The following is a 56299-nucleotide window of genomic DNA, read 5'->3' as shown; positions in this document are numbered from 1 at the left end:
AGGCTTGGTGTCGCAGGGGCGTAAGCGAGTATGTAGTCGTGAAGTGACTGAATGGCGAGGAGAGAAAGATGCGTCGGGACACCGTCGAGTCCATAAGCCTGGACGACGTCGAGTTGGCCTACCGTGTCGTCGGCGACGGTCCGCAGTTGGTCGTGCTACTCCACGGATGGCCCCAGACGGGTGCCTGTTGGCGCCATGTCATGGAACCGCTCAGCCGCAGCCGCACCGTTATCGCCCCGGATCTGCGCGGTTACGGAGCCTCGGGGCTGGCCAGTTCAGGATATGGCAAACGCGCCACCGCAGCTGACCTGAGCAGCTTGATTCACCGCCTGGGATACGAGTCGGCGGTAGTGATCGGCCACGACCGCGGTGCCCGCGTCGCCCACCGATGGGCTCTCGATCACCCCTCGGAAGTCGATGCGCTGGTGCTGCTGGACATTCTGCCGACCAGGGTCGTCATGCGGTCGTATGACCGAGACTCGGCGAGCGCAATGTGGCACTGGTTCTTCCATCGGCAATCTGACCTGGCAGAAGAGCTGATCTCTGGAAATGTTGAAGCGTATCTTCGGTATTTCTTCGATCGTGTTCTCGACTCAGGCGCCGTCGACTCGGAAACGTTCGAACATTACGTTGCCGCATTCAGCGACCGGCGCCATCTGCGGGCCTCTTTGGAGGACTATCGAGCGGGCTTCACGACCGATCTCGAACTCGACGAGGCAGATTACGAGCGCGGGCTTCGGCTGCAGCCGCCACTGCTTGTCCTCTGGGGCGCCGAGGGTGGCCTCGCTCAGTGCGATGTCGTGCGTATCTGGCAGGACCACCACGCCGACCCGACCGCGGTGAGCGGTGGTGCGGTACCCGGGGGCCATTACGTTCCAGAGGAAGCTCCCTGGGAGGTCGTGCACGCCGTCGAGTCGTTTCTCGACTTCGCGCACACGCAGGTCCACGGGTAGCGACGGTGAGCTGATGTTCCGGCAACGCAACCGCGATCAAGACCCCGCCACGGTTGCCCTACGGACGGACGAGCCGGTAGGTAGCAGCTACCGGGGGCAGCGCAGCGTCGTTGAGCGGCGACGAACACCCGGCGGTCCCAGCGGCGGGGAGTCGGCCGCGATCGCTGCCGGGATGCCACCCCTCGGGCTGGGCAGCGATATCGCCCCAGCCCCGTCCGCGACCACCACCCTGCCCCCACCGGAAGCTGAGCGGTGAGCGAGGCCTTCCACAAGGCCGCACGCCGCGCGTTGCGGGTACACGCCTTCCGTCCAAACTGGGCTATGCACCCGTGCAGCTACCGGGCGGAGCCATCCGGTGATTCCCGTAGCAGTTCTTCGGGCCGGGAAGGCGCATGAGACGCCGCCGATGGCACGCTGTGGGGCTGCGGCTCACCCCGCTGTGCGTCGCGCAGCTTCGCGGGTCTCGGTCAGACAGAGGTCAGGCCGCCGTCGACCAGGATCTCAACCCCGGTCACGTAGGAAGACTCGTCGCTGGCGAGGAACAGGACGACGTCGGCGACTTCCTGAACCTCGCCCGACCGCTTCATCGGCACGCCGTCGATCTGCTTGGCCCGCCAAGCCGGGTCGGCGGAGCCCCGAGACGTACGCATCGGAGGCAACATGCCCGGGGCGACCGCGTTGACCCGAATACCTTGCTCTGCATGGTGTACCGAGGCAGTGGTGGTCATCGACTTCACGGCGGCCTTGGACGCGCCGTAGCCCATGTGCACGCCCGGCTGGCCGATCGTGGCCGAGATCGAGGACAAGTTGACGATCGAGCCGCCGCCTGAGCGGATCATGGCGGCGGCTCCGTGCTTGATGCCGAGAAAGACGCTCTTTGCGTTGACCAGCATGAGCTGGTCGAAGAAGCCGGTGCTGGTGAGGTCAGGGTCGAACGTGCCACTGATCCCTGCGTTGTTGACCAGCACGTCGAGTCGGCCGAACAGATCGAGGACCTCGTCGATCGCGGCCGTCCAGGCGTTCTCGTCGGTGACGTCAAGGTGAAGGTAGTGGGCCTGCCCACCGGCGGCATGAATCTCCTTGACCGCGGAGGTGCCGTCGCTGTCATTGATGTCGGCGACGACGACCGTGGCGCCCTCGCGGGCGAACGTGTCGGCGGTAGCCCGGCCCATCCCGCTGGCGCCGCCGCTGATCAGGGCAACCTTGCCTTGAAGTCGCATGATGTGGATCCTTCCTTGCCCCCGCTTATTGTGCGTTGCGGGATGCTTCATGGGGTGGCGCAGCCATCGGAAGAATCGAAAGCTGCATGAGCGAAAGTGTGGTCGCCGTCGGCCTTGCAGGCGGCGGCGGATTCAGCCTTCGCAATGGTTTGCATCGTCGTGAATATGACTTCCTCGGAAACTACTGCGAGGGGAAGTCGTTCAAGGGCGTCGGAAACCGGCTCGACGCTGATCGGAGGCAGGCTGGCCTCCAGCAGGAGAATCCTGGCCAGAAAGCCCACGGTATCCAGGTTGCCGCGCCCTGGGTAGGTGCGGAGGTGGCGCGCTTCTCTTGCGAGCTCTACACCGGTTCTGGGGGATACGTCGGAGAGTTGCACTCCCGCGACGTGGTCGAGGAGCTGATTGTCGATCTGCTCGATTGTTCCACCGGATCTGAAGAAGTGGACGATGTCGAGCGCGATCGTCGCGTTGTCGGTCCCGGCGTGTGAAACCAGTGATAGTGCGGCTTCCACGTTCTTCACGACCGAGTAGGGCATGAATTCCACCGCTACCGGCGTGTGCGGGTGTCGCTGACACAGAGCGGCGAATTCGTCTGCGGCCCTGGCGGCTTCTCCGGTGAAGGCCGCGGTGTGCAGACGGTCGGGTTCAAGAATGTCAACGAGATCCTCGACCAGGCCGTTGGCACACCGAGTGGGTCCATCGTCGCAGAGCCGGACGAGTTCGAGCTCCGCGACCTTCAACCCCGCGTCCTCGATGCGCTTGGGCAATTCCTCCAGCGCGATACCGCGCTCGAGGGCGGACACGCACTGTCCGACTGTCAGCCCGATGCCGGGGAAGCCGCTGGCGCTCGCCGCCGCGATGATCTGAGGGAAGGGCCGATCGCGAAAGCAGATCGCGCCAAGAGATAGGGGTGCTGTAGGTCTCGCGTATGCGAAGGCCATGTGCGCTCTCCGTCCGATGGCAGGTACAAATCAGGCCTCGATGGAGGGCGTGATCGCCCGGACCGGGCGATCACGGCAGGAATCGTTCCGAGTCATGCGATGTCCTCGAGCCGCCTTCCGTCGTCGGCGGGCCCGCGTTGTCCGAAGCGTGCTCCGTCGGCGTGTCGGTGCGTACTCGGAGACCAGCGTCGTCGCGTTGGGCAGGGCGGCGCCGAGACCGAAGCCGGTGAGGACGCGGAGGACTGGGAACCACAGTATGTCCGAGGTCAGGGCCGTCGCCGCGCTCATCAGCCCGAAGAAGACGAGCGAGGCGATGATGACCTTCCGGCGGCCGACGCGGTCCGCGAGCGGACCGGCGACAAGGGAGCCGATTGCCAGGCCAAGCAGTCCGCCAGTGACGACGGGCCCGAGTTCGGCTTTCGTAAGGCCCCAGTCGGAGATGAGAGACGGGCCGATGTGGCTGACCATGGCGACGTCGATCCCGTCGAGGGTCACCACTCCCAGACAAAGCAGCAGCACCCGGCGTTGCAGGCTCCCGATTCTGTGGCGGTTGATGAGACCTTGCAGATCGAGGCTGGGTGATGCGGGCACGGGTCCTCCAGCGGACGGCTTCATTGGCGTCGACGGCATGGGTGGTAGGGCTTCCGCCCGAGGCTGCGCGAAGAGAGGGCGGTGGGGAGCGGGCGGGGATGCCGACGGCGCCACTCGTTCATCCTGCGGCTGGGCACGGGCCCAGGAATGACCGCTTTCTACTGTGAGGCGCCAGGGCGGGTAGTGGGCGCAGCGCCGAGCAGAGCGTTGCCGAGGAGGTGGTGGAGGTCGGCTTCGGCGACGGGTGTGGGGTTGGCGTAGGGAGCGGCAATCGTCTGGTCGATGACGGTTTGCAGGCCGTCCTCGGGCATGCCCAGCGCCTTGAGTGACATTTCGGCGCCGAGGTCTTGGGCAAGGTGGAACAGGTGCACTGATGGCTCCGTGGTGCCCAGCGCGGTCTCCAGCGCGGTCCGCGCCGTCGACGCGGCGGGGAGGTTGACGGCGAGGACGTGCGGCAGTACGGCGGTGTGGGTCTCGGCGTGCGGGAGGTCAAAGGTGCCGCCGAGGATGTGGCAGAGCTTGTGGTGCAGCGACATCGTGGTCGATCCCAGCGCGCTACCGGCGAGCCAGGCTCCGTAGAGGGCGTCCGAGCGGGCGTCGATGTCGCGCGGGTCGGCGACCAGGCGGGGGAGTGCGCTGGCGATGGCTCGCGCGGATTCCGCTGCGATGAGTGCGGTGATCGGAGAGCAGTCGGGCGCGTAGAGCGCCTCTGCGGAATGCGCGAGGGCGTTCATGCCACTGGTGACTGAGAGTGCGGGGGGTAGCGTGACGGTCAGCTGGGGGTCGTAGACCACGGTGACGGGAAGCACTCGCGGGTCCCGGCCGGTGGTCTTGCGGCCAGCGTTGGTCAAGCCCCAGACCGTTGTCATTTCCGAGCCGGCGTATGTCGTCGGCAGGGCGATGATCGGCAGGCCGGTGTCCTTGGCAATGGCCTTGGCCAAGCCGATTGCGGAGCCCCCGCCGATGGCGATGCAGCCGTCAGCGTCGATCTCCCGGCTTCGCGCGATCCCTTTCGACGCGACGGCGACCGGGACGTGCATCGTGGCGTGCGGGTACAGCTCTGCGACCTTATCGCCGAGCGGAGACGTCAACTCGGCGGCAAGGTCAGCTTGCCCGGGTGTGCACACCACCATCAGGTTGTTCAAGCCAAGGTGGTCGATCTCCTCGGGCAGCCGGGTTCTCGCCCCTACCGCGAAGACGACCCGACCGGGACGGCTCTCGTGGACAAAGTCATGCTTCATGATTGCTCCGCGCGGGGAGGGGCTCGAGGACGATGTCGAACTCGAGGAGCCGGAAGGGGTTGGGGACGTTGTACTGCTCGGCGCGACGCAGATCGTCGACCACCGTGACCGGCCGGATCAACGACTGCTTCACCCCGAATACGGTGTCGGAGTCCAGGTAGGGGCTGCCTTCGACGAAGACGTGTGTGGTGAGCGGGGCGTGGCCGTCTGCTTCGCCGATGACGTGGATGTGCGCGGGGCGGTTGGGGTGCCGTTTGGTGACGGCGAGTAGCTGCCCGACTGGCCCGTCGTCGGGAATCGGATAGTAGCGGGGAACCACGGTCCGCAACCAGAAACGTCCCTGATCGTCTGCGACGAACAGTCCGCGGAGGTTGCGCTCGGGCTGCACCTCGGGCTGCTGGACGTCGTAGTAGCCGGCTCCGTTGGCTTGCCACACGTCGACCCGCGCTCCGGGCAGTGGTGTCCCGTCGGACGACCGGACCTGGCCGGCGAACACGCAGGGCTCACCGTTGCGGTCGAGCGAGATGTTCGCGCCCAGCTCACGCTCCGGCGACTCGACCATGTGGAACGGGCCGAGGACGGTGGAGTCCGTGGCCCCGGCAGTTTTCCGATGGTTGATCGCATTGACCAACATCGACACCCCGAGCACATCGGAGAGCAGGACGAACTCCTGCCGGGTGCTGTCGCACATGTGCCCGACATCCGTGAGGAAGTCGACGGCGGCCTGCCACTCCTCCTCCGTGGGCTCGACATCCTTGACGAACGCATGCAGGTGCTCGACCAGACTCGTCATGAGCTGCTTCAGCCGCGGGTTGGGGGTGTCGGCGAAGCTCTCGGCAACCACCTCGACGGAGCCTTCCTCCGAGAAGCGGGCGGGGCGGGCGGTGGGCTGCTTGGCCTTGCCCGTGGTCATCGGGCCTCCTCGAGGTTGGTCGTCCAGGACGGGGCGTTGAGCTTCGCACGGTCGAGGGCCATGGCGCCCGCGTCGTATGCCAGCCGGGCCGCGTCCGCAGCGGGGAGTGCGTCGAGGTCGTCGGAGAAGACCTCCACCGACGCCGGCACCCTGATGCCGCGGTCGTGCAGGGCGCCGAGCACGCCGAGGGTGTCTCCGGCGCCCTGCCCGGGGAGCAGACGTCGGTGGCGGGCCTCGTCGGCGAGGTCGGGGCCGGTGTCGGGGAGCACGTCGCACAACTGCAGGGAGGTGATCGCGGACGCCGGAATATCGACAAGGTCCTTGGGCTCAGCGCCGGAGCGGAACCAGTGCCAGAGGTCGAGGATGACCCCGCCGTTCGGCCGGTCCGCGGCGGCGACGACTTCCCATGCCTGGCTGAGTTTTCGAACGTGGCTGTAGGGGAGGAACTCGAAACCGACCAGCAGGCCGTGCTCGGCGGCCCGGTCGCACAGCGCCGCGAACGGCCGCACGAGATCCGGCAACGGGTGCGCCGCGAACATCGGGACATTGAGCTGCCGGACGCCGATTCGGTCGGCGAGCCGGAACATCGTCGCCTCCACCGGATCCTCGCCGGCGCCCCAGTCCCAGGTGTGCTCCAGCTCGAGCACCCGCAGACCGTGCCGGTCGAGGAGGTCGCGGATATCCGCATCCGCCATGTCCGCGTCGAGGTAGTCGGCTACGCGTAGGCCAAGGCCGGTGAAGCCGGCCGTGGCCGCCGCGGACACCCGGGTGGGCAGGTCGGCGAAGCGCAGGGTGTTCGCGCTACAGGTCAGGTGCGCGGTTGGCATGTCTGAGGCTCCTCTCAGTACGGGTCGCCCGGGATTGCCGAGTCGGCCAACCACCTCGCGCCCTCATCGTAAAGACGCTGCACGGCCTCCCCGGTCAGCCCCGGGAGACCGGCCGTGACCGTGAAACCGGCCTTGGTCTGCAAGTAGCCAAGGTGGCGATATCCCGCAGGGAACCGGTCCAGCAACGCTCGGTCGAGCTTCAGCTCAGCGGACGGATCGACCAGGTCCAGACGGTCATGCTCGTAAATGGGCTGTCGACGTACGATCTTCCACTGACCGTCGTATCGGCGGCAGAAGTCGTAGAAGCGGCCGGTGCAGACCACATCGACATCGACACCATCGATGCTCCCGCGCTGGTTGATCGTCATCTTCGTCTGGCTGATGGCACGGTCATCGCGGACGTCTGCGGTGTGTCCGCCCAAGAAGTGCAGAATGCTCACCCCACTGTCGAATCCGGCCCTGCTGGCAGCAATGAACTCTGTCGCCGGGCCCTGAAACCACGTCGCCGTCATCCAACCCTCCGTCGGGTCCCACACAGTGGCAAAGCGATCCCAGTCCCCGGCGTCGCGCCACAGGGCCCAGTTCTCGACCAACTCCCGCAGCGCCAGCCTGTCCTCGTAGCTTGTCGGCACCCTCATAACCTCCCTTAACCGTGCCGGCCGACCCGAGCCGAGGCCGTACACCTCGGCGATCGGGCAGCCTGCACCCTTCCTTGCAACACAGCGATACTGCTGCACAAACCCTGCTATATGCCATGGTTACCTGTCATCCAGTGGCACTTTGGCAAGTCTTCGTACGCGGTTCAGTGGATGAACGGTGCGAGCTGCGTCCCGGCCGCCACATGCACCGTTTCGCCGGTGATGTTGCGGGCTCGGTCGGACAGGAGGAACGCCACGGCGTTCGCGACAGGTTGACATCGAGCGTCACCCGCCAGGTGCCCGACTCAAGGCTCTCCAACGAGTGCTGTGGTTCGATGCCGGCGTTGTTGACCAGCGCGTCGACCCGGCCCCACGCCACATCGACCTGCGCGACGGCGGCCCGTACGGCCTCCTCGTCGGTGACATCGACCTCGACTCCCAGGACGCGGCGGCCGGTGGCTTCACCGGCCTCGGCAAGCATGGCGGCGGCCTCCCGCGCCCCGCGGCGGTCCAGCAGCGCGACCCGGAAGCCGTCGCCGAGCAGTATGGTCGCGATGGCCAAGCCCATCCCCCCGGCGCCACCGGTCACGATCGCAACGGGCGCGGGCACAGTGTCGGCCGTCGAGTCGCTCACGACGCACGCTCCGTCCCGTTGGGCGATGCGCGGTGCCTGGACTCGAAGCCGGCGATCGTACGCGCTACCGCCTCCGGCATCGACAGCATCGGCGAATGGCTTGACTCGAGATCGCTCGACGACCCCAGCCGGGCCGCCATCATGCGCTGGACCTCGGGCGTACATGCCCGGTCCAGGGTGCAGACGACGAAGTGAGAGGGGACCGTCCGCCAAGCCGCCTCAGTGATGACCGCGGCCCGGGTGCCGACGTGCTCGGGCGTAAGGCGCCCGACGGCGTTCGCTGTGTCAGTCGGTGTGCAGTCGTGATAAAACCCATTCCGCGCGATTTCCGGATCGATGACCAGGTAGTCGCCGACACGGCGGATCTCGTTCGCGCCGGCCTGCGACCCCGCCTGCGCGTCGTTGACCGACGCGACCGACTCCCCGGGCTCGAGGGCAAATGCGCTGACGAACACCATGGCGCGTACGTTGGGTGCGCCGCCGACCTCTCCCAGCAGGGCTCCGGAGTAGGAGTGCCCTACGAGGACGACGTCATCGGGGATGTCGGCGAGGAGTTGGGCGAGGTGGTCGCAGTGGCCCCGGAACGTGGGGTCGCCTGGAGCGCGGTCTTTGCCGGGCAATGTGACCCGCACGCATGGATAGCCGTTCGCTTCGAGCAGTGTCGCGACGGATTCCCAGGCCCAACCGCCGTGCCACATCCCGTGCAGAAGGACGATGGTCGGCAGGGTCTCGCGGGCCTTTTCCTGATTCGGCACCCGGATCTCCTTTGTCCGCGAAGTCATTGGTTGGCGGGCAGGGCCGGGCTGGAGGAGGACGGGAGATCGGCACTGCCCACCGGATTCGTGTCCCGGGCGCGCAGTCCGTAGGTCAGCCCGATGCCGACGACGTAGATGCCGGAGATGACCCAGACCGTTCCGGCGATCCCGATCGGTGCCACGAGCCCGGCTACCGCCGGTCCCATCAACTGGCTCACTCCCGCGCCCAGGTTCAGGACCGCGAGGGCGCTGCCGACGCGGTGTGGAGCCAGCGAGGGCAAGATCGCGGACAGCGGAACAAAACCGGCGAGCGCGGCTCCGTAGACAACCCCGACGCCGAGGATCGCCCAGAAGTTCGGGCCGAGCAGTTTCGGAACGTAGTAGAAGGCGGGAGCGCTCACCGCGCAGAGAAATCCGCCGAACCACGCTACGGTCGAGATGCGGCCGACGTAGTCGCCGACGTACCCGAACAGCACGTTGCCCAGGATGTTTGCCAGCAGCATCGTCCCCCACACCTTCTGCCATTCAGAGGTGGACAGCCCGGCATCACGGACCATGTAGGTGGCCAGGAACACGACGAAGGCGTAGAAGCCCAACGTGTTGATCACTCGCACGATCCCGCCGATGCCCACCTTCGGACGCTCGACGACGATTTTGAGGGCGCCGAACATCGAGCGCAGGCTCGTGGCGAGGTCGGTCGGTTCCTGCCTGGGTGCCTTTACCAGGAGAAACATCATGCTTCCGCCCACCCCGATGAATACGAGCGACGAGGCGAGGGTTGCGAACTCCCCGATAAGCGGGATGACGAAGCCCGCGTAGTAGGAGCTGATCACCCCGAGGCCGAGCACGAAGAAGAACCAGTACCAGCCTACGGCCTTGCCCATTACCGCGTCGGGAGTGTCCCTCGCCACCCAGACGAGGAAGCCATAGGAGAAGAGCGGGTATCCCAGGCCGCGGATGCCAAAGGTGATCAGCATGAGCGTGATGTCGTTCTGTGCCAGTGCGATCAGGAACGCGATCTCGAGGACGACCCAGATCACGAACCCGGCGAACATCACCCGCTGGACGGTGAAGGCCTCGGTGAGCGCACCCGAGAGCCATGAGCCCAGGGCGACGACGAGCCCATAGACGCTCCATAGGAGGGAAACCTGGCCAGGGCCGAAGCCGTGTGCGTCGAGGTACGGGGACAGGAAGCCGGCTTCGATCCCGTCGCCGATCATGAACAGGGTGAGCGCCACGAATCCCCAGCGGAGTTTCGGGACGATGCCCTGGCGTACCCAGAAGCTGGTCTTTTCGGGGGAGGCGGAGGCTGCCCGTGATGAAGTCATCGGCACCCCCCGACTGGCTTCCACCCAGTGGCAACGCAATTCCGGATGACTGCGTCCCGGTCCGGCGCCCAGTACCCGGTCGGCCCCCGCGGGGCAAGTTCGTCTTCGCGGCTCGTCAACACCCGCAGAACCTCCTCGTTCTCTGCCGGCCCTCCCGACACGAGGTCGCACCTCGTGTCGGGAGGGCCGGACAAGGCTGCAAGCTCTCAGTAACGCAGCGATAATGTGGCCGAAACTCGGCCCCGCGCCAGACTTCATTGCCATTCAGTGGCACTGCTCTTTAAGGTGTCGGGCAGCTTGGTCCGAGGGCGGGCCGGACAACCAGACGAAGGTGAGAATGTGGCCGGACGAACGAATGCCCCAGGCCAGACCGTCTCTCGTCGGTTGCTCGCCGTCCTTGACTGCTTTGACGTGGCTCATCCCGCGCTGACGCTCACCGAGGTGGCCACGCGAAGCGGTCTACCTGTCTCGACCGCCCGTCGGCTCATCAATGAACTCCGCAACTGGGGTGGGCTGGAGCGTCTCGACGACGGCCGCTATCGCATCGGGATCCGGCTGTGGACGATCGGCACTCTCGCTCCGCAGCAGCGCGGGCTCCGGGAGGCGGCCCTCCCCTACATGCACGATCTGTTTCGGGCGACCCAGGAGAACATCCAGCTGACGGTCCTGGACGGCCACGAAGCCCTCTGCATTGAGAAGATCTCCAGCGGCAAGGCCGTTCCTACGCAGACCCACATCGGTGGTCGGCTCCCCCTGCACGCGACTGGGGTCGGGAAGGCTCTCTTGGCCTTCTCGGCGAGGGAGTTGTTCGGTGCCGTCACCGAGGCAGGCCTGGTCCGAATGACCCCACACACCATCATCCAGCCCGGCCGGCTTGCGGCGGCGCTGGCCGAGGTACGCAAGTCCGGAGTGGCCTACTCCTGCGAAGAGATGACCTTGGGAGCCGTGTCCGTCGCGGCCCCGATCCTCAGGCTGGATGGCGGAGTACGCGCCGCACTCGGCATCGTGGCGCACTCCCGGGCTGCCGCCGACCGGGCGGCCGTGGACCGGCTTGCCCCCGCCGTGCGGACTGCGGCGCTCGGTATCGCCCGTTCGAGCAACTGAGCCGGGACGGACGGCGCATTTCTTGACAACGGCGATGTACGCAAGGGCGCACGAAGTGGCTTTCGACGTCTATGCCGTCTTCGAGCACATTTGGAGCCGCGGTCAGACGTCCTGCCGAGCTGGCTGGACTCGATGTGCCCGACGACCGCTGCATCGCCTCCTCGCTACCGGTGCGGCCCCGCCCCCCGATGCTCGAAGCTGTACCTGCCACCAAAGACATCAACCTGCGAGACCGATTTGGCCGCCGTTGGCACGTAGACGCCATCTGACTCCTCGGTCGGATGGAGTACGGCCCTTTCGACGCGCAACTCTCAAGATCGGAAAGACATCAGCTGCTTACGCCCAGCCGGGCCTCGGGCGATCACTCCTCGAAGCGCCCCTCGCGCGCGTGGGTTCGCGCCCGACCGGGGGCTGATCGTCGGCGGCGCCGGCGGCGTGGGGACGCCGGCGACACAGCTGCTGAAGAGCAGGACCTCGGCCCTGGTGGCGAGCACGGCCTCGTGTCCAGAATCACGCGAGTGGTGCACGAGGATGGGAGCGGATGTGGTCGTCGACCACACCGGAAACGTGCACGGTCAACTACGTGACGCCGGTGTCCACCGGATCGACCTGGTGTTGTCCACTTCGGGGACCATCGGCAATGTCGGCAGGATCGCAGAGATCCTGCGGCCATTCGGCCACCTTGCCGTCATCGATCTGAACGGTCCCCTCGATCTTGGACCGCTCGCCGGTAAATCCGTCTCGCTGCACACCGAAACCGTGTTCAGCAAGATCATGGCCGGTGGTGACACCGCCAGCCAGGGCAGAATCCTCGCCGAACTGGCAGCGGATGTCGTCGCGGGTCGGCTGCGTTCCATCGCCACGACGGTGCTCAGCGGCCTGAGTGTGGACACGATGAAAGCAGCCCACGAACTGGCCGAGAGCAGGCGGACGGACCACCCGTCGGACAGCCCGCTTCATGAAAGCGTGAGGCCAGGTCACCGTCGACGATCTGTTCTTGGCTGCCCCGAGGCGGACCGGATCTCGGAAGGTGCTGCGCGCTGCGCCCGTACCGCGTTCGAGTTCTCACGCCGACGCCTTGGGGAAGGCCAAGCGGCCGCGCCGGGAACAGCCGGTCCGGCCAGCACTGTTGTATCGACCGAGGGACCGGTGTCGCACGGGTGGGAACAAGGTCATGCGCCCGGACAGGATCCGGGCCCCGGGATCGCGGAACGCCCGCCGTGGACCAACGACGTATTTCTGCAGGAGGACTGTTTCATGACTGACCGGCCCTTGACGCTCATGGCAGTGCATGCCCACCCCGACGACGAGGCCACCGGAACCGGAGGGGTCCTCGCACGGTACGCGGCGGAAGGCATCCGCACGGTTCTCGTGACGTGTACCGACGGCGGTTGCGGTGACGGAACGGGGGGTGTCAAACCTGGCGATCCCGGGCACGATCCGGCGGCTGTCGCCTTGATGCGCCGTCAAGAGCTCCTGGCAAGCTGTGACGTCCTGAAGGTCAGCGATCTGGTGATGCTGGACTATGCCGACTCCGGGATGACGGGCTGGCCGAGCAACGACGCCCCTGGATCCTTCTGGCAGACCCCCGTGCAGGAAGGCGCCGCCCGACTCGCGGAACTCATGCGGCACTACCGCCCCGATGTGGTCGTCACCTACGACGAGAACGGCTTCTACGGCCACCCCGACCACATCCAGGCCCACCGCATCACGATGGCGGCGCTGGAGATGACCACCCTGACACCGAAGGTGTACTGGACGACGATGCCCCGCTCGATGATGCAGCGGTTCGGGGAGACCATGCGCGAGTTTCATGAGGACATGCCGGAGCCGGATCCCGCCGAGACCGCCGCGATGGCCGAGATCGGCCTCCCCGACGATGAGATCACCACGTGGGTGGACACCACCGCATTCAGCGGTCAGAAGTTCGATGCGCTGGCCGCGCACGCCAGTCAGGGCGAGAACATCTTCTTTCTCAAGATGGGCAAGGAGCGGTTCGGCGAGTTGATGGGCATGGAGACCTTCGTACGTGTCAAGGACAGCACCGGCGCTGCCGTACCCGAGAATGATCTCTTCGCCGGACTGCGTTGATCCGGTCCCGTCCGGCGGGGGTGTCGAAAAGTCGTGTCGAACCCCCGAGAGAGCACGAGCTCTCCCCGAGGTCGCCGTCGTGATCCTGGCCGTCGTCGCGCTGTATGTCACCGTGAGGAGCCGCTCATGCCGCCGCTGGAGGCGATCGAGCTGGACGCCTTTCGCCACTGGCACGAGCGCGACACGTTCTGGTGCGCTCTGCTGCTCGGCGGCTGTGGTGGCCAGCTGGCCACCGAGCTCTGCACCGACCGGTTCTGTTCTCTGTCAAGCTCTGCGTGCTGAGCTGCTGTCGGCCTGTGCCACTGGCCCAGGTCTTGGTTTCTTCACGGTCACGCAGGGCTACACGAGATGCCGCGGAGGAGCGGTCTACAGCGGGCAAAGTATGGTGAGCGGGTGCTGGTGCCACGGTGGGTAGTGAGGCAATGCGGGGCGCGCTGACGGATATCCACGTATGTGGCGCGACGGGCAAGGCGGCGCGACCGGCAACGAGCGCGGCCTCTGTCACCTGATGTGCCACTACACTGCGCCTGGCACCACAGGACACACGCCAACTGGCCGAAAGCGAACGGGGAGCGGCATGGCTACGGGGGGATGGGGGCCGGGAAACGGCCCGGGTCAGCCTGGCGGCAACGGACCGGGAGGCCAGGGCGGCTGGGGCGCTCCCTACGGACCACCGCAGGGCGGCCCGTACGGTCCGCCACCACCGAATCCGGGCCCGTACCCGAACCCGAACCACCCTCCGTACCCCTACGGCCCCCAGTCCACGAGGTCCGCCGCCCGGCGCCGCCGCGGCTGCCTGTCGTTCGGCTCTCCCTTCGGGCTCGTCGGCGCGATCCTGCGCTCCGCGCACCGCGTTGCCACCAGGCTCTTCGCGCAGGAGGGCGACAGCCGGATCGAGGACCGCACCGTGGACCGCGTCCAGCTGGCCCGCACGGTGCTCGGCGCCGCCGCCACCATCGCCCTGATCCTCGCCTACAACGTGGATCCGAACCGCTGGGAGGACGCGGCGTACGGCGGTGCCGCTCAACTCATCGTCGCCCCGTTCGTGCTGATCATCGCCGCACCCCTGGTCATCATCGCATTCATCTACTACGCGCCCCCGCACCTGCGGCCGCATCTGCGCTCCCGGCTGCGCGCTCCGCTCAAGGCGGTCGGCTGGTACGTGCTGACGTTGGTCGTGATGGGCGGAATCCTCGTCCCGACGGCCCTGATCGTCGACGCCGACGACGGGAAGAGCTGGTGGGAGTACGTACTGGCCGTCGCCTCGCTGATCGTGATCGTGTGGGGTTTTCCCTTCTTCTTCATGGCGTCGCTGTACTCGGCCCGCAGTGCCTTCAACAGCGCCCAGGTCCACCCGATGCTGCCGCCCGTCCTCACCCTGACGCTGGTGTGGGTGTTCGCGGCCTTCAGCCTGATCGGCGACGGCATGCCGGGGGGCCCGCCCATCGTCCAGTTCTGCTCCACGCTGGGCGGGCCGCTGTCGGTGACCGCTGTCTCGCTGTGGGAACTGCGGCGGATGAGGACCCGTTTCGGCGTCACCCTGCGCGCCTGATCCGGCTTCGGCGGGCCCCGCTCCCAGATGAAGCGCGGACCTTCGGCGAAGGGGGTGTGAGGGTCTGGTTCTACCCAAACGCTGCACGCCACCCGCCCGGCCTTGGCCAGCCGGCGGCGATCCTGATCAACCCGCAGGAACTGGCCGACCTCGAGGATGCCCGGATCCAAGAGCGGGTCGGCTCCTGGTGCTACTTCCTTCAGCTGACGCTGTGGGACGCCTGGAGCCTCAGAACGGCCGTCTGACAGGCCAACCGGTCCCGGTCAACTCCTGGTTCCGAGAACGGCCTTGCGCCCCATTAGGTGCCAGCGCACGGCGTACGCGGCGGTGCCCGCCTGCAGGCACCCGGTAGCCGCCCGGCACCGCGCACCCGCAACCGCGGACCGATGCCCTGACCGACGACGGATCGGCCTACCGTTCCCGCCACTGGCGACGGGCCCGCGCCGAGCTCGCGATCACACCGAAGACACCGCGGGCCCGGACCGGCCCGCCCACACGGCCCACCGGTTGCGCTTCCAGATCATCGGTTCAGTGGCGCCACACCGTGCGCTTGCGTCGAGTTCAGTCGACGACCGCGATGGACGCCGTCCCGGGCGGCATGTTGAACGGCGTGACCGCCTGGATCGCCGAGGGCAGGACTGGGCCGTCGTCGGGGAGTGCCTTGTGGGCCCGCATGACGATCTGGCAGGCACGACGCATGTCCTGACGCAGGTCGTGGTGGAGGACCGCGGACAGGCGGCGCTCGCGCAGCAGCCGGGTGTTGTCGTGGTCGAGGTCGTGGGCGATGAACACCGCACACTCCCGGCCGAGCGCGTCGAAAGCCTCGAGGGTGGCGAGGTTGCCCCCGCCCGCGGAGTAGACGGCGATGATGTCCTCGTCGTGCTTGAGTGCCTCGAGGACGAGATCGTGCTGGGTGGCATCCAAGCCGTCGCTGTCGGTGACCTCCACCAGGAACCGTTTGGGGTGGGCGAGGCGCATGGCGCTGCGGAAGCCCATTTCGCGTTCTTCCTCGCCGCGGAAGGAGCCGCGACTGACGGTGGTGAGCACATTGCCGGGTCGGTTGCCGAGCCACTGTCCGAGCAGGTAGGCGGCGGTGGCGCCGGCTGCGCGGTTGTCGATGCCGACGTACGCCAGGCGCGCGCTGTGGGGCAAGTCGGTCACCAGGGTGACGACGGGGATGCCGGCCGCGACCAGCCGACCGACGGCGGCAGCGACCTCTGGCACGTCCGGTGCCTTGAGGATCACGCCTTTCGAGCCCCGGTTAGCGATCTTGTCCAGGGTCCTGATCAGCTCGGCGGGTGAGCAGCTCTCACGGAAGTGGAAGCGCGAACGCACGACAGCGGGATGCAAGGAGGGCAGTTCGGCCTCGAGCGCCTCGCGTACGGCGGTGGAGAACCGCTCCGGGGCCTGCATCACTATATCGATCATGAAGGTGCGGCCCCCCAGGCGGACCTGACTCTGCTGGCGGTCCAGGTCCTTGATCGCTTCATGGACCTCTCTCATGGTGCTCTCCCGCACACTGCCCCGCTGATTGAGCACCCGGTCGACCGTGGCCGTGCTCAGTCCTGCCTGACGGGCGATTTCCCTGATCGGGTAGGGGTGTCTCATGACTGATCCCAACTGATCTCAACGACTGATGATGGGTTTTTGATGTATCGCTAAGCATTGAATGACGGGTTCAGGTTCTCAACACTGGCAGAAATACACGGACTGCGAAAGGACCCGGGATGTCTCCCATACCCGCGGGAGCTCGGATGGTCGACCGAGGCGGACCGTGGTGTGAAAGCGTTCAGCCCGCTCGTGGAGCAGAGCGCCGACCCCGCCGACCGCCCTTCGGCCGAGCGGGTCGAACAAAACGTTCCGCTCTGCGACAGCGAACAGCTCCGCACGTTCACGGCCGCCCCGGAGCCCGTCGCGATGTGCGGGACGAATGGGTCCGGGCGCCTGTCGCAGATCTGCTCCGCCTTCGGCCGTGCGATGGAGACGGTGGACCGTGAGGCGATGGCGCACGCGGTCCGTCCGGTGTTGCCACGCCGGACGGCCGAGGGGGCCTCTGAGGACTGACCGCGCCGCATGGTCGCCGCCACCGCCGGGGGCTGCCCCTTCCCCGACCAACCTGGACCTCGATCCACCGGTCGACGGTCTCGCCCCGCCCTGGCAGGCGGACACCGTGTGGCAAGCCGCCGACGAGGGCTGTGCCCCCGAGCGGCCGTGCCAGGAGTTGCAGGCGGCCGCCGAGCGCCGCCAGAGCTGAAGGGAACACCGCATCATGGGACTGCTCGAGGACAAGGTCGTCCTCGTCAACGGCGGCAGCCAGGGGGTCGGCGCGGGCATCGTGCGGGCCGCCGTGCGGGAGGGCGCTCGTGTCGTCTTCACCGGCCGCCGGGCCGAGGCGGGCGAGAAACTCGCCGCCGACACGGGCGCGCTCTTCGTACGCGCCGACCTCGCTGATCCGGCTCAGGCGCGCGACAGCGCCGCACCCGCCGTGGACGCTCACGGGCGCATCGACTGCCTGGTCAACGCGGCCGGGCTGACATCACGCGGCTCGCTCCTCGATACCACGCCGCAGCTGTTCGACCAGCACATGGCGATCAATCTGCGGGCGCCGTTCTTCGCGATGCAGGCGGCGGTGGCCGACATGAAGGCCCGCATGGCACCCGGAACCATCGTCAACATCATTTCCAACTGCGCCCACGGCGGGCCGCCCCACCTGGCCCCGTACTCCGCGGCCAAGGCCGGACTCGCCGGGCTGACCCGCAACGCCGCCCACGCCCACCGCTGGGACCGCATCCGGATCAACGGCCTCAACATCGGCTGGACGGACACCGAAGGCGAGGACGCCATACAGCGCGCCTTCCACGGAGCGGGCGACGACTGGCGGGAGAGGGCCGCCCAGGCACAGCCGATGGGCAAGCTCGGACAGGTCGACGAGATCGCCGACTTCGTCGTCTTCCTGCTCTCCGACCGCAGCGGGGTGGTGACCGGCTCGGTCATCGACTGGGACCAGATCGTCTTCGGCGGCCAGGACTGAGCCGCTCTCTCGAAACTGAAGGAAAGAAGAGCCGCATGCGTATAGGCATCATGGGACTGGGCCGGATCGGCGCTTTCCACGCGGAGACGCTCGCCGGGCTGGACGCGGTGGACTCCCTCGTGGTCACCGACCCGGTGGCCGCGGCCACCGGATCGGCCTCGACACGGTTCGGGGCCACCACGGTGGACTCTCCCGAGGCCGTGTTCGCCGCCGGCGTCGACGGCGTCGTGATCGCCGCCGCCACCGACGCGCACCCCGAACTCATCCTCGCCGCCGTGAAGGCAGGCGTCCCGGTCTTCTGCGAGAAGCCCGTGGCCCGCGGCGTCGAGGAGAGCCTGGAGGTGCTGCGCGCGGTGGAAGGCAGCGGGGTCGAGGTGCACATCGGCTACAACCGGCGCTTCGACGCGGGCTGTGTGGCCGCACGCCAGGCCGTGGTGAGCGGCGAACTCGGCGACCTGCACACGGTCCGGTCGACCACCCTCGACCCCGCTCCACCGCCGCCCGCGTACGTGGCCGTGTCCGGCGGCATCTTCCGCGACTGCAGCGTGCACGACTTCGACGTGGTGCGCTGGGTGACCGGCCGCGAGGTGGTCGAGGTGTACGCGACCGGCGGCAACCGGGGCGCGGACCACATCCGTGCGGTGGGCGACGTCGACACGGCGTCCTCCCTGCTCACCCTGGACGACGGCACCATCGCCGTCATCTCCAACTCCCGCCACAACGCGCGCGGTTACGACGTACGCCTGGAACTGCACGGCATGAAGGACAGCATCGCGGTCGGCTTGGAGGACAAGCTGCCACTGCGCTCCGTCGAACCAGGAGCCACCTTCCCGGCCGACACCCCACACCACTTCTTCATGGACCGCTTCTCCGCCGCCTACCGCGCCGAACTCACCGCGTTCACCGAGGTGGTCGCGGGCACCCGGCCGTCCCCGTGCACGGTGGCGGACGCCATCGAGGCGAGCTGGATCGCCGAGGCGTGCACCCTCTCGCTCCGCGAGCACCGGCCCGTAACGCTCGACGAGGTGCGCAAGGGATGACGAACGAACCGCTGCGGATCGGCGTCCTGGGCGCCGCCCGCATCGCCGAACTCTCGGTCGTGGGGCCCGCTCGTGCGGGCGGCCACCGTCTCGTCGCGGTGGCCGCCCGCGACCGGTCGCGCGCCGAGGACTTCGCGGCCGCGCACGGCGTGGAGCGGGTGGTGGGCTCGTATGCCGAGCTCATCGCCGACCCCGAGCTCGAAGTCGTCTACAACCCGCTGGCCAACGGCCTGCACGGGCCGTGGAATCTGGCCGCCCTCCAGGCCGGCAAGCACGTCCTCACCGAGAAGCCGTCCGCGAGCAACGCCGAGGAGGCGGCCGAGGTCCGCGAGGCCGCGGCCAAGGCGGGCACCGCCTTCATGGAAGGCTTCCACTACCTGTTCCACCCGGTCACCCGGCGCCTGCACGAGCTGCTGGACAGCGGGGAGCTGGGCGACCCCCGGCACATCGAGGCCATGGTCGCCATGCCCGCTCCGCCGGACAGCGACGTCCGCTGGTCACTGCCGCTGGCCGGCGGAGCGCTGATGGACCTCGGGTGCTACAGCCTGCACGCGCTGCGCATGCTCGCTCCCTGGGCCGGTGGCGCGCCCCGGCTGGTCACCGCGCGCGGCGGAGAGCGAGCGGGAGCCGAGAGTGTCGATGAGTGGCTGTACGCCGATCTGGAGTTCCCGGGTGGGGCCACAGGCACGGCCAACTGCCATATGGCGTACGACAAGTGGCAGATGAGCTGCCGGGTCGTGGGCACGCGCGGCGAGGCCACGGTGATGAACTTCGTGCAGCCGCACCTGGACGACCGGGTGGTGGTGCGCACAGCCGCCGGTGAGCGCACCGAGGAACTTGGGCGCAGGTCGTCGTACGCCTTCCAGCTCGAAGCCTTCGCGGCCCACGTGCGGGACGGCGCACCGCTGGTTCTGGACGCGGAGGACGCGCTCACCACCATGCGGCTCATCGACGAGTGCTACCAGGCGGCCGGGTTCCCGGTCCGGCCGCGTACGGTGCTTCCGCTCACCGGCTGAGAAGAAGGCGGGCCGTTCGATCAGCTCGACGTCGACGCGCCGCCCCTCCCGCTGGGACAGCACCCCCGCCTCGCACACGACCGCGGCCGCATAGCCGTCCCAGACGCTGGGGCCGGTCGTCTCGCCGCGCCGCGTGGCGTCCACCCAGGTCTGGATCTCGCGGTCGTAGGCGTCCTCGAATCGCTCGAGGTAGTCCGGTGCGACACGGCCACCCCAACGGCCGTCGGTGGTCAGCCGCGGGCCGTGCTCGTCGTCGATGCGTACGGTGCCGCGCTCGCAGACCGCCTCGGCGCACACCTGGTAGCCGTAGCCGCAGTGGCCGAAGATCTCGACGTCGACGAGAGCACCCGACTCGGTTTCGAAGAGCACGAATTGGGGGTCGTTCATACCGGTCGGGGCGTACGACGTCGAGGCCGGTTTGTGCACGGTGACCGCTGTGATCTCCTGGTCGAGGAGCCAGCGGGTCACATCCATCTCGTGCACGACCGAGTCGTTGATGAGCATCTCCTCGGTGAACCACGACGGCATGGCCGGGTTGCGGTGCCGGTGGTGCAGCATCAGCGTCCTGCCCAGCTCCCCGCCGTCGAGGAGCCGCTTGAGCTTCAGGTATTCGGTGTCGTAACGCCGCATGAAGCCCACCTGGACACGCCTGTGCCCAAGCTTCTGTTCCGCCCGCAGGACGCGCAGGGCGGAGGCCGCGTCCGGGGTGAGCGGCTTCTCGCACAGCACCGGCAGGTCACGGCCGAGCGCCTCGAGCAGGGCCGTCTCGTGGGCGGGTCCCGGGGAGGCGATGAGGACGGCGTCCACGTCCTGTGCTTCCATGGCGGCCGTGGGTTCGGTGTACGCCGTGCAGTCCTCGATCGCGGCCGCGAGCGTCTTGGCGCGCTCCGTCTCGATGTCGACGACGGCGGTCACGCGAGCCCCGCTGACGAGATGATGAAGTCTGCGCGCATGGTCCGCGCCCATCTTGCCGGTGCCGACGACGGCAACGCCGAGTGCTCGCTCAGATGGCAAGTTCTGATGCCTCCGTGGTGGGTGTGGTCAGTTGGCCTGAGCTGTGCCGGCCTGAAGTTCGTCGTGTTCGGGGAGTTCCTCGACGTCGACGCCGCGGACCTGCGCCAGCTCGTGTTTGAGGGCCACGAGTTCGGCGCCACCGGCCATGTGGTTGGTCAGCTCCTCGAGCGTGATCTCGCTGCGGGAGGCGGACAGTTCCATCGTGCCCAGGCGCAGCACGCTGAAGTGGTCGCCGACCATGTAGGCGTGGTGCGGGTTGTGGGTGATGAAGATGACGCCCAGACCGCGGTCGCGGGCGGCAGCGATGTACTTGAGCACGACGCCGGACTGCTTGACGCCGAGTGCGGCGGTGGGCTCGTCCAGGATGAGGACGCGGGCGCCGAAGTAGACGGCGCGGGCGATGGCCACGCACTGCCGCTGGCCGCCGGAGAGGGTGCCGATGGGCTGTTCGAGGTTGTCGAGGAAGATGCCCATCTCGCGCAGCTCGTGGTCGGCGGTCTTCTTCATCCGCTCGATGTCGAGGCGGCGGATCGGCCAGGGCCCCTTGGTCATTTCGGAGCCGAGGAAGAAGTTGCGCCACACCGGCATCAGCGGCACGGTGGCGAGGTCCTGGTAGACGGTGGCGATCCCCTTGTCGAGGGCCTCGCGGGGGGTGGAGAAGCGCACCGGGGTGTTGTCGACGAGGAAGTCGCCCTCGGTGTGCCGGTGCAGCCCGGAGACGATTTTGATCAGGGTGGACTTGCCCGCGCCGTTGTCGCCGAGCACGCAGGTGACCTGGCTGGGATAGACGCTCAGGCTCACGCCGTGCAGGGCGCGGACATTGCCGTACGACTTGCCGGCGCCGCGCAGTTCGACGATGGCACCGTCGTTGTCCGGGGCATTGTCCGCGAGGATTGCGCCCTGCGCGCCGGATTCGTTGCTGGATGTCATGGGGTCGGTTACCTCCTCCTGGTCGCCGACTGGCGGACCCACAGATTGATCAGGACGGCGCCGAGCAGCATCACTCCGAGGAAGGCCTTGAACCAGTCGGGATTCCACCCCGCGAACACGATGCCCTGGTTGACCATGCCGAACATGAACGCGCCAAATACCGGGCCGATCGCGGAGCCGTAGCCGCCGGTCAGCAGACAGCCGCCGATGACCGCTGTGGCGATGTAGATCAGCTCCTGGCCCACGCCCTCGCCCGACTGCACCGTGTTGAAGGTGAACAGCTGGTGCATGCCGACGAACCAGGCACCGAAGCCGACCAGCATGAACAGGGAGATCTTGGTGAAGGTCACCGGCACGCCGACCGCCCGTGCGCTCTCCTTGTTGCCGCCGACCGCGAAGATCCAGTTGCCGTACCGGGTGCGCAGCAGGACCCAGGTGGCCAAAGCGGCGAAGGCCAGCCAGTAGAACACGGTGATCTTCACCTGGACGCCGCCGATGCCGAACGAGGAGGCGAAGATCTTCTGCGCCTGACCGAAGCCCGCCATGTCGCTGATGTCGTCGGTGGCCACGTTGCCGGTGACCAGCTTGGCGACCGCGAGGTTGACGCCCTGGAGGGTCAGGAAGGTGCTCAGGGTGACCAGGAAGCTGGGCAGGCCGGTCTTGACCACCATCCAGCCGTTGAAGAAGCCGATCGCCAGCGACACGATCAGCGCCACGAGCACACCCGTCCACACGTTCAGGGTGAGCTGGTAGCTGAGCATGCTGGCGGTCAGCGCAGAGGTGATCACCGCGACACCGGACGACAGGTCGAACTCGCCGCCGATCATCAGCAGCGCCACCGGCAGCGACATGATGCCGATCGTCGACGACTGGTACAGCACGGTGGCCATCGAATCGCCGTCGCGCACCGGCGGGGCGGCGATCAGGAAGAACAGGTACACCGCGGCGGCACCGAGGAAGACACCCACCTCCGGCCGCGCCAACAACCGGATGGCCAGCGGCCGTTCAGATGTGCGGCCGTCCTTTTCACCGGCCTGCGAGGTCGGCGACGGGGAGCCCGTCGCCGGAGCCGTGGTCTGGGTCATGGTCATCACCGGGTTCCCTTCGCGGCGAACTGGGCGACCTTCTCGACGTTGGACTTGTCGACGATGGCCGGGCCGGTCAGCACGGCCTCCGCACCACCGCCGCTGAAGTTGCCGTTTGTCTTGTACAGCCACAGGGCGTCGACCGACAGGTAGCCCTGAAGGAACGGCTGCTGGTCGATGGCCCACTGGATCTTGCCGGACTTGATGGCGCCGACCGCGTCCTTGCTGAGGTCGAACGTGGCGAGCTTGGCCTTGCTGCCCGACTCGGACAACGACTGTGCGGCGGTGGACGCGATCGGGGCGGCGAGGGTCGCAACGAAGTCGATCGAGCTGTCCTGCTTGAGCTTGGCCGTGATCGTCGACTTCACGGACGGCATGTCGGTGCCGTTGACATAGAGGATGTCGGTCTTGCCGGAGAAGGTCTTCTTCAGACCGTCACACCGCTGGGTGAGGCCGATGTTGCCCTGCTCCTGGATGACACAGGCCGTGTGCTTGGCGCCGACCTCGTTGAGCTTCTTGCCGAACGCCTCACCGGCCACCGTCTCGTCCTGCCCGAAGAACTCCAGCAAGCCCAGCTTCTTCCAGGCGCTCACACCGGAGTTGAAGCCGACGACGGGTATGCCGGCCTTCCCGGCCCTGGCAACGGCGCTCTTGAGCGCGTCGGGCTTGGCGAGGGTGACGGCGATCCCGTCGACCTTCTGGTCGATGGCGTTCTGCACCAGGTTGGCCTGGTTGCCGGCGTTCGGGTCGGAGGAGTAGACGAGCTTGACGTTGTCCTTGGCAGCGGCGGTCTGGGCACCCTTGCGGACGATGTCCCAGAAGGTGTCACCGGGCGCGGCGTGCGTGATCAGGGCGACCGTCATGCGGGGTGTGGTGGCCTTGCCGGCCGAGATGTTGTTCCCGGCCTCGTCGGCCTTCTTGCCGCCGGAGCCGCTGGAGCATCCGGCGACCAGCAGGGCGGCCGCCCCCGCGGCAACGACGGGGGTGATTCTGCGGGAACGGGGGTGGGACATTGCCGTGGTCTGGGTCATGGTTGTCACCGGGTTCCCTTCGCGGCGAACTGGGCGACCTTCTCGACGTTGGACTTGTCGACGATGGCCGGGCCGGTCAGCACGGCCTCCGCACCACCGCCGCTGAAGTTGCCGTTCGTCTTGTACAGCCACAGGGCGTCGACCGACAGGTAGCCCTGAAGGAACGGCTGCTGGTCGATGGCCCACTGGATCTTGCCGGACTTGATGGCGCCGACCGCGTCCTTGTTGAGGTCGAACGTGGCGAGCTTGGCCTTGCTGCCGGCGTCGGCGATGGACTGGATGGCGGTCATCGCGAACGGGGCGCCGAGGGTGGTCACGTAGTCGATGGAGCTGTCCGTCTTGAGCTTGGCGGTGATCGTCGACTTCACGGACGGCATGTCGGTGCCGTTGACGTAGAGGATGTCGGTCTTGCCGCGGAAGGTCTTCTTCACACCGGCGCAGCGGGCCTCCAGAGCGACCTGCCCCTGCTCCATGATCACGCAGGTCGTGTGCTTGGCACCGACCTTGTTGAGCCTGCGGCCGAAGGCCTCGCCGGCGATGGTCTCGTCCTGGCCGAAGTACTCGAGCAGACCCTGTTTCTTCCAGTCGTCGACGCCGCTGTTGAAGCCCACCACGGGGATACCGGCCTGTTCGGCCTTGGCAATCGCGCCCTTCACGGCGCCCGGCTTGGCCAGAGTGACCGCGATGCCGTCGACCTTCTGGTCGATCGCGTTCTGGATCAGGTTGGCCTGGTTGGGGCCGTTGGGGTCGGAGGAGTAGACGAGCTTGACGTTGTCCTTGGCAGCGGCGGTCTGGGCACCCTTGCGGATCGTGTCCCAGAAGGTGTCACCGGGCGCGGCGTGCGTGATCAGGGCGACCGTCATGCGGGGTGTGGTGGCCTTGCCGGCCGAGATGTTGTTCCCGGCCTCGTCGGCCTTCTTGCCGCCGGAGCCGCTGGAGCATCCGGCGACCAGCAGGGCGGCGGCCGCCGCAGCGGCAACGACGGGGCTGATTCTGCGGGAATGGGGGCGAGACAAACGGTCCATCTTTCCGGCACCTCACTGTGCGGCAGGGAAGGGAGAGGCGGCTGATCGAGCGAACGCTCCGGATCACATGCCGTTAACACGGCTGTTTCGTATGACGAGATAGAACCGTCACGCCACCCCCAGGTCAACATTTGTAAAGACATCATTTATCCATCAAAGCAAGATGTCAGAACAAATGCTTGACGCTGGTTACGCGTGACCCCTACACCTGACATGGTCAGGAGTATCGTCGCGTCATCCCTTCACTTCCCTGAGAGCTACGAGGTGCAATAACCACGATTGAGCGGGATCGACATTTATCCGTGCCTGAATCCGGCCGCCCGAAAGGAACCCGCACCCGATGAAGAGCCTCCGCCCCGGGCGCCGGAAAGCTGTGGGCAGTACGGCTGGGCTGGGCATCGCCATCGACCGCAAGAGCCCGGTACCGCTGTACTACCAATTGGCCCAGCAGTTGGAGCAGGCCATCGTCCGCGGTCTGCTCCTGCCGGGCGACCTGCTCGATAACGAAGTGGAGATTGCCGAACGGCTCGGCCTGTCACGGCCAACCGTCCGGCAAGGCATCAGCGCCCTGGTCGAGAAGGGGCTATTGGTACGGCGCAGGGGCATCGGCACCCAGGTCGTCCACAGCACGGTCAAGCGCCCGCTGGAGCTCACCAGCCTCTACGACGACCTGGTGGAGGCCGGGCAGACAGCGAGCACACGGGTGGTACGCAACGATGTCGTCCCCGCGTCTGCCGAGGTGGCCACGGCTCTGGGCATCGGGCAGGGCGACAGTGTGGCCCGACTGGAGCGGATCCGGTACGCGAACGGACTCGCCGTGGCAGTCCTGCGCAACTACCTTCCCGGCGACCTGTCGCTCGACCTGGACACCGAACTGCTGGAAACCACAGGTCTGTACCGGCTCCTCCGTGCGGCCGGCATCGGTCCGCACAGCGCGCATCAGGCGGTCGGCGCCCATACGGCCACTGCCGAGGAGGGCGAATGCCTCGGGGAACCCGCGGGTGCGCCGCTGCTCACCATGCGGCGGACGGCGTACGACGCCGACGGGGCGGCCGTGGAGTACGGCACGCATCTCTACGACGCCACGCGGTATGTGTTCGAGTTCCAGCTGCTGGTACGGGGGGAGTGGGTTGCACCCGACGCGCGGTGAGCGGGTGAAAACAGGGGTGGTGAGGACGACCGTGATTCCGTCCTCACCACCCCTGCGGCTCTTACTTCAGGAGCGCCGCGGCAGTCCGGTACGCCGCTTTGGCAGCATCCCTCACCGGCAGCGCACGGTGCGTGTCCGAGAGGATTTCCACTCCCCAGGGACCGGACCAACCGGCCGTACGGAGCGCTGCGATGATCGCCGGCAGGTCGAAGGAGCCCTCCCCGCACAGGCGGCGGTGCCGGACGGTGTCCTCGAAAAGGCTGCCGACGACCTGGCTGTCGGCGTCGTTGAGCTCCACGCCCACGATGCGCGAACCCGGTACGTCCGCCAGCTCGGCCGGTGGAGTGTGGGCGCGCTCGGTGTGCCAGACGTCGATGATGACGCCGCCTGCCGGGTGGCCGGCGGCCTCGACGAGCCGGAGTCCGTCGTGCACGGTCTTGAGATTGGACCAGGGCAGGAACTCGACCCCGACCCGGGCACCCACGGCGTCCGCCTGGGCCGCCAGCGCGGCGAACTCCTCGGCCCAGACGTCGAGGTGCAGCGGTCCGTCCTCGACATCGCCATGGATCTTGATGTGGTGTGCGCCGAGCGCCTCGGCGGCCTCGAGGAGGTCCCGGCGGACGGCGTCCGACGCGGCCCGCCGGGGCCCGTCGGCCCACCAGTCGGCGAAGGCTTCCAGTTCGATGTGGGCGAGGCCGTTGTCCGAGAATATCGACCGGATGCCCGCGAGCCCGTACTCGCGCTCGGCCACCAGCAGGTCCGCGTGCACCAGCCCGAAGCCCTGGAACCCGGCGGCGCTCGCCGCTTCGGCCCGTTCCCGAAGGCTCAGTGGACTGCTCTGGTCATTCCTGTCGGGAGCGGCGTCGCCCGCAGTGGTCCAACATGTAGCCAGCAGCTGCTCAGCAGTCATTTCCATTTCCCGCATTTCTCATGTTCGGAAAGGGGCCGACGCGCCAACCATGGCAATGCCAAGAATGGAGACGAAGTTGCCTCGCAATTCTTGGGCGCCCTGCACACGCTGGTCAATCCCCGGGGAGCCATCAAAAGTACATCAGACTGGTATACGGTCAGGCGACGCCGCGCAGCATCGAGCGTAGATGCTCGGCGCTGGCCCACACGTCGTCGACCGGCCCCTTTTCCTTGGGCTCCTCGGTGAGGATGGTGTCCTGTTCCAGGACGTACCAGCCGTCGTATCCACGGGCGGCGAGGTGCGTGATGATGGCCTGTACGTCGACGTCGCCCGCGCCGAGCGGGCGGTACATGCCCTCGCGGACGGCCTCGGTGTAGGCGAGGCGACCTGACTGGACCTTGGCGGCGAGGGAGGCGTCCACGTCCTTCATGTGGGTGTGGGCGATCCGCTCGGGTGCCTGGCGGGTCAGCTCGGCGGGGTCGGTGCCGCCGATGAGCAGATGGCCGGTGTCGAGGCAGAGGGAGATCGCCGAGTGCTCCAGGACGCGCCGGACCTCGTCGCCGTTCTCGATCATCGTGCCGACATGCGGGTGCAGGACGGCGCGTACGCCACGTTCGGCGGCCAGGGCCGTCAGGCGGTCGAGGTTGGACAGCAGCCGCTTCCAGCCGTCCTCGTCGAGTTCGGGGCGGGAGTCGTAGCCGTCCTGCCCCGTGATGGCCGACAGCACGAGTACGTCCGCGTTCGAGGCCGCGTAGCTCTCAAGGAGCCGGTCCACCTCGGGCAGCGGGTCGTGTCCGGGTACGTGCAGCAGCAGCGGGGTGAAGCCGCCGACCGCGTTCAGGTCGTGGTGGGCGAGGGTCTGGGCCATGGCCTCGGGCTCACCGGGCAGGAAGCCCTCGGGGCCGATCTCGGTAGCGGCCAGGCCGACCTCGCGCATCTCCTTCAGTACGCGTTCGGGCCTCAACTGGTGGCCCCAGCCGGGCACTTCACACACACCCCAGGAGATGGGCGCGCCGGCGATCCTGTTCACGGGTGGGATGGTCATGCCGTGACCTTTCGGTGGTTCCAGTCGGGGTTGGCGACCGCGGCCGGCCGGCGGCCCGCGAGGACGTCTTCGACACCGCGGGCCGCGTCGACGAACGTCAGGGTCATCGCCCGCCGCGTCATGCCCATCAGGTGAGGGGTGAGAACGACGTCGGGGTGGTCGAACAGCGGGTGGTGGAGGGCGGGCTCGGGGTCGAACACGTCCAGTCCGACGCCCGACAGACGGCCCGACTCCAGTGCGGCCAGGGTGGCGTCGGAGTCGAGCAGGCCGCCGCGGCCGCAGTTGATGAGGACCGCTCCCGGTTTGACGCGGGCCAGCAGTCTTTCGTTCACGAGGTGCCGGGTGCCTTCGGTGAGCGGGGCGTGCAGGGTGAGCACGTCGCTCGACTCGGCGAGTTCGCCCAGGTCGGCGCAGGCGAACTCGGGCGGCGGGGGGCTGAACGGGTCGTAGGCGAGGGACCGCATCCCGAACGCGGCGGCGAGTTCGCCGACCCGGCGGCCGATGCGGCCGTAGCCGACGATCCCCAGGACGGCGCCGTCCAGGTCGCCGATCGGGACGGCGCCCCGCTCGGCCCAGCGGCCGTCCCGTACCAGTTCGGTGAGCGGTCGCAATCGCTTGGTCAGGTGCAGAGCCATGGCGAACACGCCCTCGGCGACGGCGCGGCTGCCGGCGTTCGGGGTGATGACCACGGGGATACCGCGGGCGGAGGCCGCCGCGACGTCGACCAGGTCGACTCCGACGCCAGTGCGGGCGATGACCCGCAGCCGTGGGGTCCGACGCAGGAAGTCCTCGTCGACGCGCCGGTCGGCGCGGACGATGGCGCCTTCGGCGACCGCGAGGTCCGCGGGTGCCGGATCGGTGACGAAGGTGACCCGGTCGCCGAGGACGGGGGTCACCGTGTCGGCGTCGACGGGGCCGAGAGCCACTACGACGTGCTCGGACATACGATCAACTCCGCACCGGATGACCGAAGTTCGCGCCCGCCACCGCGGGCACCGGCTGCCAGGAACCGCTCTCCGCGGAGGCCGCGGCCGCCGTGATCACCTCGGCGACGGCGTGGGCGTCCTCGATCGTCGAGTTGCGGTGCTCGATGCCGGCCACGGCGGCGAGGAACTTCTTGGCCTCGATGACCTTCAGATCGTCGTAGCCCATGCTGTTGCCGGGGCCGGGCTGGAAGCTGGCGTAGTCGCCCATGTGGCCGTTGCTGAGCACGGTGGTGTAGCCCTGGTGGGGGCCGCTCCGGCCGAGGGCGACGCGCAGTTCGTTCATGCGCTCGAAGTTCCAGGTGACGGAGCCGTCGGTGCCGTAGATCTCGAAGCCGATGCCGCACTGCGGGCCGACGATGACGCGGGACGCCTCCAGGGTGCCGACGGCTCCGCCGTCGAAGCGGACCAGGGCGGCGGTGTAGTCGTCGTTCTCCACCTGGGCCATCTCGCCGTCCTCGATCACCGCGAAGTGCGTGCCGGAGCCCATGGGCAGGATCGGGCGCTCGGTGTAGACGGTGCTGGTCAGCGCGGAGACCTCGTTGATCGGGGCCACGACGTAGGCGACGAGGTCCACGACGTGGCTCATCAGGTCACCCAGCGCGCCGTGCCCGGCCAGATCCCGCTTGAAGCGCCAGGACAGGGCGCCCTTGGGCTCGGAGGCGTAACCGGAGAAGAAGGTGGCGCGCACGTTGGTGATACGGCCGAGCCGCCCCTCGGCGATCAGTTCGCGTGCCCGTTCGACCGCGGGGGCGTGCCGGTAGTTGTAGCCGATGGAGGTGACCACGCCGCTCGCCTGAGCCGCGGCGGCGACCTCCGCGGCCTCCTCGGCGCTGCGCCCGACCGGCTTCTCGATCCAGAACGGCTTGCCGGCCTTGGCGGCGGCGATGCCGATCTCGTGGTGCACGATGTTCGGCGCGCAGATCGACACGACCTCGACGTCCGGGTCGTCGAGGACGGCACGGTAGTCGGTCGTGGCCTTCTCGTAGCCGAGGACGTCACGGGCGTAGGCCGCGCGGTCCTCGGCCGTGTCGGCGGCGTGCACGAGCCGGGGCTTGATGCCCAGCTCCGGGTAGACGGAAGGCAGCGCCTGATAGGCGCGGCTGTGCAGCTTGCCCATCCAGCCGACGCTGATCAGTCCGACGCCGATCTCGCGTCCGGCGCCCGAGGTGGTGGCGGTCATGAGTGTCTCCTGATGGTCACAGGGCCTGGGTCCGGGCCTCGCCGAGCGCGGCGGACAGGGCGGCGGCGAGCAGGGTCGAGTCGGAGCCGATGGCGATGAACGTCCAGCCCTCGGCCCGTTTGGCGGCCGCGGCAGCCCCGTCGGGGACGAGGAGCCCGCACGCCTTGCCGTGGTCGGCGGCGGCCTTGCGGACGCGCTCCAGAGCCTCCCGGTAGACCGGGGCGGCGAACTCGCCCGGCACGCCGAGGTCGTGGCTGAGGTCGCGGGGGCCGACGAACAGCACGTCGACGCCGTCCAGCGCCGCGATCGCCTCGACCTCCCCCAGCGCGCTCGCCGACTCGATCTGCACCACGCCGAGGATCTCCCCTTCACGGTCCAGGGCCGCGGTGTCGAGTCCGAAACGGCAGGCCCTGTTGTAGGTGGCGACGCCCCGGTCCCCTGCGGGCGGGTACCTCAAGTGCCGTAGTGCTTCCCGGACTTCGGCCGCCGTGTCCAGGCGCGGCAGCATGATCCCGGCAACGCCCAGGTCGAGGACGCGGCCGATGCGTATACGGGCCGCGGACTCGACGCGGACGACCGTCGGCACGCCGTAGGCCGCCGCGGCCGGGACGGTCGTACGGACCTGCTCCTCGCCCCCGGCGCCGTGTTCGAGGTCGAGCAGGAGCCAATCTGCTCCGGCGGCGGCGCACACCTCGGCCGTCACCGGGGAGGCGAGGCCGACGAAGGTGCCCAGGGTGGCTTCCCCGACGGCGAGCCGAGCGCGCAGGCGGCCATGGTCGAGGGGTGAGTGGTCCAGAAGCGGGGGATTCATCCGTACCACCTCTGGGACGCCAGGCCTTCTTCGTACTCCCGGCGCAGCTGGGCCACGGTCTCCTGCTCGGAGACCTCGGCCGGGGCCACGTCCCACCACGCCCCGGCACCGGGCAGGTCGGCGTGCGGGATCACGGGCACGACGAGGACGACGGGACCCTCGTGGCCGCGGGTCTCGGCCAGTGCGGCACGCACCTCGTCGGCGGTGGTGGCACGCAGCGCGCGGGCGCCGAGGCCGGCGGCGGTCTGCACGAGGTCGACCTGGAGGTAGTCGCCCGCCAGACGGGCGGGCTTGTCCGAGCCCATCTCCAGGCCGCCGTCGCGGTAGCGGAACTCGTTGCCGAACTCCCGTCCGGTGCGGACCATTTGGAGGCGGTGGATGACCTGATACCCGTGGTTCTCCGGGATCACGATCGTGACCGGGAGCTTCTCCTGCGCGGCCGTGACCAATTCGGTCGGATTCATGAGGAAGGTGCCGTCGCCGAGCAGTGACAGCACCCGCTTCGACGGGTCCGGCTCGGCGAAGCGGACGCCGATCGAGGCGGGCAGTTCGTATCCCATGCAGGAGAAGCCGAACTCCAGGTGGGCGAAGCGGCCTTCGGTGGCGTCCCACACCTTCAGCAGGTCGCCGGGCGGGCCGCCCGCGGCGGCGATGATCGTGTCACCGGGCCGGGCCTGCTCCTGGAGCAGGCCGATCAGCTGGCCCTGGGTGAGGGCCGCGCCGGTGCCGCGTACGACGTCGGAGCCGTCGGGCAGCGACGCGAAGTCGAAGGGCGTGTCCGGGTCGAGCGCGGCGGCACGCTGCTCGCGCCACCGCTCGTCGAGGGTGCGGACCCTCTCCTGCCAGGCATCGGACGTCGTGGTGCCGTGTCCGCGTACGGCGTCGGCGAGCGCGGTCAGGGCCCGCTTGGCGTCGGCCACGATGCCGGTCGCGCCCAGGCGGCCCGCGTCGTGCACGTTGACATTGATACTGGCGAACCGCACGTCCGGATTCTGGAAGACGGAGTGCGAGGCGGTGGCGAAGTCAGTGAGGCGTGAGCCCACGGTGAGCACCACGTCGGCCTCCCGGGCCAGGGCGTTGACGGCCGGGGTGCCCTCCAGGCCGATGCCGCCCAGCTGCCACCAGGCGCGGCGCTGGAGGGCGCCCTTGCCCGCGAACGTCTCGGCGACGGGGATCCCCGCCGCCTCGGCAAGCGCCTCCAACTCCTCGCCGGCCCCGGAGTACACGACCCCGCCACCGGCGATGATCAGCGGCTTCTCGGCCTCGGCGAGCATGCGGGCCACCGCCGCGACCTCATCGGTGTCCGGCGCGGGGCGGCGGATCGGCCAGTCGCGCTCGGTGAAGAACTCCACCGGGTAGTCGTAGGCGTGGGACTGGATGTCCTGCGGGAGGGAGACGACGACCGCTCCGGTGTCCACGTCGGTGAGCGCGCGCATCGCCGCGGGCAGTGCGGTCAGGAGCTGTTCGGGCCGGGTGATGCGGTCGAAGAAGCGGGAGACGGGCCGGAAGGCGTCATTCACCGAGGCGTCGGCCTCGACGGGGTGCTGCAACTGCTGGAGTACGGGGCCCTGGTGGCGGGTCGCGTAGGTGTCGCCCGGCAGCAGCAGAACGGGCAGCCGGTTGACGGTGGCGAGTCCCGCGCCGGTCACCATGTTCAGGGCGCCCGGACCGATGGAGGCGGTGACGGCCAGGGTGGCGTGCCGCCGAGTGGCCTTGCCGTAAGCGGTCGCGATATGGACGAGTGCCTGCTCGTTGCGGCCCTGGACGAACGGGAGTTGATCGCTGAGCTGGTCGAGGGCCTGGCCGAGCCCGGCCACGTTTCCGTGTCCGAAGATGCCGAGCGCGGCCGGGACGAGTCGGCGGCGGTGACCGTCGGCCACGGAGTACTGCCGGGAGAGGTAGGTGACGACGGCCTGGGCGACGGTGAGGCGCACCGTGCCCTGCGGCTGTGGCGTCCGGTCAGTCATGGGTCGGCTCCTGATCGGGGTGTGTGCGGGAGAGGGCGGCCGGGTCACCAGGGGCGGCCGTGCAGCACGATGGTTTTGACCTCGGTCATCTCGCTGACGGCGGCGCGTGGGCCCTCCTTGCCGTAGCCGCTGCCCTTCAGGCCGCCGTACGGCATGAGGTCGGCACGCCACAGCGGTGTCCAGTTGATGTGGACGGAACCGGCGTCGATCTCCCGGATGGCGCGGACCGCTCCGGCGACGTCGGAGGTGAAGATGCCCGCGCCGAGGCCGTAGGCGGTGCCGTTGGCCTGGGCGATGGCGGACTCCCAGTCCTCCGCCGAGCTCACGGCGACCGCCGGTCCGAACAACTCCTGCTGGCTGAAAGGTGATTGCGGGTCGACGTCGGCGACGACGGCGGGCAGCACCACCGCTCCGTCGCGCTCGCCACCGGTCAGCACCCGCGCCCCGTCAGCGCCGGCCCGGGCGATGGCCTGCTCGACCCGCTCTGCCTCCGCGGCGGTGATGAGGGCGCCCATCGTGGTGTCCGGGGAGGAGGGGTCGCCGGTGCGGATGGCCTGGACCTTGGGGACCAGGGCGTCCAGGAAGTCGCCGGTGACGGCCGGGTGCGTGATCACCCGCTGGACGGATATGCAGACCTGTCCGGCGTTGACGTACCCGCCGGCGGCGACCGCGCTCGCGGCGGCCTCGATATCGGCGTCGGGCAGGACCACGACCGGGCAGGAGGCGCCCAGCTCCAGGGACAGCTTCTTCACACCGGCCACGCGGGAGATGTGCTCGCCGGTGGCCGTCGAGCCGGTGAAGGAGATCTTCCGGACGCGGGGGTCGGTGACCAGGGCGTCGCCGAGCACCCCGCCGGAGCCCACGAGCACCGAGAGCACGCCCTCCGGCAGGCCCGCGTCCACGAAGCACTCGGCGAGTGCGAGGGCGGTCAGAGGGGTGCTGGTGGCGGGCTTCAGGACGACCGAGTTGCCGGCGGCCAGGGCCGGGGCGAGTTTGTGCAGGACCAGCAGGGCCGGGTAGTTGAACGGCGTTATGGCCACGACGACGCCGCAGGGCTGGCGCAGGGTGAAGCCGACCTTGTCCTGTCCGGTGCCGCGATTGGCGTCCAGCGGGAGCGTCTCGCCGTAGAGCTGGGTCCCCTCGAAGGCGGCCAGGCGGATCAGGTCGCCGGAGCGCGCCGCCTCGCCGGTGGCTTCGGTGATGGTCTTGCCGGACTCCGCGCTGATGGTCTGCGCGATCTTCGGGGCCCGCTCGTCGGCCAGTTCCGCGGCACGCAGCAGGATGCGCATCCGCTCGTGGCCGGGCGTACGGCGCCAGACCGCCGCTCCGCGCTCCGCCGCGGCGAGGGCCGTCTCGACGTCCTCGGTTCCGGCGAGCGCCACGGTGCCCACCGTCGAGCCGTCGAACGGTGACCTGACCTCTCGGGTCTGCCCGGTCTCCCGGACCGCCTGCCACCGGCTTCCGATCAACAACTCCACGGGCGCCATCGCCCTCTCCCTTCGGGAAGTCATCAGAACAAGGCCGTGCGGGGCGTCTCACGCGGGCCCGCAGGGCCAACGGCCAGGCCGTTAACGTGCTCGCAACGCTAGGTCGGTGGCAGGGGTTTACTGAAGACCCCGAATCAATCATTTGGCCATCATCAGGGCCATCTTTTTCCCGTCATCATCAGGAGTGTCCGCGCTTGGCCTGCGGTCGGGACAGGAGTCGCCACGGGCACACAGCCCGGCCTTCAGCCCGGAAGGAGGCACAACGACACGTGGACACCACGGACACCTCGCGCGCAGAGCAGCCCCGCTCCATCCGGCACATCGCCGAGGCCGTCCGCGACCAGTGCGTCGGCAGTTGCCAGGTGCCGCTCGGCACGGCGCTCGTCGCCGAGGGCGGCGTGGACACGGCCGGTCTGGGAGGCGACCAGCGCCCTGGTGGCGGGCAGGATGGCCTTCTTCGCGGCGACGCCAAGGATCTCGGTGCGTGACCAGTGCTGCGGAGGCCACGCCGACGGCCTTTGCAGATCGTAGGATCGTCCGCGAGCTCGTAGATGGTCGGCCGTTTCGGGTCGATCGCAGAGCCGAGACGGCCGACGGGGATCTGCACTCCGGCCCGTCGAAGTGCAGACCGAATGGTGCGGCCGACCATCATCAGCCGGTTGTGCCGTCCCTCCGACTGACCCCAGGTGGCCAGGTCGGCGCCCACGAGGTGGCCGGCCGCGTAGGCCGCCGGGACCATGACCACCTCCACCGACTCACCAGAGCCGACCGCCGCTGCGGCAGTGTGCTGACTCGCATCACACGTCAGCAGCCGAACGTCGCGGCGGGCCGGGCCCTGGATGGCCACCGTCCGGTCGATGATCTCGACATCGGGGCGGTCCAGGCGCACGTGGCCGGGGGATCGGGGACGATCTCCACGTTGAGCCTGCCCCCGGGTCTCGCCGTCCCGAACGGTGTGTTCCCCCTCATGCAGGACCCCGTGGGTGCCGCCGTTGAGGACCCCGTCGAGGAGACCTAGCGTGTGGGCGGCGCGCCAGCGGGCCCGCTGCTTGCTGGCGTCCTTGAGGTCGTCCAGCTCGTCGACCACCACGATCGGGAACAGCAGGCGCACGAACTGCCGGCGCGGCACGTCGAGTACCTCGGGCAGGCCGACGACGGCCAGCTTCACCTCGTTCTGGATGTAGAAGCTGGAGTCGGCCACGACGAACACCTCCCGCTGGCTCCATCGGCCGATCCGCGTATCCAGCGCGGCCACGGCCGCCTCGAACGCCTCGATCCGTTCGGCGACCTCAAGTTGGACCAGGCCGTTCACGAGGCGCTGCTGGGCGGTCCCGGCGAGGGTGCCGCAGCTGCCCAGCAGATCCCGGTAGCGGTCGGTGAACACGAGCTGGTCGAGGTCCCGGCCGCTGATCTGGGAGCGCAGCATCCGCGCGGACTCCGTGGCCCACTCCAGATACGTCAGCAGCCCCTCGAAGGCGCTGCCGTACGGCCGCTGCAGGTTCATCGCCGTGGTGTGGACGCCGCTGAGGGCCTGTCGGATGTTCTTCCGGTCTGCGCCAGGGCGCGGTGTGATGCACATGGGCTTGGCCGATTGCTGGTCCTCTCCGCTCTCGCAGAGAGAACTTGTCTCGCGGCCACGGCCGGTGCGTGCCATCGCGGCCGCCTCACCTCCGCTCGCGCGGAGAGCATCCTTCGTGTCCTCCGCGCGAGCGGAGGTGAGCCGCTGGTGCAGACCGGCATCCTGCCCGCTGAGTCGTGCCCTCCGCGTGAGCGGGGCCGAGTCGGAAGGTCCCGATCTCCAGCGTGATGGACATCGCAGGCCCCGATGGCTGAGAATTTACGCGATTCATAGCCATCAACAGCACATCGAGAATTCTGCCCGGTGATGGAGTCGGTGCGGGGCGCGTGCCCCTCTCCGCGCCAACACTGGACGGTTCCAGGCGGCAACAACGGGTCGGTACATTCGGGCACCGACGATCTGGGCGTGCCGTCCCGCCGGGCAGCGAAATGGACTCGCCGTGCCATCGGCGAACTATCGTTCCCTGCTGCGTACCCCGGGCGCCGCAGCCTTCTTCTTGCCAGCATCGCTCGGACGGGTCGGTCTTGCGATGACCAGCCTCAGCATCGTCTGGCTCGTGCACGACCAGACCGGCTCCTTCACCGCAGCCGGCCTGGTCAGCGGAGGGTTCGCGGTGACCGACGCGCTCGTGGCGCCACAACTGGCCCGGCTTGTGGACCGGTTCGGGCAGACCCATGTCCTGCCGCCCTCACTGCTCGCCCACGCCGTTGCGGTGGCCGTCCTCATGTCCCTGGTCGCCGCACATGCCCCCGCCCCCCTCCTGGTTCTGGGCGGTGCGCTGGTCGGAGCCAGCTTTCCCCAGCTCAGCGCGATGTCTGCGGCGCGCTGGGCGACGCTACTGCGCCCTGGCCGAGCAGCGGAACTACCCACCGCTTTCGCACTGGAGTCGATCAGCAACGCGGTGGCCTTTCTCGTGGGCCCGGCGTTGGTCAGCGCGCTCGCCGCGGCCGGACATCCCGTGGTCGGGGCGGTGCTGGCCGCCTCCTTGTCGGTGGTCGGCGGTCTGGTCTTGGCGGCACAGCGCGGCAGCGCGCCCCCACCGACGATCGACAGCGCTGCGCACACCCGCAAGGATCGGTCGTTGCTGTGCAGCGCAGTCTTCGTGCTGATGGGCCTCAACCTCGCTCTCGGAGTCTTCTTCGGTGCCATGCAGGTGTCGGTGACCGCCTTCGTGGTGGAACACGATGCAACGGGCGCCGCGGTCCCGATCTTCGCCGTCTCCAGTTGCAGTGGACTGCTGGCCGGATGGTTGTACGGGCTGCGCCGGTGGCGTGCCGCACCCCCGGTACAACTGCTGGCGGCGACCAGCGCGCTGACGCTCGCCACGTTGCTGTTGCTCACCGTCGGCTCACCGTTCGGGCTTGGGCTGGCCGTGGTCGTGACCGGTGCCACGATCCAGCCCCTTCTGGTGCTCTTCTCCGTGCTCACCGAGTCGACCGTCCACCACGCCGTCCTGACCCAGGCGTTCTCCTGGCTCGGCTCCGCCAGTGCGGCGGGCTCGGCCGCCGCGGCGGCAGTCGCTGGCTGGGCGATCGACTCATTCGGGGCAGGCGGCGGCTTCGCGGCCGCCGCCACGGCCGCGGCCGCGATGGCATTCCAAAGCCTCGTCGGCCTGCGCCTGCTACGCACGCCGAGAGGGTAGTTGACACGTGCGGAGTCGACGAGGAATTGAGGCCACCCGCGTGCGGCGTTATGAAGACTGGGTCAGGTCTTGGAAGTCCTTCATCGCTTCTCCGTGCGCGATCGGTCGGCGTTGTCCGCGTTGCAGCCAGCCAGGCGGATGCGTGCGCCGTTGGCGCCGCCGCGCCTGTCGCTGCCGCGGTAGGTCGAGGCCGACACCCACGCGGTGGCGACCAGCTGCGAGACGGTCAGGCCCGAGTCGAGGAGTTTGGCCTTGAGGGCCGCGATGTCACCGGCGTCGATGACCTCGCCCTCGGCCTGAGGCAGCGGGTCCTGCCACAGCAGGGTCTCCTCCGGGACCTCCGGGCCGAGATACAGCGACTTCGGGCCCATGTCGCGGTGGGTCAGCTTGGATGATCGCCTCGGCGTCCTTCGCCACCCACTGGTTCGCACCGGCCGGGCTCTGGGTGAGCTCGTACTCGTACTCGAAGAGGTTCTTGAAGAAGCCGTTGCTCCACTGGGTGGGCGTGGTGGTCCAGATGACCTCCAGACCGGAGGTGATGGCGTCCGCACCCTTGCCGGTACCGAAGGAGTTCTTCCAGCCGAGGCCCTGCTCCTCCATCGAAGCGGCCTCGGGGTCGTTGCCGACGTTCTCCGCCGGGCCCGCGCCGTGGGTCTTGCCGAAGGTGTGGCCGCCCGCGATCAGGGCGACCGTCTCCTCGTCGTTCATCGCCATCCGGCGGAAGGTCTCACGAATGTCGCGGGCTGCGGCGATCGGGTCCGGGTTGCCGCTCGGGCCCTCCGGGTTGACGTAGATGAGACCCATCTGGACGGCGCCGAGGGGGTTCTCCAGCTCGCGGTCGCCGGTGTAGCGCTGGTCGCCGAGCCAGGTGGTCTCCGGGCCCCAGTAGACGTCCTCCTCGGCCTCCCAGACGTCCGCACGGCCACCGCCGAAGCCGAAGGTCGTCAAGCCCATCTGCTCCAGGGCGACATTGCCCGTGAGAATCATGAGGTCGGCCCAGGAGATGCTCTGGCCGTACTTCTTCTTGACCGGCCACAGCAGACGGCGGGCCTTGTCGAGGCTGGCGTTGTCCGGCCAGCTGTTGAGGGGGGCGAAACGCTGCTGTCCGGCACCGGCGCCACCGCGGCCGTCGCTGATCCGGTACGTGCCCGCGCTGTGCCAGGCCATACGGATCATCAGCGGGCCGTAGTTGCCGAAGTCGGCCGGCCACCAGTCCTGCGAGGTGGTCAGCACCTCGGCGATGTCCCGTTTCACGGCCGCGAGGTGGCACCACCACGCCACCCTGGTCACCGCCGCCCATGCCTTCCTCACCGAACAACGGCCGGCCCCAAAAGCCGACACACCGGACTCACCCTCTACCAGATCCTCGACGCCCTCCAGGCCCTGCTGAACTGCTGGACCGGCATCTGCACCACCTGCCGTCCGCCTCTGCCCACACCCCGCATCAGACACCACACCGCAAGATCCGCAAGGACCTAACGGAGTCCTAGGAGGTGAGCTTGTCGACGATGGCTTCGAGGCGGCGTTCTCCGTCGCGGGTGTGTGCGCCGGCGGCCAGTGCGGCCCTGGTGAAACGACCTACGACGGGTTCGGCGAAGAGGCGACCGAAAAGCTCGTTCGCCTTTTGCAGGCCATGAGTGGTGGACTCCGTCGCGGCGTCGACCGCTTCGACCGCGGCGCGAGCGACGCCGTGCGGCAGAGCGGCTATGCGGGCGGCGAGGGTGTCGACGACGTGGTCGAGTTCGGCGCTCGGCACGGCCCGGTTGACCCATCCGATCCGTTCCGCGGTCGTAGCATCGATCAGCTGCCAGCCGAGGATGATCTCCAGGGCCCGTGCGCGGCCGACGAGACCGGGCAAGTATGCGGTGCCTCCCGCGCCAGGAATGATCCCCATCCCGCACTCTATCTGTCCCAGACCGGCGTGCTCGAGCGACGCGAATCGCATGTCCATTGCGGACAGCAGTTCCGCACCGCCACCACGTGCCAGCCCCCGCAGCTTGGCGATGGTGACTTGCGGCAGCGAACGGATGCGCTCGTGAAGCCGCATCATCGGGTTCAGCGACTGATCTTCCTCAAGCGCGATGGGGAGTTCTCCGAACGAGGCCGGGTCGTCGGCCATCGTCATGTCGCCGTGGGCGACGAAGAAGTCCGGGTCCGCGCTGTCGAAAACGATCACCCGGACGTCATCGTTGCCGGACATCGAGTCCGCGAGCCGGTCCAGATCAAGCAGAAGGGTGGAGTCGAAGAGGTTGAGCGGAGGGTTGTCGATGGTGACCTGGGCCACACCGTCGGTGACGGAGACCGTGAGGGCCGAGTATTCGTGGGTCATGAGTTCCGCCTTCGCTGGCCGCGCTTACTAGGTATCTTCTGTATATCTCGTGGCGGTGGTATACCTCAAAGGAACCAGGTATCACGAAGGGAACCGACATGGCCGGGATGGAGCTCGATGACGAGGGGCGCCGCCTGCTCGACCAGCTTTTCGACAAGTGGTCGCTGCTGGTGCTGCATGCATTGTGCGACCGCTCTCGGCGTTTCAGCGAGCTCCGCCAGCACCTGCCCGCCGTCACACCGAAGTCGTTGACCGCGTGCCTGCGGCGGCTGGAGCGCAACGGCGTGGTAGAGCGAGTGGTGCTGTCCACGGAACCGGTGGCGATCGAGTACCGCATCACCCGCCTGGGCCGGAGCCTCGAGTCACCACTGCGAGCCATGCTGGGGTGGGTCGTCGATCACCTCGACACGGTCGAAGCCGCCCGTACCCACTACGACGAGCAGCGTACGCACAGCTGACACCCCGACACGTCGCCATACAGGTCGGCGCGAGAGCCGCCGGCCATCACGCGGCGTTCGCCCTACACAACCGCAGCTGGACGAGCCCCAGTAGTGGCAGCCGGCACGGCTACGTCTGCGTCGGCGCCGCAACGGCAGCCCTGGTCATCCGGCTCCGCGAATGATCGCCCGGACAGGGGCCAGGCAAGGACGGCCCCCGGCCCGGCCGCCAACTCCGTCGTGCTCCCCGCCGAGGGCTGCCCCGTCGCCTCATCACTCGGTCGGGATGCCGGTGTGGGCGGCCAGGCGTTCGAGGATGCGGGTGAGCGCCGCACGGTCCGCAGGGGCGAGCGGCGCCGTCAGCTCTTCGTCGAGCTCCTCGGCGAGGTCGCCGGCCGCGTTGAGCAGGCGGATGCCGTCCTTGGTGAGGGTCAGGCGCTGCCGGCGGCGGTCGGCGGGGTCGCGTACGCGTTCAATCGCGCCGAGCGCTTCGAGGTGGTCGGCGAGCTGGACGACCAGACTGGGCGCCACCCGCATCACGCCGGCCAGCTCGAGCTGCGACTCGGCCCCCTTGATCCGGAGAACGCCGAGCAGGGCGACGTGCTTGGGCTTCAGCTCGAGTCCGGCCAGCCGCTCGGTGTAGCGGGCCTCCTGCCAGGCGCCGAGCACCCCGAGCCGGAAGGTGACGGTGTTCACCGGCGACCGCGCCTCTTTCTCCACCATGTCAGGGATGGTAGCGTCCAGAAAATGATTCACACCGTGAATGCTTCTCGGCGCGAATGGATTCTCCGTCTCGTGAATGTGCTGGTGGCGGCCGGTTCGGCGGCGTTCGGCGTGCTGGCCCTGCTCGCTCCCGGCGGCGTTCCCGGGCGCCACCGGGGGAGCAGGTCCCGAACTCTTCGCCGAGATGTACGGCGTCCGCTCCCTGCTGATCGCCGCGGCGGTGGCCTGGCTCGCCGTCACCAGGTGTGGCCTGTACCCGATGCTTGTGCTGGCCGGCGCCGTCCAACTCGCCGACCTCGGAATCAATGCCGGAACCGACTCCCTCGCCACGCTCCCCGGCCCCGCCCTGGCCGCCGCCGTGCACCTCGTCTCGGCGCACCTCCTGCGCCCAGCCGGTCCCAGCGAGCGGGGCAGGTCCGGCCAGTGAAAGCTCATACCCAGGCGCCGGAAGGTCTGCTGGAGGTCTTCGCGGAGCAGGTGACGGCCTCGTGGTGCGGTCGAAGTCGGCATGGTCATAATCCATGCCGTCCAGAATTCATGAGAAAGAAAAGACACTGGAGAGCCGGATGCGATTAACGTCGCACGTCCGGTTCGGTGCCCCCGGTGTCCGAGATGCCGAGGCTCTCCGCGTGAATGTTCAGGTTGTACTCGCCGGCCCGCTGCGGCGCAGGACGTGCTGGCGGCCGACGCGATGGCGCGTGAGCTGTACGGCGGTTTCGCCCGGTACGACAACCTGCTGCGGATGATCTTCCTCGATCCCCTCACGCGCGAGTTCTACGCCGACTGGGACCACGCGGCGCGGATCGCGGTGGGGCTGCTCTTGCTGCGTCTGCGGCCGGGTCGGAGCGATTCGGGTGCGGAGGGCATGGTTCCGAGGCTATGTAAATCGAACCGAGGCGTACCGGTTCGCAACCGGACTGCGGAGCCTGACGCTGGGCGGAGCCCTTCGGGGGCACGTGCGGTCGGACATGTGAAGGGGGCGGGATCCCGGTCCGGGATCCCGCCGGTCATGGGGGCAGCTGTCGGCGGCCGCGGCCCCGGTCCGTACCGCACCGGCCCCTGCCGGCGCCTCCGCGCCGCCCATCACCCCGCGCGTAGAGCGGAGGCATCCCCGCTGGGCGGGCAACTTTCCGGCTGACTCGCACGCCGTCAGGTTGCCTCCAGGTTGCCTGACCGGCGTACCGGCGCGATCGCCTGTGTGGCCGGCTCGGTGACGTGTGTGCCGGCGCTGCGCGGGCCGGTCACTGGGCCGTTGCGCACCGCCGCCGCGCCGGTGAGCTCTTCGAGTGGCCGCGTCCATTCCGCGCTCCGTGCCCCGCCGCCGCCGTGCGGGGGGTGACGCCCTTGCCTCCTTCCACCGCCTCGCTGTGGCCAAGGGCGGAGGGCCGTCTGGTCGCGGTCGAGGACAGCCGAAACGGCGCGCCGTCGAGGTAGTGGCGTATTTCGCCCTGATCTTCACCGGGTTCCTCGTCGTGGCCGGGCCGTGGCTGCTGATCCCGGTCGCCGTCCTGGTTCTGGTGCTCTCCCTCTGGGGCTGACCTGGGCGCCGCCGGGTGGCCGGGCCTCCTCGGAGGCCGTCCGCAGCGGCACGCGGATCCCTGGCGCCGGCCGGGCGGTTCCCCGGGAGCGCATCGTTGAGATCGTTGAGCTGGTCCCCGGTCCGCTGTTCCGCTGCGAGAACGTGAGCGGGCCGTTCCGGTGCCGGGCCGCAAGTGCACCGGTGCCGGGCCGCAGGTGCACCCCGTGGTGACCCGGGTGCTGCGTTCGGGGGCCTGGGCCGGTCGCGTGGGGTGTGAACGGGCTGCAGGGGCACCGTTGATGGCGTCATGCCTTCCGGGGCGGCCGTGTTCACTCATTGAGACCGTGGCGCGGCCGGCGCTGCACCGGACCGCAGCCGCGGCCGGCGGGCGCTCATGGCCGGGCATCAGGTCCTTCGGCCCCGGGGGCCCGGCCCCGCTCGCGCCGGCCGGTACGCGCGCACTGTGGTGCAGCGGACCGCTCGGTGGCTGACCGGCGCCGGCATCCATGCCCGAGTGGAGGGCTCGCGGGGCCTGGCCTGCGAACCCGGCCGTACTCGCCACCGCTGCCGTGGCGGTCGGTGTCTTCCGGCGGGCGGATCAGGACATCGACGTGCGGTGGGCGGCGAGCTGCGGTAGCTCTTGGCTGCGGCGCCCGATCGTCGTTGTTCGCGTGCGCGTTGCCCCCTGCGCGGATCGGGCGCCGCGGCAGTCCGGCACCACCGCCGTGAGCACCGCGGTGGCATGGCCGTCGCCGCTCCAGAGCGTCCGCGGGCCGGTCAGCCGCGAGCAGGCCGGTCAGCCGCGGCGCGAGAAGTAGATGGTGGCGAGGATGTAGGTCACGCCGCCTGCCCCGCACAGCACATCCCAGGGGTGGCCGCTGTGCCCGCGGATCAGTTCGGTCACGAAGCCGGCCAGCAGCACCAGCACGAGGACGTTCAGCGTGAACGCGGACGCGCGCTGGTTGATGGCTCGGCGGCGCTCGTCCGTGGTCTGGCCGCGCAGCAGCGCGGCGGACTCCGACCGGCGCGATGCCATGACGAGGATCAGCACATAGGCGGCCATGATGACGAAGCCGCCGGCAGCCATTCCGGGTTCGTGCCGGGCCAGGAAGATCGCGATGAAGACGACGCCCATGGCCAGCCCCACGGCCGGAACGGCCCAGCGCTGGCCGCGGGTGGTCTCTGTCTTGTGTTCAGTCGACATGAAAGATCTCCTCAACCGTCTTGCCGAAGTACCGGGCCATACGGATCGCCAGGGGCAGTGATGGGTCATAGCGAGACTGTTCGATGGCGTTGACTGTCTGCCGGGAAACGCCCAGCGCTCGCCCCAACTCCTGCTGGGAGAGACCCATGACGATGCGCAGCTGACGTACCTCGTTCCGCATATATGGAAAGTAAGCTTTACATCCCGGGGGTGTCAAGTGACCTTTACATCGCGGGGGTCTGGCGACGGAACTCTGCGAGGTTGTCTCCGGCCCCCACAACCTGTCCGCGCTGCTCGACCCCGTCCACCGGGCCGGTCATGGGCGTCTGTTACTGCGCCGCGGTTTCACCTTCCAGCGCGCCAAGCCGTGGAAGGGGCCGCCCGGCCCCGGCCCCGGTCCCGGCGGCGTTGCGGAACTCGACCGTATGCAAACAGGTGCTGGAGCACTTCCCGGGCCGGGTCGTCGCCTTCGACGAGTTCGGGCCGCTGGGGATCAGGCCCACCGTGGGCTCCTGCCGGGGAAGCAGGGCAAGCAGGGTGGGCCCGGCCGGCTGCCGGCGACCTACCGCCGCACCCACGGTGTCGCCTGCTTCCATGGCTGCTGCTCCGCCGGCGGGGACCGGCTGGGGGTGTCAACCGGCGCCACCAGGGGCATCGCCGACAGCGTGGCCGCACTGGAGTCGGTCCGGGCCGCCCGTCCCGTCGGCGCTGAGATCTGCATCATCGTGGACAGCCTCTCCGCCCGCACCGGCGCCGGTTATCCGCCGCTGGGCGAAGAGGAACAAGGCCCGGATTGAGCTTCACCCCGACCTACGTCTCCTGGCCCCACCCGATCGAGGCGCACTTCGGCCCGCTGCGGCAGTTCACCCTGGCCAACTCCCACCATCCACCTGGCCAACTCCCACCATCCAAGTCATCCCGCACAGACCCGGGCCCCTGCACGCCTGCCTGCGCTGGCGCAAGGCCCAGGCCCGCCATCCGGACGCTGTTCACCGCACAGCGCACGGAACCCACCCGTGTGCGCAGCGAGAAAGGGCATCCGCTGGGGGCGGACGCCCCCTTCAAGCCGCACCCTGTGGGGCGGACGCCCCTTTCAAGCCGCATCCTGATGGGCTGCCCCCCCGGCGGACGAGAGCGCCACCCGCCCGCCTCTTGCCGGCTGGACGCCGCACCCCCGGGCACCGGGATGCCGTCGAACGACACACGTGACCTGTCGTGCCGGTCACACCTTGGGGAAAGGCCACGGGCCGCTGTCGATCCGGCCACCTCCCGTTCGACGCCCTGATGTGGGGCACCTCGCCACACGAGGATGCGACAGGACCTGATGAGGGAACACGTGGATCAGCTGCTGAGAGTCATGAACTTCAACGTCTCAAGTAATGGGATCGGTGCCGGTGAGCACCAGAGCCTCGAGAGCCCGTTCGGTTACGCCAATCCCGAAAGACTGTTCGCCTGGGCCGGCGCCACGGCGAGCTGGCCCATGCGCACCGACCCCGGAGGGAGCCGCGGCCTCGACGACTACTTCACGCGGGACTTCGCACGCAACGTCGGCGCCGAGATCATGGGCCGCAACAAGTTCGGCCCCCAGCGCGGACCCTGGCACGACCATGACTGGCGCGGCTGGTGGGGCGAGGAGCCCCCGTTCCACACCCCGGTCTTCGTCATGACTCACCACAAGCGTCCATCGATCACGCTCTCCGACACCACATTCCACTTCGTCGACGGTGACCCGGTCACGGTCCTGGAGCGGGCACGGGCGGCAGCGCAGGGCAAGGACGTCCGACTCGGCGGCGGAGTCACCACCATCCGGCAGTTCCTTGATGCCGGCCTCGTCGACACCATGCACGTGGCGGTCTCGCCGGTGAAGCTCGGGTCCGGCCTCCGCCTCTGGGAGTCGCCCGATGAACTGCTCGACCGGTTCCATCTCGAGGTCGTGCCCAGCCGAAGCGGCGTGACGCATCACCTGTTCTGGCGCAAATGATGCGGGGGCCCACTCCGGGATCTCAGCACGGTCGATGCGAGCGTTTCGGCACATGAACGCGTAGTTGTGGGCGAGTTACCAGGACAGACCGCGGTACTCGCCCACAACCGGTCGCATGGGCAGCGGACCTGACCCGGCTGCCGTGCGCCAGATGAGCAGCACCCAGCGTAACGGGCGTCGAATGCACACCATCATTTCGACCTATAAAGGTAAGGCAGGACATTATGCGTGCGGCCCGCTTCCATGAATACGGCGGAGCGGAGAGCCTGGTGATCGAGCAGCCCCCCGACCCCCACCCCGGACCCGGTGAGATCCGTGTCCGCGTCGCGGCGGCCAGCGTCAATCCCATCGATTGGAAGCTGCGCACCGGCGCCCTGCACCAGCCGCTTCCCCTGGAGCTGCCCGCCATTCCCGGGCGCGACGCCGTCGGCGTGGTTGACGAAATCGGTGACGGAGTGCAAGGGGTGAGCAGCGGCGACCGCGTCTTCGGGCTGGGCGGTGTCACCGGCGCAACCGCAGAGCTGGTCATCCTCTCGGCCTGGGCCCACGCCCCCGACACGTGGAGCGATGAGCAGGCTGCGGGCGCCGGTCTCGCGTCCGTGACCGCGATGCGTGGCCTGAACGCGCTCGGCTCCGTCGCGGGGCGCACCCTTCTCGTCGAGGGCGCCGCCGGAGGCGTGGGCAGCGCGGCAGTCGAGATCGCTGTGGCACAAGGTGCCGCCGTGATCGGGACAGCCAGCGAACGCAACCACGAGTTCCTCACCTCTCTCGGCGCCGTTCCCACCACCTACGGCCCCGGCCTCGTGCAGCGCCTCTCCGCTCTCGCTCCGCACGGCGTCGACATCGCGCTCGACACCGCGGCCTCCGGCTCGCTGGACGACCTCGTCGCGATCACGGGCGACCCGACGCGCGTCGCGACGGTTGCCGACCACGCAGGCGGGCAGCGCCTGGGCACGCATGTGGTCAACGCGGGCAACGGCGTCGACCGCGACAACATTCACGTCGACGTCGCCGGCGGGGCGAAAGCCTCCCGCCCCAAGCTCGATCTCGTCATGCAGCTGATGCGCGAGGGCGACACGTTGAAGGTCACCCGGCTCGACCGGCTCTCCCGCTCCGTGCTGCACCTGGTGACCCTCGGCGCCGAGCTGCGCAAGCGCGGGATCGGGCTGCACGTCATCGAGCAGGGCATCGACACCGCAACCATGGAAGGCCCGGGCCATGTTCGGGATGCTCAGCGTGCTCGCGGAGCTCCAGAGAGAGCCGATCGTGGCGAACACGAACGACGGGCTCGCCTCCGCGCGTGCCCGCGGCCGGGTCGGCGGGCGTCGGCCGAAGCTCACAGCCGACCAGGCTGAGCTCGCCCAGCAGCTCTACGACGCCCGGGAGAAGACCGTCCAGCAGATCGCCGACATGTTCAACGTGCCCCGTTCCACGGTGTACGGACACCTCGACAAGACAAGACAAGACCAAGACCGTGCCCCGCCAGCCGAAGAAGACCGCCGCCGCGAAGCCCTGAAAGCTACCGGCGGGTTACTCGCTCCCTGGTGTCCGAGCTGGGACTACAGGGCCTCATGGGGAGGAGGGGCCGCGGTCCTGCTTGCTTTCCTCCTCGCGCCGCCCGTAGTCGTTGAGCAGTAGGTGTGTGGTGATGTTGATGTGCTGGCTGAGCGCCTCGACGACGCCTGGTACGTCCCGTTCGATGGCGCGATCGCAGATGGTCTTGTGCTCTGCCGCGATATCGCGGTTGCTGTGCTCGGTCGGCGTGCGGGCCCAGCAGCGGTAGACCTCCGCTGCCTCGCGGAGCTGTGTGGCGATGTCCCGCAGTTGCCGGTTGGAGCATCCCTCCAGCAGGACGCTGTGGAAGCGGGCGTGGGCGTTCAGCCAGCGTTCGTTGATTTCGCCGGCGTCGCCGAAGAAGGGAACGCGGGCGAGATGGTGGTGTGCGGCGAGCAGATCGGACTCCCACTCGATGGTGCCGGCGGTGACGGACTCCCGGACAAGGTGGGTCTCGATGAACACGCGGGCCTCGGTCAGCTCCTCCAGGCGCTCGGGTGAGACGGTGACGACCCGGAACCCCTGCTGCGGCGCGAAGGTCGCCAGCCCTTGGCCGACCAGCCGGGGCAGTGCCTCCCGCAGCACCCCGCTGCTGGCGCCGTACTTCTCCTTCAGCGCCTCCACGCGCAGACGTGAACCGGGTTCGTGTCGCCCGTTGAGGATGTCCGCGCGCAGCCGCTGGTAGATCTCCTCGGCACGCGTCATGGAGCTGGTATTCGCCATGTCGCAGATTCTAGCGCACCTAGTTATTTTAAGAAAATCTCGAGATTTCATTGACGTGTCGACTGAGGAGGGCGTTGACTCCAGTTGTCCAGAAGCAGGAAGACCGGAGGCAGCACGCTATGCGGACGACGACCAGAGCAGGACGGATGTGCCTGGTGACCGGAGAGGCGGTGATCGATGTCGAGCAGGCCAGTGCGGGCCGGTTCCCGGCTGATCCGCTGACAGTGTTCGAGGAGTGGGACGTGTTCCGGTCCTGGGCCGCTGAGCTGGAGGATGTGGATGTCCAGGCGCCGACGGGGCCGGACGGCAGCGTCTCGCCGACGCCGCGGCAGGTGTTCGCGATCGGGCTGAACTACCGCGACCACGCCGAGGAGGCCGGACTGGCGGCGCCTGAGTCCCCGTCGGTCTTCACCAAGTTCGCCACGTCCCTCACCGGCCCCGACACGCAGCTGCGGCTGCCCGGCGGCCGCGTTGACTGGGAGGCCGAGCTGGTGGTGGTGATGGGGCGCCGGGCGGAGCACGTTGCCGCCGGGGACGCCTGGTCCTACGTGGCCGGGCTGACCGTGGGGCAGGACTACTCCGAGCGCGATGTGCAGTCCGTGGGCCCCGTGCCGCAGTTCTCTCTCGGCAAGTCCTTCCCCGGATTCGCGCCGACCGGCCCGGTGCTGGTCACGGCCGACGAGTTCGCCGATCCGGACGACCTGGCGATCGAGTGCCTCGTCAACGGGGAGAGCGTCCAGAAGTCACGAACCTCTTCGATGATCTTCCCGGTCCCGGAACTGATCGCACGGCTGTCCGCCGTGTGCCCGCTGCTGCCGGGCGACCTGATCTTCACCGGCACCCCCTCAGGAGTGGGGCACGCCCGCACCCCCCAGCGCTACCTGCGGCCGGGAGACGAGGTCGTCACCCGTATCGAGGGCATCGGACAGCTCCGGCAGACCTGTGTCGCCGCCTGAGAGAAGGGCACCCCATGGCTTTGCACAGGCTTCAGTCACTCACCGTCGGAGTGCCGGATGTGGCCGAGGCGGCCGACTACTACGTCGACTTCGGACTCGAGCAGGTGGCACCGGGACGGTTCGCCACCGTCGAGGGCGGTGAGCAGTTCTTCCTCGAGCACTCTCCCGTCCGGCGGCTGCTGGGAATGGCGGTCGCCGCCGACGACGGCGACGACCTGGACCGGATCGCCGCGAACCTGGACCGGCTCCAGCTGCCGTGCGAACGCGACACCGGCTCCCTGCGCACCAGGGAACCCGTCGCCGGGGTATCGGTCGAGGTCCGTGTCGCACCCCGGCTGACCCGGGTCACCGTTGCGGCCACCCCGTACAACGGCCCCGGACGCCTGGACCGCGCCGGCACCCGGGCACCCGTGCTCTCCCGCACCGGCCCGGTCCGGCCCCTGGCCCTGGGCCACGTCGTCATCGGTTCGGTGGAGCAGAAGTCGACCCAGCGGTTCTTCACCGAAGGGCTCGGTTTCAAGGTCAGCGATGTCGTCCCCGGCACGGCCGCGTTCCTGCGCTGCTCCACCGACCACCACAACGTCCTGGTGCAGCAGGCGCCACTGAACTTCCTGCACCACACCTCGTGGCAGGTGACGGATGTCGACGAGGTGGGCCGGGGCGCCACGCGCATGCTCACCGAGCACCCGGAACGTCATGTGTGGGGGCTCGGCCACCACATCGGGTCGAACTTCTTCTGGTACCTCAAGGACCCGGCCGGCAACTTCAGCGAGTACTACGCCGACATGGACTGCATCGTCGACGACCAACTGTGGACGCCCCGCTCTTTCGAGGGCATGCAGGCACTCTATGCCTGGGGACCTCCGCCTCCGCCGTCGTTCCTCGCCCCCGAGGACCTGGCCGCGCTGATGACCGGCGCCCACACGGTCAACGACTGAGCGTCCCCGTCACCGTGAAGCGCGGCGAGGCACGCGGCCCCGCCGCACGCTCTGCCCGCTTCACACCGGCGACGCCCGGACCGCCCCTCCTCGAGCCGACCCGCCGTCGGCGCGCCGCACAGAAGTACCTCCGCCCTTTCCCGCAGCGCCGCGGTCAGCGGTCGCGACGGGTGAGAGCGCCGAGATCGGAGTCGCAACATTGAGCACATCAGCGTTGGCCCGTCGGGGCGGCCGGTCGTCCCCGGGGCCTTCATCGCGGACGGGCACCGCACTCGCCGTCGGCCTGGCAGTGATGACACTGGAGGGTTTCGACCTTGTCGCCTTCGGAGCGACGACACCGCTGCTTCTGGACTACCGTCCCTGGCACCTCTCCGTTGCCTTCGTCGGCCTGCTCGGCAGCCTCACCCCCATCGGCATGCTCGTCGGCTCCTTGCTGGTCGGCCAGTTCACCGACCGGTTCGGCCGGCGCCGCACGACGCTGATCAGTATCGGGATCGTCAGCGCCGGGATGTTCGCCTGCGCCGTGGCCCCCGTTCCGTCGCTGTTCGGCGCGGGCCGCTGCGTCGTCGGGCTCGGTGTCGGCGCCATCTATCCGGCGATGGGCCCACTGATCTTCGAACTCGCCCCGGCCAGGCGGAAGAACCTGTTCTCGGGGATCGTGCAGTGCGGGACCGCCGTCGGCGGTTCCTTCGCGGCCCTTGTCGCCAACACCCTGCTGACTGGGCACGGCTTTCATCTGGAGTACCTGGTCGGCGGCATCGCCGGTCTGCTTCTGCTGCCCATGGCCTTCGCCTGGCTGCCCGAGTCGACGGAGTACCACCGGGCGGTCAGCGCGTCGGCCCCGGTCCCCGACCGCCGCGGTGTGTGGCTCGTGCTGAAGCCGCCCTACCTCGGCACCACGGTGACGTTCTGCGCCATGGCGGCCCTGTCGTTCCTGCTCATCTTCGGGGTGAACACCTGGTTGCCGCAGCTGATGCAGACGGCGGACCATCCGTTGCAGGACTCCCAGACCTTCCTCGTCCTGCTGAACCTCGGCGCCACCGTCGGCGGGCTCGCCATGTCGCTCCTGGCCGACCGTGCCGGATCACGGGGGCCGATCACGGCCTGCTTCGCCCTCGGAGCCGCGGCGATCGTCGCCATGAGCACCCAGCTTCCGCTGCCGGTGCTCTACGCCCTCGTCATCGTCGGCGGCTGCGGCGCGGTCGGGGTCCAGGGGCTGATCAACGTGTACATCTCGCGTTCCTACCCGGTGACCGCGAGGGCCAGCGCGGTGGGCGTCGCGCTCGGGGTGGGCCGCATCGGCGCCATCGCCGGCCCCACGCTCGGCGGCTGGATTCTCGCGGCCGGCCTCCAACCCCGGTGGAACTTCATCCTCTTCGCCGTCCCCGCCGTCCTCGGCGCAGCCCTCACCCTGGCTGCCGGCGGACGAGCACCACGGAACCAGGGCCGTCCCGCTCCCGCGCCGCGCGCCAAGGAGCCGACGGCCGGACACACACAATGAGAGAGCACACCATGGACACCTACGACGTCGCCGTCGTCGGCTGCGGCCCGGTGGGGCTGACCCTCGCACGGCTGCTGGCGATGAAGGGGTTGCGGGTCGCCGCCATCGACCCCAACCGGCTCGTCTGCCATCATCCGCGCGCCACTCATCTCGACGACGAGACCATGCGCCTTCTGCAGACCCTCGGCGCGCAGGACATGGAACACCGGTTTCTGCGCCAGACCGCCTGGACACTGCACCGGGAGGACGGGCGGGCCTTCCTTCAGCAGATGCTGCCCGAGGAGGAGTCGGACCAGGGCTGGCGCACCGACTACCAGTTCCACCAGCCGGACTTCGAGTCGCGGCTGCGGGGGCTGCTCGCGGCCGACGCCGGCGTGGACCTCTGGTTCGGCTGGACGGTCAGCGCGATTGAGCAAGATGACACAGCGGCGCGGCTGACGCTGCTCGAGCGGTCGACCGGAGCCGAAACCACGCTCACGGCCGGTTACGCCGTCGGCTCGGACGGCGCCAACTCCTTCGTCCGGCAGGCGATGTACGCTGAGGTCGAGGACCTCCACGGCACTCAGCGCTCCCTCATCGTCGACATCCACCCCTTCGAACACCCCGCGCAGCTCCCGGCGGACAGCGGATTCATCCTGTGCCAGGGGAAGCGGCCCGTGACCTACCTGCCGATCTTCCCGCCGATGCTCCGTTTCGAGTTCATGCTGCTCGACGAGGACGACGCCGCAGAATTCGAACGACCGCAGTCGGTGTACGAGCTGCTGAGCCGCTGGCTGGAACCGGGCAGCTACCGGATCATGCGCACCGACACCTACTAGTGGCACGCCCGGCTCGTGCGCGGCTGGCGGTCCAACCGCCTGCTGCTCGCCGGGGACGCCGCACACCAGATGCCTCCTATGCTCGGCCAGGGCATGTGCTCCGGGCTGCGCGACGCCGCGAACCTGGCATGGAAGCTCGCCGCCGTCGTGAAGGGCGAGAGCCCCTCGGCGCTGCTCGATACCTACGAAAGTGAGCGCGCCCCGCACGTGCGCCCCTACATCGAGGAATCCGCCCGGCAGTCCAACCTGATCGAAGCGCTCGGTACGGGCGCGGTTCCCGAGCCGAACGGATCGCGGACGATCGAGAGGTTCCGGCCGCTGCTGGGACCGGGCCTGGTCACCCGGCCCGGCGGCGCCATCGGGCAGCTGAGCCCGCAGCCGCGCGGCGCGAGGGGGGAGAGGCTGGACGATGCGAGCGGATACGGCTTCACCGTTGTCGGGAACCCGGAGGTGACCTCCGCCGTGTCCGCGGACGTGCGGCAGATGTGGCGCCGGCTGGACGCCGTGGTCGTCCCGGAGACCGGACCGGCCGTCGACTGCTGGCTGGCCGCCCACTCGGCGGCCGCGGCGATCATCCGTCCGGACCGCTACACCTTCGCGCTGGCCACCGATACGGCGGAACTGGAGCAGGCCACCCACGACCTGGCGCGGATGGCATCGACACAGGAGGCGGGGGCGTGAAGAAGTACGCGGCCGGGATGAGGTGGGGGGAGGGCCCCCGCTGGCAGCGCGGTGCGCTGTGGCTGTCCGACACACAGGGCGGGGAGCTGTGGACCGACCACGACGGTCCCTGGCGGGGCATCCGGCTGGACGCGGTACCCAATGGCTTGTGGTTCCTGCCGGACGGGCGGCTGGTCGGCGCCATGATGCATGAGCGGCGCATCGGAGTGTGGACCGGTGAGCAGTTCGCCACCTACGCGGACCTGAGCGCGGTGGCCACCGGTCCGCTCGGCGACATGGTCGGTGACCCGCACGGCAACCTCTACGTGGACGATGTCGGCTTCGCCGCGCACGCCGGTGAGCCGCCACGGCCTGGCCGGCTGGTGCGCGTCGCAGCGGACGGGTCGGTACGCGTGGCCACCGAAGACGTCGAGTTCCCCAACGGCCTGGCCCTCGTCGACGACGGTCGCACCCTGCTCGTCGCCGAGACCACCCGGCAACGGCTGACCGCCTTCACCGTCGCGGACGACGGGGCGCTCACGGACCGGCGCACCTACGCCGACCTCGCCCAGCTGGTCGGCGCCCACGCCCGGCCGGACGGCATCTGGCCGACACGAGACGGCGTCTGGGTGGCCACCACCACCGGACACGCCGTCGCCCTGGTCCGGGAGAACGAGCTGGTCAGCTCGGTGGACACTGGGGCGCTGCTGCCGATCGCGTGCTGCGGCGACGGCGGGAACCGGCTGTTCGTCACCCTCGCCGACACCCAGGGCCTCCCTCTGGGCGAGGCCCTGGCCGCGAAGGCGGTGCACACGACGGTCGCACTGCTCGAGGGCACGAAGGAGGGGGAGGCCGGGTGAGCACGAAGCAGCCGGACTGGACCCCGACGCCACAGGCCGTCGAACACTCCCGGATCACCGACTTCGCGCGGTTCGCCTCGCGCCGCGCCGGACGCGACCTGAGCGGTGACTACCACGCGCTGTGGGCGTGGTCGGTCGATGACGTGAACGGCTTCTGGGCCGCGGTGTGGGACTACTTCCGTCTGCCCGAGCGCCCGGCGGGCCCCGCGCTGGCGACCGAGGCGCTGCCGGGAGGCGTGTGGTTTCCCGGCAGCACGCTGAACTACACGGCCGAAGTCTTCCGCGACCGGACCGGCACCGACACCGCCGTCATCACGGTGACCGAGGACACCGACGCGGTGGCCATCACCTGGTACGAACTGCGCCGTCAGGTCGCCTCACTCGCGCAGGCGCTCACCGAACTCGGCGTGCGCATGGGCGACCGGGTGGTGGGGTACCTCCCCAACGGCGTGCAGGCCGTCGTGGCCTTCCTCGCCACCGCCGGCCTGGGCGCGACCTGGGCGGTGTGCGGGCAGGACTACACCGCCGCCGCGGCCGAAGCGCGGTTCGCGCAGCTCCGGCCGACCGTGCTGATCGCCGCGACCGGCTGTCTCCACGGCGGAAAGCACATCGACCGCCGCGCCGATGTACAAGCCCTGCGCGACGCACTGCCGACCCTCACGGCGACCATCGCCGTGGGGGACGCGACAGGGGCGGTGCCCGGTGCCCTCCCGTGGTCCGCGCTCACCGAGCGCGACGCCGAACTGGCCCCCGTACCAGTCCCGTTCGACCACCCGCTGTGGGTCGTGTTCTCCTCGGGCACGACGGGACGGCCGAAGGGCATCGTGCACGGGCACGGCGGGGTCGTGCTCGAGCAGGTCAAGAACCTGGGCCTGCACCTGGGCCTGCGCCCCGGGGACCGTTTGCTCTGGCACACCACACCGAGCTGGATGATGTGGAACGTCCTGGTGGCCGGTCTGCTACTGGGCGCCACAGCCGTCTGTTACGAGGGCAGCCCGGCCCATCCCGGCACCGATGCGCTCTGGCGGCTCGCGGCCCGACTGGAGGTGAACGTCCTGGGCACCAGCCCCGGCTACCTGGCGGCGTGCCGCAAGGCCGGTGTGCGGCTCGCCGACCACCATCCGGCCTCGCTCGAGCGCCTGGGGGTCACCGGCTCGGCGTTCCCCGCCGACCTGCAACACTGGGTCGCAGGCGAGCTCGGGCCCCGGACACAGGTAGTGGGCACCAGTGGCGGCACCGACGTGGTCACCGCGTTCCTCGGCGCCGCACCCACCACGCCGGTCTGGGCCGGTGAGCTGTCCGCCCCCTGCCTGGGCGTGGCCGTGGAAGCCTTCGGCCCGGACGGCATGCCGGTGCGGGGCGAGGTGGGGGAGCTGGTGGTGCTCCGGCCGATGCCGTCGATGCCGCTGTACTTCTGGGACGACCCGGACGGCTCGCGCTACCGCGGCGCCTACTTCGACGTCTACCCGGGGGTATGGCGGCACGGCGACTGGATAACCATCACCGACCACGGCTCGGTGATCATGCACGGCCGGTCCGACGCGACGCTGAACCGTCACGGCATACGCATGGGAAGCAGCGACATCTACGGCCCGGTGGAGCAGCTCGAGGAGATCGCGGAAGCCCTCGTCGTCGGGGTCGAGCAGGACGGCGGCGGCTACTGGATGCCGCTGTTCGTCACCACCACCGACGGCATCGACGTCGATTCCGTGCTGAGCGAGAAGATCCGCGACGCCATACGCCACGGCGCCTCCCCCCGCCACGTCCCCGACGAGATCATCCAGGCCCCCGGCATACCGCACACCCGCACCGGCAAGAAACTCGAAGTCCCCGTGAAACGTCTGCTGCGCGGAGACGCCCAGGGCACCGTGGTCGACCCTGGCAGCGTCGACAGACCAGAACTCATCGACTGGTACGCACGGATCGGCGCCGCTCACCGTACGCGACGTGGCACCGCTCTCGGTTCCGCTCCGTCCCGATCAGCGAACGGCAGACCCTAGAGCATTGAACGCTGCCCCGGGCTGCCCGACGCCGAGGCCAGCAGCATCGTTCCTGAGAGCGGGGCCAGTCTGTCCGAGACCTGCCTACCGCCTCCGATCACCGCCACACCACCACAAGGCACGACGAAGGAGCCCTGCCATGACCTACATCGCGTTGGAAGAAGCTTTCATCATCCCGGAGTTGTTCTCGCGCCAACCCTCGTCGCCCCAGAAGATCCAGGTCAGCGACCAGTACGTCAAGGACTGGGGACGACGCCTGGGTGACTTTGAGGAGCACCGTCTTCCCGAGATGGACGCGCACGGCATCGACATTCAGATCCTGTCGCTGAGCGTCCCCGGCATCCAAGCCGACACCGACGCCGGCGCCGCCGTCGACAAC

The 56299-nt window shown here is 68.9% G+C and carries 54 protein-coding genes and 6 pseudogenes; 29 read left to right on the top strand and 31 right to left on the bottom strand.

Translation table 11 applies throughout. From position 1 onward, the window contains the following. Positions 1-68: 68 nt before the first annotated feature. The gene (locus tag GWI24_RS03490; RefSeq protein WP_210944410.1) at positions 69-953 is read left to right on the top strand and encodes an alpha/beta fold hydrolase; all 885 of its coding nucleotides are present in this window, start codon (positions 69-71) and stop codon (positions 951-953) included. 13 nt (positions 954-966) lie between these two features. Beyond that, entirely contained in the window at positions 967-1209 is a 243-nt protein-coding gene (locus tag GWI24_RS46045; protein ID WP_281788925.1) for an amidase family protein, read from the top strand. Between the two features lie 211 nt (positions 1210-1420). On the opposite strand, the gene GWI24_RS03480 is transcribed toward GWI24_RS46045, so the two are convergent. The 11 genes and pseudogenes from GWI24_RS03480 to GWI24_RS03435 all read right to left on the bottom strand — a co-directional run bounded on the left by GWI24_RS03480 (position 1421) and on the right by GWI24_RS03435 (position 10041). Then, entirely contained in the window at positions 1421-2173 is a 753-nt protein-coding gene (locus tag GWI24_RS03480) for an SDR family NAD(P)-dependent oxidoreductase (protein WP_210944409.1), read from the bottom strand. A gap of 47 nt (positions 2174-2220) precedes the next feature. Further along, on the bottom strand, positions 2221-3114 hold the full coding sequence (locus GWI24_RS03475; RefSeq protein ID WP_210944408.1) for a sugar phosphate isomerase/epimerase: 894 nt from the start codon (positions 3112-3114) through the stop codon (positions 2221-2223). A 30-nt stretch (positions 3115-3144) separates the two neighbouring features. Next, a complete protein-coding gene (locus GWI24_RS03470; protein WP_210944407.1) occupies positions 3145-3705 on the bottom strand; it encodes an MFS transporter in 561 nt (186 codons plus the stop codon). A 158-nt stretch (positions 3706-3863) separates the two neighbouring features. After that, a complete protein-coding gene (locus tag GWI24_RS03465) occupies positions 3864-4946 on the bottom strand; it encodes a maleylacetate reductase (RefSeq protein WP_210944406.1) in 1083 nt (360 codons plus the stop codon). Beyond that, positions 4936-5859, bottom strand: a complete 924-nt coding sequence (locus tag GWI24_RS03460) for an intradiol ring-cleavage dioxygenase (RefSeq protein ID WP_210944405.1) — start codon at positions 5857-5859, stop codon at positions 4936-4938. Before GWI24_RS03460 ends, GWI24_RS03465 begins: the two co-directional genes overlap by 11 nt. After that, positions 5856-6686 (bottom strand): sugar phosphate isomerase/epimerase, encoded by an 831-nt coding sequence (locus GWI24_RS03455; RefSeq protein ID WP_210944404.1) that lies wholly within the window; start codon positions 6684-6686, stop codon positions 5856-5858. The genes GWI24_RS03460 and GWI24_RS03455 overlap by 4 nt, the downstream gene beginning before the upstream one ends. 14 nt (positions 6687-6700) lie before the next feature. After that, the gene (locus tag GWI24_RS03450) at positions 6701-7318 is read right to left on the bottom strand and encodes a nuclear transport factor 2 family protein (RefSeq protein WP_308343414.1); all 618 of its coding nucleotides are present in this window, start codon (positions 7316-7318) and stop codon (positions 6701-6703) included. 170 nt (positions 7319-7488) lie between these two features. Then, positions 7489-7581: a hypothetical protein gene (locus tag GWI24_RS46770; protein ID WP_374103268.1), complete on the bottom strand. Its 93-nt coding sequence runs from the start codon at positions 7579-7581 to the stop codon at positions 7489-7491. A 23-nt stretch (positions 7582-7604) separates the two neighbouring features. Further along, a pseudogene (locus tag GWI24_RS46765) lies at positions 7605-7913 on the bottom strand (SDR family NAD(P)-dependent oxidoreductase); the annotation flags it as partial. Positions 7914-7954: 41 nt separating this feature from the next. After that, complete coding sequence (locus GWI24_RS03440; protein ID WP_210944402.1) at positions 7955-8713, bottom strand: alpha/beta fold hydrolase; 759 nt, start codon at positions 8711-8713, stop codon at positions 7955-7957. Between the two features lie 23 nt (positions 8714-8736). Then, positions 8737-10041 carry an MFS transporter gene (locus GWI24_RS03435; RefSeq protein ID WP_281788919.1) on the bottom strand — a complete coding sequence of 435 codons (1305 nt, stop codon included), beginning with the start codon at positions 10039-10041 and terminating at the stop codon, positions 8737-8739. Positions 10042-10308: 267 nt separating this feature from the next. Here GWI24_RS03435 and GWI24_RS03430 point away from each other — a divergent pair, with 267 nt between their 5' ends. The 5 genes from GWI24_RS03430 to GWI24_RS03405 all read left to right on the top strand — a co-directional run bounded on the left by GWI24_RS03430 (position 10309) and on the right by GWI24_RS03405 (position 15033). After that, positions 10309-11145 carry an IclR family transcriptional regulator gene (locus GWI24_RS03430; protein WP_374103265.1) on the top strand — a complete coding sequence of 279 codons (837 nt, stop codon included), beginning with the start codon at positions 10309-10311 and terminating at the stop codon, positions 11143-11145. 1257 nt (positions 11146-12402) lie between these two features. Beyond that, entirely contained in the window at positions 12403-13236 is an 834-nt protein-coding gene (locus tag GWI24_RS03420; protein WP_210944416.1) for a PIG-L family deacetylase, read from the top strand. Between the two features lie 126 nt (positions 13237-13362). After that, on the top strand, positions 13363-13518 hold the full coding sequence (locus tag GWI24_RS03415; protein WP_210944418.1) for a hypothetical protein: 156 nt from the start codon (positions 13363-13365) through the stop codon (positions 13516-13518). Positions 13519-13813: 295 nt separating this feature from the next. Then, positions 13814-14788, top strand: a complete 975-nt coding sequence (locus tag GWI24_RS03410; RefSeq protein ID WP_210944399.1) for a hypothetical protein — start codon at positions 13814-13816, stop codon at positions 14786-14788. 56 nt (positions 14789-14844) lie between these two features. Further along, positions 14845-15033, top strand: coding sequence for a hypothetical protein (locus tag GWI24_RS03405; RefSeq protein WP_210944398.1), 189 nt, complete (start codon positions 14845-14847; stop codon positions 15031-15033). A 316-nt stretch (positions 15034-15349) separates the two neighbouring features. Here the strand turns inward: GWI24_RS03405 and GWI24_RS03400 are convergent, their stop codons facing one another. Then, the gene (locus GWI24_RS03400) at positions 15350-16396 is read right to left on the bottom strand and encodes a LacI family DNA-binding transcriptional regulator (protein ID WP_210944397.1); all 1047 of its coding nucleotides are present in this window, start codon (positions 16394-16396) and stop codon (positions 15350-15352) included. 336 nt (positions 16397-16732) lie between these two features. On the opposite strand from GWI24_RS03400, the pseudogene GWI24_RS03395 reads away from it, so the two are divergent. The 4 genes and pseudogenes from GWI24_RS03395 to GWI24_RS03380 form a co-directional block, all read left to right on the top strand. After that, a pseudogene (locus tag GWI24_RS03395) lies at positions 16733-17042 on the top strand (phytanoyl-CoA dioxygenase); the annotation flags it as partial. A gap of 15 nt (positions 17043-17057) precedes the next feature. After that, on the top strand, positions 17058-17819 hold the full coding sequence (locus GWI24_RS03390; RefSeq protein ID WP_210944396.1) for an SDR family oxidoreductase: 762 nt from the start codon (positions 17058-17060) through the stop codon (positions 17817-17819). A gap of 35 nt (positions 17820-17854) precedes the next feature. Continuing rightward, a complete protein-coding gene (locus GWI24_RS03385; RefSeq protein WP_210944395.1) occupies positions 17855-18859 on the top strand; it encodes a Gfo/Idh/MocA family oxidoreductase in 1005 nt (334 codons plus the stop codon). Beyond that, a complete protein-coding gene (locus tag GWI24_RS03380; RefSeq protein ID WP_210944394.1) occupies positions 18856-19875 on the top strand; it encodes a Gfo/Idh/MocA family protein in 1020 nt (339 codons plus the stop codon). Before GWI24_RS03385 ends, GWI24_RS03380 begins: the two co-directional genes overlap by 4 nt. Here GWI24_RS03380 and GWI24_RS03375 read toward each other — a convergent pair. From GWI24_RS03375 to GWI24_RS03355, 5 genes and pseudogenes are all read right to left on the bottom strand, one after another. Next, positions 19876-20889 (bottom strand): annotated as a pseudogene (locus GWI24_RS03375) (Gfo/Idh/MocA family protein); the annotation flags it as partial. It lies immediately after the preceding gene. 27 nt (positions 20890-20916) lie between these two features. After that, positions 20917-21819 carry an ATP-binding cassette domain-containing protein gene (locus tag GWI24_RS03370; protein ID WP_210944393.1) on the bottom strand — a complete coding sequence of 301 codons (903 nt, stop codon included), beginning with the start codon at positions 21817-21819 and terminating at the stop codon, positions 20917-20919. A gap of 8 nt (positions 21820-21827) precedes the next feature. Then, positions 21828-22910, bottom strand: coding sequence for an ABC transporter permease (locus GWI24_RS03365; protein ID WP_210944392.1), 1083 nt, complete (start codon positions 22908-22910; stop codon positions 21828-21830). After that, positions 22910-23917: a sugar ABC transporter substrate-binding protein gene (locus tag GWI24_RS03360; protein ID WP_210944415.1), complete on the bottom strand. Its 1008-nt coding sequence runs from the start codon at positions 23915-23917 to the stop codon at positions 22910-22912. The genes GWI24_RS03365 and GWI24_RS03360 overlap by 1 nt, the downstream gene beginning before the upstream one ends. Before the next feature lie 23 nt (positions 23918-23940). Next, positions 23941-24960, bottom strand: a complete 1020-nt coding sequence (locus GWI24_RS03355; protein WP_210944391.1) for a sugar ABC transporter substrate-binding protein — start codon at positions 24958-24960, stop codon at positions 23941-23943. Between the two features lie 340 nt (positions 24961-25300). Between GWI24_RS03355 and GWI24_RS03350 the strand changes: the two genes are divergently transcribed. Beyond that, on the top strand, positions 25301-26110 hold the full coding sequence (locus GWI24_RS03350; protein WP_210944390.1) for a GntR family transcriptional regulator: 810 nt from the start codon (positions 25301-25303) through the stop codon (positions 26108-26110). 61 nt (positions 26111-26171) lie between these two features. On the opposite strand, the gene GWI24_RS03345 is transcribed toward GWI24_RS03350, so the two are convergent. From GWI24_RS03345 to GWI24_RS44820, 8 genes are all read right to left on the bottom strand, one after another. Further along, complete coding sequence (locus GWI24_RS03345) at positions 26172-27020, bottom strand: sugar phosphate isomerase/epimerase (protein ID WP_210944389.1); 849 nt, start codon at positions 27018-27020, stop codon at positions 26172-26174. A 157-nt stretch (positions 27021-27177) separates the two neighbouring features. Beyond that, positions 27178-28050: a sugar phosphate isomerase/epimerase gene (locus GWI24_RS03340; protein ID WP_308343409.1), complete on the bottom strand. Its 873-nt coding sequence runs from the start codon at positions 28048-28050 to the stop codon at positions 27178-27180. Positions 28051-28061: 11 nt separating this feature from the next. Beyond that, complete coding sequence (locus tag GWI24_RS03335) at positions 28062-29009, bottom strand: NAD(P)-dependent oxidoreductase (RefSeq protein ID WP_210944387.1); 948 nt, start codon at positions 29007-29009, stop codon at positions 28062-28064. 4 nt (positions 29010-29013) lie between these two features. Beyond that, positions 29014-30231 (bottom strand): Gfo/Idh/MocA family protein, encoded by a 1218-nt coding sequence (locus GWI24_RS03330; protein WP_210944386.1) that lies wholly within the window; start codon positions 30229-30231, stop codon positions 29014-29016. A gap of 16 nt (positions 30232-30247) precedes the next feature. Next, entirely contained in the window at positions 30248-31042 is a 795-nt protein-coding gene (locus GWI24_RS03325; RefSeq protein WP_247615815.1) for an HpcH/HpaI aldolase/citrate lyase family protein, read from the bottom strand. Next, positions 31039-33009: a 3D-(3,5/4)-trihydroxycyclohexane-1,2-dione acylhydrolase (decyclizing) gene (gene iolD, locus GWI24_RS03320; RefSeq protein ID WP_210944385.1), complete on the bottom strand. Its 1971-nt coding sequence runs from the start codon at positions 33007-33009 to the stop codon at positions 31039-31041. The genes GWI24_RS03325 and iolD overlap by 4 nt, the downstream gene beginning before the upstream one ends. A gap of 44 nt (positions 33010-33053) precedes the next feature. Beyond that, a complete protein-coding gene (locus GWI24_RS03315; protein WP_210944384.1) occupies positions 33054-34496 on the bottom strand; it encodes an aldehyde dehydrogenase family protein in 1443 nt (480 codons plus the stop codon). 178 nt (positions 34497-34674) lie between these two features. After that, positions 34675-36000, bottom strand: a complete 1326-nt coding sequence (locus GWI24_RS44820) for a PIN domain-containing protein (RefSeq protein ID WP_247615814.1) — start codon at positions 35998-36000, stop codon at positions 34675-34677. Between the two features lie 514 nt (positions 36001-36514). Here GWI24_RS44820 and GWI24_RS03305 point away from each other — a divergent pair. Then, positions 36515-37717, top strand: a complete 1203-nt coding sequence (locus GWI24_RS03305) for an MFS transporter (protein ID WP_210944383.1) — start codon at positions 36515-36517, stop codon at positions 37715-37717. A gap of 131 nt (positions 37718-37848) precedes the next feature. On the opposite strand, the pseudogene GWI24_RS03300 reads toward GWI24_RS03305, so the two are convergent. Both GWI24_RS03300 and GWI24_RS03295 read right to left on the bottom strand, forming a co-directional pair. After that, a pseudogene (locus GWI24_RS03300) lies at positions 37849-38980 on the bottom strand (peroxidase family protein); the annotation flags it as partial. Between the two features lie 223 nt (positions 38981-39203). Beyond that, positions 39204-40046, bottom strand: a complete 843-nt coding sequence (locus tag GWI24_RS03295; protein WP_210944382.1) for an enoyl-CoA hydratase/isomerase family protein — start codon at positions 40044-40046, stop codon at positions 39204-39206. Between the two features lie 107 nt (positions 40047-40153). Here GWI24_RS03295 and GWI24_RS03290 point away from each other — a divergent pair, with 107 nt between their 5' ends. Then, positions 40154-40504 carry a winged helix-turn-helix transcriptional regulator gene (locus GWI24_RS03290; RefSeq protein ID WP_374103267.1) on the top strand — a complete coding sequence of 117 codons (351 nt, stop codon included), beginning with the start codon at positions 40154-40156 and terminating at the stop codon, positions 40502-40504. 252 nt (positions 40505-40756) lie between these two features. Here GWI24_RS03290 and GWI24_RS03285 read toward each other — a convergent pair whose 3' ends face one another. Then, entirely contained in the window at positions 40757-41206 is a 450-nt protein-coding gene (locus GWI24_RS03285; RefSeq protein WP_210944380.1) for a MarR family winged helix-turn-helix transcriptional regulator, read from the bottom strand. Between the two features lie 76 nt (positions 41207-41282). Here GWI24_RS03285 and GWI24_RS03280 point away from each other — a divergent pair, with 76 nt between their 5' ends. After that, complete coding sequence (locus GWI24_RS03280) at positions 41283-41633, top strand: hypothetical protein (protein WP_210944379.1); 351 nt, start codon at positions 41283-41285, stop codon at positions 41631-41633. A 264-nt stretch (positions 41634-41897) separates the two neighbouring features. Further along, positions 41898-42344 carry a hypothetical protein gene (locus GWI24_RS44815; protein ID WP_374103266.1) on the top strand — a complete coding sequence of 149 codons (447 nt, stop codon included), beginning with the start codon at positions 41898-41900 and terminating at the stop codon, positions 42342-42344. A 1177-nt stretch (positions 42345-43521) separates the two neighbouring features. Here the strand turns inward: GWI24_RS44815 and GWI24_RS03270 are convergent. Together GWI24_RS03270 and GWI24_RS03265 are read right to left on the bottom strand one after the other, a co-directional pair. Then, positions 43522-43929, bottom strand: a complete 408-nt coding sequence (locus GWI24_RS03270; RefSeq protein WP_210944378.1) for a DUF2178 domain-containing protein — start codon at positions 43927-43929, stop codon at positions 43522-43524. Continuing rightward, positions 43919-44110 carry a helix-turn-helix transcriptional regulator gene (locus tag GWI24_RS03265; protein ID WP_210944377.1) on the bottom strand — a complete coding sequence of 64 codons (192 nt, stop codon included), beginning with the start codon at positions 44108-44110 and terminating at the stop codon, positions 43919-43921. Before GWI24_RS03265 ends, GWI24_RS03270 begins: the two co-directional genes overlap by 11 nt. A gap of 448 nt (positions 44111-44558) precedes the next feature. Here GWI24_RS03265 and GWI24_RS03260 point away from each other — a divergent pair, with 448 nt between their 5' ends. The 5 genes and pseudogenes from GWI24_RS03260 to GWI24_RS03245 all read left to right on the top strand — a co-directional run bounded on the left by GWI24_RS03260 (position 44559) and on the right by GWI24_RS03245 (position 47548). Next, positions 44559-44726 carry a hypothetical protein gene (locus GWI24_RS03260; RefSeq protein ID WP_210944376.1) on the top strand — a complete coding sequence of 56 codons (168 nt, stop codon included), beginning with the start codon at positions 44559-44561 and terminating at the stop codon, positions 44724-44726. A gap of 539 nt (positions 44727-45265) precedes the next feature. After that, positions 45266-45910, top strand: coding sequence for a dihydrofolate reductase family protein (locus tag GWI24_RS03255; protein ID WP_210944413.1), 645 nt, complete (start codon positions 45266-45268; stop codon positions 45908-45910). Positions 45911-46134: 224 nt separating this feature from the next. After that, positions 46135-46887, top strand: a pseudogene (locus tag GWI24_RS03250) (NADP-dependent oxidoreductase); the annotation flags it as partial. Next, a complete protein-coding gene (locus GWI24_RS46475; RefSeq protein WP_308343417.1) occupies positions 46870-47265 on the top strand; it encodes a recombinase family protein in 396 nt (131 codons plus the stop codon). The pseudogene GWI24_RS03250 and the gene GWI24_RS46475, both read left to right, overlap by 18 nt. Continuing rightward, positions 47147-47548, top strand: a complete 402-nt coding sequence (locus tag GWI24_RS03245) for a helix-turn-helix domain-containing protein (RefSeq protein ID WP_308343404.1) — start codon at positions 47147-47149, stop codon at positions 47546-47548. Before GWI24_RS46475 ends, GWI24_RS03245 begins: the two co-directional genes overlap by 119 nt. On the opposite strand, the gene GWI24_RS03240 is transcribed toward GWI24_RS03245, so the two are convergent. Continuing rightward, complete coding sequence (locus GWI24_RS03240) at positions 47480-48187, bottom strand: GntR family transcriptional regulator (RefSeq protein WP_210944375.1); 708 nt, start codon at positions 48185-48187, stop codon at positions 47480-47482. The genes GWI24_RS03245 and GWI24_RS03240 overlap by 69 nt on opposite strands. A 119-nt stretch (positions 48188-48306) precedes the next feature. On the opposite strand from GWI24_RS03240, the gene GWI24_RS03235 reads away from it, so the two are divergent. The 8 genes and pseudogenes from GWI24_RS03235 to GWI24_RS03200 form a co-directional block, all read left to right on the top strand. After that, complete coding sequence (locus GWI24_RS03235; RefSeq protein ID WP_210944374.1) at positions 48307-49143, top strand: fumarylacetoacetate hydrolase family protein; 837 nt, start codon at positions 48307-48309, stop codon at positions 49141-49143. A 14-nt stretch (positions 49144-49157) separates the two neighbouring features. Further along, positions 49158-50081 carry a VOC family protein gene (locus tag GWI24_RS03230; RefSeq protein WP_210944373.1) on the top strand — a complete coding sequence of 308 codons (924 nt, stop codon included), beginning with the start codon at positions 49158-49160 and terminating at the stop codon, positions 50079-50081. A gap of 292 nt (positions 50082-50373) precedes the next feature. Beyond that, a complete protein-coding gene (locus tag GWI24_RS03225) occupies positions 50374-51582 on the top strand; it encodes an MFS transporter (RefSeq protein WP_247615811.1) in 1209 nt (402 codons plus the stop codon). An 11-nt stretch (positions 51583-51593) separates the two neighbouring features. Continuing rightward, positions 51594-52400 (top strand): FAD-dependent monooxygenase, encoded by an 807-nt coding sequence (locus GWI24_RS03220; protein ID WP_210944371.1) that lies wholly within the window; start codon positions 51594-51596, stop codon positions 52398-52400. Positions 52401-52415: 15 nt separating this feature from the next. Next, positions 52416-53081, top strand: a complete 666-nt coding sequence (locus tag GWI24_RS03215) for an FAD-dependent monooxygenase (protein ID WP_210944370.1) — start codon at positions 52416-52418, stop codon at positions 53079-53081. Beyond that, complete coding sequence (locus GWI24_RS03210; RefSeq protein ID WP_210944369.1) at positions 53078-53920, top strand: SMP-30/gluconolactonase/LRE family protein; 843 nt, start codon at positions 53078-53080, stop codon at positions 53918-53920. The genes GWI24_RS03215 and GWI24_RS03210 overlap by 4 nt, the downstream gene beginning before the upstream one ends. Beyond that, the gene (locus GWI24_RS03205; RefSeq protein ID WP_210944368.1) at positions 53917-55920 is read left to right on the top strand and encodes an acetoacetate--CoA ligase; all 2004 of its coding nucleotides are present in this window, start codon (positions 53917-53919) and stop codon (positions 55918-55920) included. The genes GWI24_RS03210 and GWI24_RS03205 overlap by 4 nt, the downstream gene beginning before the upstream one ends. A 139-nt stretch (positions 55921-56059) precedes the next feature. Continuing rightward, a pseudogene (locus GWI24_RS03200) lies at positions 56060-56299 on the top strand (amidohydrolase); the annotation flags it as partial.

This window comes from Streptomyces sp. MK37H (assembly GCF_018035285.1).
Lineage (GTDB): Bacteria > Actinomycetota > Actinomycetes > Streptomycetales > Streptomycetaceae > Streptomyces > Streptomyces endocoffeicus.
This window is presented reverse-complemented; position numbering and strand designations above follow the sequence as displayed.

Excerpts from the sequence above, each read along its gene's own strand:
- GWI24_RS03240 (WP_210944375.1), bottom strand. The coding sequence starts at position 48,187 with ATGGCGAATACCAGCTCCATGACGCGTGCCGAGGAGATCTACCAGCGG.
- GWI24_RS03330 (WP_210944386.1), bottom strand. The coding sequence starts at position 30,231 with ATGACCGCCACCACCTCGGGCGCCGGACGCGAGATCGGCGTCGGACTG.
- GWI24_RS46045 (WP_281788925.1), top strand. The coding sequence starts at position 967 with ATGTTCCGGCAACGCAACCGCGATCAAGACCCCGCCACGGTTGCCCTA.
- iolD (WP_210944385.1), bottom strand. The coding sequence starts at position 33,009 with ATGACTGACCGGACGCCACAGCCGCAGGGCACGGTGCGCCTCACCGTC.
- GWI24_RS03290 (WP_374103267.1), top strand. The coding sequence starts at position 40,154 with ATGGAGCTCGATGACGAGGGGCGCCGCCTGCTCGACCAGCTTTTCGAC.
- GWI24_RS03455 (WP_210944404.1), bottom strand. The coding sequence starts at position 6,686 with ATGCCAACCGCGCACCTGACCTGTAGCGCGAACACCCTGCGCTTCGCC.
- GWI24_RS03435 (WP_281788919.1), bottom strand. The coding sequence starts at position 10,041 with ATGACTTCATCACGGGCAGCCTCCGCCTCCCCCGAAAAGACCAGCTTC.
- GWI24_RS03220 (WP_210944371.1), top strand. The coding sequence starts at position 51,594 with ATGGACACCTACGACGTCGCCGTCGTCGGCTGCGGCCCGGTGGGGCTG.
- GWI24_RS03295 (WP_210944382.1), bottom strand. The coding sequence starts at position 40,046 with ATGACCCACGAATACTCGGCCCTCACGGTCTCCGTCACCGACGGTGTG.
- GWI24_RS03400 (WP_210944397.1), bottom strand. The coding sequence starts at position 16,396 with ATGAGACACCCCTACCCGATCAGGGAAATCGCCCGTCAGGCAGGACTG.
- GWI24_RS03285 (WP_210944380.1), bottom strand. The coding sequence starts at position 41,206 with ATGGTGGAGAAAGAGGCGCGGTCGCCGGTGAACACCGTCACCTTCCGG.
- GWI24_RS03480 (WP_210944409.1), bottom strand. The coding sequence starts at position 2,173 with ATGCGACTTCAAGGCAAGGTTGCCCTGATCAGCGGCGGCGCCAGCGGG.
- GWI24_RS03465 (WP_210944406.1), bottom strand. The coding sequence starts at position 4,946 with ATGAAGCATGACTTTGTCCACGAGAGCCGTCCCGGTCGGGTCGTCTTC.
- GWI24_RS03360 (WP_210944415.1), bottom strand. The coding sequence starts at position 23,917 with ATGTCCCACCCCCGTTCCCGCAGAATCACCCCCGTCGTTGCCGCGGGG.
- GWI24_RS03385 (WP_210944395.1), top strand. The coding sequence starts at position 17,855 with ATGCGTATAGGCATCATGGGACTGGGCCGGATCGGCGCTTTCCACGCG.
- GWI24_RS44820 (WP_247615814.1), bottom strand. The coding sequence starts at position 36,000 with ATGAACCTGCAGCGGCCGTACGGCAGCGCCTTCGAGGGGCTGCTGACG.
- GWI24_RS44815 (WP_374103266.1), top strand. The coding sequence starts at position 41,898 with ATGGCGCGTGAGCTGTACGGCGGTTTCGCCCGGTACGACAACCTGCTG.
- GWI24_RS03355 (WP_210944391.1), bottom strand. The coding sequence starts at position 24,960 with ATGGACCGTTTGTCTCGCCCCCATTCCCGCAGAATCAGCCCCGTCGTT.
- GWI24_RS03475 (WP_210944408.1), bottom strand. The coding sequence starts at position 3,114 with ATGGCCTTCGCATACGCGAGACCTACAGCACCCCTATCTCTTGGCGCG.
- GWI24_RS03345 (WP_210944389.1), bottom strand. The coding sequence starts at position 27,020 with ATGACTGCTGAGCAGCTGCTGGCTACATGTTGGACCACTGCGGGCGAC.
- GWI24_RS03280 (WP_210944379.1), top strand. The coding sequence starts at position 41,283 with ATGTGCTGGTGGCGGCCGGTTCGGCGGCGTTCGGCGTGCTGGCCCTGC.
- GWI24_RS03380 (WP_210944394.1), top strand. The coding sequence starts at position 18,856 with ATGACGAACGAACCGCTGCGGATCGGCGTCCTGGGCGCCGCCCGCATC.
- GWI24_RS03410 (WP_210944399.1), top strand. The coding sequence starts at position 13,814 with ATGGCTACGGGGGGATGGGGGCCGGGAAACGGCCCGGGTCAGCCTGGC.
- GWI24_RS03415 (WP_210944418.1), top strand. The coding sequence starts at position 13,363 with ATGCCGCCGCTGGAGGCGATCGAGCTGGACGCCTTTCGCCACTGGCAC.
- GWI24_RS03390 (WP_210944396.1), top strand. The coding sequence starts at position 17,058 with ATGGGACTGCTCGAGGACAAGGTCGTCCTCGTCAACGGCGGCAGCCAG.
- GWI24_RS03315 (WP_210944384.1), bottom strand. The coding sequence starts at position 34,496 with ATGGCGCCCGTGGAGTTGTTGATCGGAAGCCGGTGGCAGGCGGTCCGG.
- GWI24_RS03420 (WP_210944416.1), top strand. The coding sequence starts at position 12,403 with ATGACTGACCGGCCCTTGACGCTCATGGCAGTGCATGCCCACCCCGAC.
- GWI24_RS03370 (WP_210944393.1), bottom strand. The coding sequence starts at position 21,819 with ATGACATCCAGCAACGAATCCGGCGCGCAGGGCGCAATCCTCGCGGAC.
- GWI24_RS03235 (WP_210944374.1), top strand. The coding sequence starts at position 48,307 with ATGCGGACGACGACCAGAGCAGGACGGATGTGCCTGGTGACCGGAGAG.
- GWI24_RS03265 (WP_210944377.1), bottom strand. The coding sequence starts at position 44,110 with ATGCGGAACGAGGTACGTCAGCTGCGCATCGTCATGGGTCTCTCCCAG.
- GWI24_RS03490 (WP_210944410.1), top strand. The coding sequence starts at position 69 with ATGCGTCGGGACACCGTCGAGTCCATAAGCCTGGACGACGTCGAGTTG.
- GWI24_RS03270 (WP_210944378.1), bottom strand. The coding sequence starts at position 43,929 with ATGTCGACTGAACACAAGACAGAGACCACCCGCGGCCAGCGCTGGGCC.
- GWI24_RS03325 (WP_247615815.1), bottom strand. The coding sequence starts at position 31,042 with ATGAATCCCCCGCTTCTGGACCACTCACCCCTCGACCATGGCCGCCTG.
- GWI24_RS03350 (WP_210944390.1), top strand. The coding sequence starts at position 25,301 with ATGAAGAGCCTCCGCCCCGGGCGCCGGAAAGCTGTGGGCAGTACGGCT.
- GWI24_RS03335 (WP_210944387.1), bottom strand. The coding sequence starts at position 29,009 with ATGTCCGAGCACGTCGTAGTGGCTCTCGGCCCCGTCGACGCCGACACG.
- GWI24_RS03365 (WP_210944392.1), bottom strand. The coding sequence starts at position 22,910 with ATGACCATGACCCAGACCACGGCTCCGGCGACGGGCTCCCCGTCGCCG.
- GWI24_RS03460 (WP_210944405.1), bottom strand. The coding sequence starts at position 5,859 with ATGACCACGGGCAAGGCCAAGCAGCCCACCGCCCGCCCCGCCCGCTTC.
- GWI24_RS03230 (WP_210944373.1), top strand. The coding sequence starts at position 49,158 with ATGGCTTTGCACAGGCTTCAGTCACTCACCGTCGGAGTGCCGGATGTG.
- GWI24_RS03225 (WP_247615811.1), top strand. The coding sequence starts at position 50,374 with ATGACACTGGAGGGTTTCGACCTTGTCGCCTTCGGAGCGACGACACCG.